This window comes from Planktothrix mougeotii LEGE 06226 (genome assembly GCF_015207485.1).
Taxonomy (GTDB): domain Bacteria; phylum Cyanobacteriota; class Cyanobacteriia; order Cyanobacteriales; family Microcoleaceae; genus Planktothrix.
The window spans coordinates 115,343-173,013 of the sequence record NZ_JADEWU010000001.1 but is presented as its reverse complement, the minus strand read 5'-3'; the positions used below and the strand labels follow the sequence as shown (position 1 = coordinate 173,013).

The following is a 57,671-nucleotide window of genomic DNA, read 5'->3' as shown; positions in this document are numbered from 1 at the left end:
CATACCATCGTCTTTGATCTTACCACCATAACCTTTCCAGTGAATAAGCTCGGTTGATTGAAGGTCAAAAAAATAGCTATCCGTAAGACCTGCAAAAAGAACACCTTCATTTAAAAATTGTATATAGTGCAATATAAGCTGCTCATTAACAAAATCATCTGAACCCATAATAATGACTCCATCTGGGTTATAGCTTTTAGTTAATTGGATAGCATATTCCCATTTATCGCTAACAGGATTATTTGGGTGTTCATAATATTCAAATTTGTATTGTTCACATAATTGATAAGATTTTTGACCTTCAGAACCCACTGCAACCAAAATTAGATCAATTGTCTCACTCAATTTATTTTTCAAGCTTTGATAATACTCAAGGAAAATTTTGGTCAGTTCATGTCTTGCCCAAACACAAGTCAACAAAATAATTTTGGGGAGTTCTTTATTTATGGTCAATGAAGATTCATTAACGCTTACTATTCTAATAGATGAGTTAGAATTGATTAATCTGCTACGAATTAATTTACTTCTAGTAATGCTTAATGCTTCACAAAGATCATATACACTTTTGTTTGTGCCTAATTTTATTAATGCTTGTTCAAGATAGCCGTCCCAAGTTTTGTCTAAATTAATATCAACTAAATTTTTTGCTGTATAATCAGCTATTTTAGAAATCAATAAAAAATTATTTGGATTTAGCTCCAAAGACTTTTTATAGTAAACTAAAGCCGACTTAAAATCATGCTGGTATAGAAACTGATCCCCTCTTTTTTGGTGAAAGAAATAAAAGCTATCAAGATAATTCGTTTGTTTTTCCTCTAGACTATGATTGTTAGAATTATTTGAAGATTTTTTAGGCGATATTTTGCCCATTTGAAATTCAATGAAATTGGCGATTGCCACAGGATTAACGGGCTGCAGTGGCTGACGATAAATATCAATTAAAGTTTTTGCGATGGTATCTGCATTATGATATTCTCTAGCAAATTTTTTTCCCGCCTCACCATAGCTTGCAACAGCATCAGGATTTAACAACAGATAGCGAAGAACATTAGTGATATTTTCTGGGTTGGCATAAGCTAGTGGTGGTGGGTATGGTAAATAATGACGTAAATCATTGCGTATATATGAGACTACGGCTTTTCCCATAGCCATCCCTTCTACAGCCAAGACTCCATACCAACCTATACGAAGCTGATCAACAATGATTGAGGCTTTCCGATAAACAGCCATAGCTTCTTCATGGGGCATATTTTGAACCACTTTAAAGTCAAACGTAAGTCCCTCCTGTTTTAATTGCTCAATAGCATTAAGCACATACTGACTACCCTTGACCCCAGAACGGGAAGGAGCATGTACAATTAAAGGAATTGAGGGTATGCTTTTAGAATCTTCATAAGTTAGATTGGTAAAATCAATAGCACGGGGTACGATTAGTGCATTGGGAACATAGCATTGCAACTCAGGATCATTTACAAAAACGTCATCACAAACTCCTAAGACAAAATCACGAAATGCTTTTTGATCTATCTCTGCAAAGCAAAAAGGCATTGTTCCATCATCACAAGACAACTGTTCATCGACGTAATTGTAGGGAGTAGCTTTTCTGAAAATTGAAGCTAGGCGGATTTCCGATCCACGAAAATGATAAAAAACTCGTTTTTGCATTGCCTTTAATAAAAGCAAATCTAACCCAGTAGGAAAATAAAAGTATTTATTATAAAGAAGTGGACGAAAATGATAATGATAGGTATTATAGATATCAAGCTTCTGTTCAACTAAGTACGAATTGATAGATGCAAGTGCATGTTTTTGTGATACTATGGAAATATCTTGTGTGTACCTAAAGCCATTCGCCCCTAATGCTGCATGTTTTGTCTTAATACCAAGCTTAGTTAGTGACTTACTTAGGGTGCCAGGTTGATTGGCTGCATGAGTAGGTAGATGAAGTATTGGTTCAAGAACACCAGAAGGTATTTCCTTCGATACAGTGCGATTTCTGGCAAGTATTTCTTCATATAAACTTAAGATTACTTTTTCTTGTTCTTCCCAGCAATATTTTTGCGCTAATTGAGAACCTTGGGCTACGTTGGCTAGTCCTTTAGGATAATGCGATAACGCCATTTTTACTGCTTCAGCAAAACCTTCAACATCTTCAGCATTAAATGTAAAGCCACAATTGTTTTGAGATAAAAAATCTTGCATCGCAGTTGTTGCCGTACTAACAATGGGAAGACCAGCATGGATATACTCAAAAACCTTGGTAGGTAAGGCTAAATCAGAATTTCCATATATAGTTAAAGGGCTAATTCCAATAGAGGCATTACGAATAAAAGACGTTACATCACAATTAGGCACATAAGGATGAATATGAACCCTATTTTCAGCATTATTATCCTTGGCAATACTCAAGAGATCTTCTATAAATTGACCCTTGTTATTAGTCAACATAGCAAGATGAATATTAGGTAAAATTCCTAAAGATTTTACAGCATATTGTAGACCACGAGGTGCATTGACATTTCCATTATAAACCAATAGTTGATTGTTATTGTCTATGTTTAAGGATTTACGAATACAGGGAACATGAAAAGGGTCAAAATCAGTAATATGAGGAGCATTCAACACAAGCCCAGGCTTTGGTAAATTATACTTGTTAGAGATAAGATTTGATAAAATTGGTGAAACCGAGGTAAGGGCATTTGGTTGGTAAATATACTTTTCCTCTTGATCTAGAGCAAAAATGCGTATATATTCAGCTATATGGCTACATCCTTCAACATACTCATGAAGGTCATGTATCCATCCAATCTCGCCGATTGTATGTTTTTCCCGTAATTTAGCACCTATAGGCAAACCATACATATCATGGCTATGAAGAAAATGATAAGATTCTCTTTGAATAACATCTAAAAAACCCATCACCATTCTTTCAATAAAAAGTTCAATATTATAAACTCCCTCTTCAAGCCACCAAGCATTCTTTTTTTTCATTTGGAATTTAGGATTTTCTATCAAAGTTACTTTAAAGGGATAGCCTTCAAGAGTCTGAATTTGCGCCAGTTTATTATTTAAGCCTAATAAATGTACCCGGTAGCCATGCTTGCTAAGACTGAAAGCGGTTTTTAAAACCCTTGAATCACCCTGAACTGCATTAGCCACAATCATACAAACTGAATACTGGGAATTTCTTATATATTTTTTGTCAAATAACGCTGCCATTTTTGTATCCTCGGTCTTTTATCAATAATTGCTAAATTGTTTAAAAGTCTTTTTTTTATTTAACGTATTTTAGATAATACTCTTCCAATTCATTCTGAACTTGTTGCAGTTGATACCGCAAAAGTTTATTTTCCTGAAAAATTTCTGTTTCGGCATCTAAAATAACACGGATTGGTGTTTTTTTATCTTCTTCAAATTGCCGAGATAATTGTTCTACTTTTTTTGCTTCGTGCCATACATTTTGAAGTGGCTTAGTGTTACTTGTCAGCAAAAAAAATTCTTTTAATTGCTGAATTATTTGATCAGAAAAGTATCGTTGCAAAACTTCCCAAGGGTCAGGTTGAGGAACGAGAACACTGGCATCACGACTAAAATATCTTTCAGCGGGTGTAACATTATCAGAAAGTTTAATGTCAACTGCAAAAGCTCCTATTTCTGCCATTTTAAATCCACAATGACCTACTTTAACCTCTCGATTATCAACTTGAGCTACGACACAGTTATCATACTCCAGTAACTGTAAGCCTAATTGCAATAACTTTTGAGTCATCGCACCATCAAGGCTACGATTGATATCCAGTCCACTCCATATACTGAATCCCAATTTATCTAGTAGTGTCCTAGATAAACATCTTCCCATACCGATTGTTTCCCCAACTCGCATGGGATCAGCCTTACCACTATATCCCGTCCACAAAACTAAATTATGATTATTAATATCAAAGAAATACGCATCTTTTAAGCCACAAAATACCAAATTATCTTTAAGCTGATGATCATAAAATTCTATTAAACTTTGAGAAATGATATCATCTGAACCGACAATAATCACCCCATCAGGATCATAATCAGCACATCGATTAAGACCATACTCCCACTTAGAACTCAACGGTTCATTTGGGTACTCAAGATAATCAAAACCACATTCTTCACATAATTGACGAGAAACTTCTCCTTCGGAACCAACCGCCAAAAGTTCCAGATGGATTTTACCCGCTAACTCTTTCTTAAGGTGTGCATAATAAGATAAAACAATTCGAGTTAACTCTGGTCTACGCCATACACAAGTATAAATTATAATTTTGTTTATACGATTATGATTACTAGCAACAGATTTAGGTTGAGCAGGATCTAGCTCCTCTGTAATAATCGCCCCCCAATTCTTGGCAACTTGTTGAGTAGCGATTAAGTAACGAATATATTGACTATTTCTTAAAAATACTTCTGCTTCTTTAAACTTTCCTTGGTGAGTATGGGCTTCAGATAGAATGGGGAAAATATTAGCTATACTCGAATGTAAACCCATGATTTGAGCGCAATCTGCTATGGCTTGATGGTATTGCTGATTAAGCAGATGTTTTCTTGCTGAAATAAATAGTTGCTCCTCTTGTACTGCTTGTGCCGTATCAAGCTGATTAGGTACACTACCATACTTAGTGACTAAATCATCTAACTTCGACTTGATATCGCTGAGATTCGGTTGGATTTGAAGCGCATTTTGATAATGTTTGATAGCTTGTCCTGTATTTCCTTTAATTAAAAGTATATCTCCTAGTTTTACATAAATTTCAGCATTATTAGGTTCAATTTGTAAAGTGCTTTTATAAAAAGTAATAGCCTGCTCTATTTTGCCTTGCTCTTTCAAAACATCAGCCAATTTTAAAGAAATCTCAGCATCTTTGGGGTTTACTTCCAATGCCTTATAATAAACCTCTAAATCCGTCGGATTATCTGCAACGGCTCGGTGATAAACTTGAGAAATTTCTTGAGAATAACTCTGAATTTGATGTTGTAGAGCATCCCCTAACTTTTCATGAATTTGTGGCAAATTTGTATCAAGTTTAACCGCAGAACGATAAGCTGCGATCGCACTCTCCCAATCCTCTTTTTTGACCAAAACATCGCCTAAATTATAATGTGACCACGCAAAATTTGGATCTAACTCAATGGCTTTTTCGTAGGCTGCGATCGCCTCTTCCCAATCTTCTTTTTTAACTAAAACATCCCCTAAATTATGATGAGATAACGCAAAATCCCCCTTCAAATTGATAGCATTCTGATAAGCTTGTGCCGCCTCATCCCAACGTTCTAACGTCCGTAACACATCCCCTAAATTATTATAAGACCAAGAAAAATCAGGATTCAATTCAATCGCTTTTTGATACGCCACAACCGCTTCATCCCAACGTTGCAACTTCAGCAAAGCATCCCCTAAATTATGATGAACTTGAGCCACATCCGACTGAAGGGTGATGGCAGTTTCATACATCTTAACGGCTTCTTCCCATCGTTCCAACTTCAGTAACAAATCCCCTAACTCTCGTTGTACCTCAACCCAAGTCGGCGCAATGGTTAATGCTTGCTGATAAGCAGCGATCGCATCCTGCCATTTTTCCTGTTCAACTAATACCTTTGCCAAACGATAAGCAGGTTCAGCCGGAGAAATAGATCGACGACGACTTTTAACCATAGAAGACACAATTTGGGGATTCTTAGAAAACGTTGAGGGTCGCTGCTGAATAATCATAGTCAATTATATAATAATTTATAGACACAAAATCAACAATTAAAAGGTTAAGAAATCCTAGACAACTCTGCGGCTTGTTGATAAGCTTCAACGGCGGCTTCCACTTCTTCTTGTTGCCAGAGAACATCCCCTAACTTATAATGCACCTCCCATAACTCAGGCGACTTCTGAAGCACTTGCTGATAACAAGCGATCGCTTTTTGCGGCTGTCCTTGACGTAACCAAATATCTCCTAATGCTTCTTGAACAGAAATTAATTCAGGGTTTAATTGAACTGCTATTTCGTAATATTTGATAGCATCCTCCCACTGTTCCTGTTCTGCATAGATATCCCCTAACATTTCATAGACTTCCGGATCTTCTGGCTGAAGTTGTCGCAGATGATCATAAATTTGTTGAGCTTGGGCGATCTGTCCTTGACCTTGTAAACCTTGGGCCATTAACCGATAAGCTTTTGTCTGTTGAGGTTCCTGTGCAATAACTTGACGACAAACCTCAATACAAGCTTGCCACTGACCCAGCTTGAAATACTGATCAGCTTGTTCTAGTAATTCCGTTGGATTCCGTTCGCCCAGATCAGGAGAGGACTTTTGAGTGGGGGAATATTTTTCGTTGCCATTCCCATTGTAAACAGCAACAGTTGGATTAGTCAAAGACAATGATAACGTTTTGTGTTCTTCTGGCTGGGGCTGTTGTAAGCGTTCTCCCAACTGAGGATGGCGAATTGCCCGATGGGGATCTCTCACTAAGGCTTGACCATAACAAATCATCCCTTGGGTTCGTTGTCCCCGTTGCCAGAGGGCATCCCCCAGTTGCAAACAGTCTTGGACTGAAACCTTTTCCGGCTCTAATCGTAACGCTTCATACAAACAATCCTCGGCATTATCCTGATGACCAATGGCTTGCCATCCGTAACTCAACTGTTGATAGGTGAAGGCACTGGGTTGAAACTGAATCGCTTTTTGATAGCAAGCAATGGCCGTTTTCCAGTTTCCTTCCTGGCTGTAGACTTCCCCCATCCTCAGATACCCTTCTGCTTGCTCAGGTTGCAGCTTAATCCCCCGTTGATAACATTGTTTGGCTTTCTCCCCATTCCCCAAGGCCACCCAAGCTTTCCCTAATAGCCAATAAACGGCTACTTCTTGAGGAGAGGAAATAAGCAGTTGCTCACAGTTGTGAATACAATCGTGATACTGTCCTTGCTCAAATAGCTTTTGAGCTTGCTGATACTGGCTTGACTCCGTTAGGGATTCACTGACAGACACGGCTGTTGTTGTCCACGTTTCCCCAATATCACTGTTTTGCAACTCACGCCTTGGTACGGATGGATACATCCCTAGTTGTCCTGATAGAAATGTTCCAGCCAGCATCTGCAAAATTGGGTTTAAGGTCTGACTCTCCTGTAACGCTTGATGGTTGTGGATTAAAGCTTGAGTTAAATTTTGCAAGGCCATTAACAGCCGAGGATTCACTTCTAAAGCCTGATGATAACAACTCAACACCTCCTGCCAGCGACCTTGAACCACAAACGCCTTGCCTAAACTATTATAGGTTTCAAAAGCTTTGGGATTAATTTGTAAGGCTTGTTGATAATGAGCAATCGCTTCATCCCATTGTCCTTGAGCGGCTAAGACTTCCCCTAAGTTATGGTGAGCTTCGGCATAGTTGGGATCAAACCAAATGGCGCGACGATAACAGATGGCCGCATCTACTAATCTTCCCCGATGTAAAAATAAACTCCCCAAGGCTAGATGTTCTTTCGGTTTAACGGCTTCTGGTTTTAAGCTAAATCCTTGATACCAATATTCAATGGCGATCTCCTGCTTTCCGAGGCGATCTAAAACTTGGGCTAAATTTCGATAGGAAACGGCTAAATTAGGATTAAGCGCGATCGCTTTTTTATAAGCTAGAACCGCCAATTTCCACTGTTGTTGTTTAGCATATAAATTCCCCAAATTGGTATAAGCAATAGCATTTTGGGGTTTAAGTTTAACTAATTTCCGATAAGCTCTGACTGCTAGATCTAAACGTCCCAGTTGATTGAATGCTTTTCCTAAAATTTCATAAGCTTGGCTTTGGTTTGGTGATTGGGCTATTACTTGCTGACATTTAGCGATCGCTTTTTTGAATAACTGATGATTCAAATCCTGTTCCGCTTGTTTCAAAATTTCTGTTTCATTCCCTGTAGAGACGTGCCATGGCACGTCTCTACAGGGTTTTGTATTGGAGCTAGAAATTTCTTGTGATTGGATGGCTTGTTGTTGAGCCTTTTCTAAGGCTAATTGAGCTTCTTCCCAGTTTGGTTCTTGCTTTAAAGCTTGACGAAAACAAGCGATCGCAAACTCTATTTTTTCTTGACTTAAAAGCGTTTTTCCTAAATTCAACTGTTCCTGGGCACTCACTAAATCTGGCTGCAACTGATAAGCGTGATACCAACATTCTGTCGCTTCAACAGTCCGATTTAATTTTGTTAAGACTTTCGCCAAGTTCTGATACAGTTTCTCAGAATCTGGCTTGTATTTTAGGGCTTTTTGATAATATTCAACGGCTAATTCCCATTGCTGTTGTTTGGCATATAAGCTGCCTAAATTTCCCAAGGGTTCTGGTAAATCAGGCTGTAACTGAATAGCCTTTTGATAGGAAGCTTGAGCTTGTTCAAAATTTCCTTGAAGTTGTAGTGCATTCCCTAATATGGTGTAAGCTTCTGCACAGTTTTTCTCCAGGTTTAATACCTTTTGACAGGCTAAAATCGCTTCCTCAAAGTTTTTTTGAGTTAAATGCTCTTTCGCCTTTTGCAACCCATTTTCTAATGGAGTTACATCAAGGTTTGAGGATGATATCATGGGTCTGGTATCACAAGAAGAATGGTTAGATTTAACTGTTTCCTTTAGGATATCAGAAACTTGAAGCAATGTCTCTAAAGATTTAACATTAATTTGCAAATCTTCCACTAAAGGAGTGGGATACATCAGTTGTCGCAAAAAAGCACACCCTAAAGCTTCCCCTTGGATAGAATAATGTTTCAGTCCTAACTGCTGACTAATTAGCCAATAATAAGGGCGAATATAATGGGGAGACACTAACTCAACTACAATGGTATTCAGTTGACAAAAAACCAAATTTGTTAATCCAGCCCCATGGGGTGCGATAATCACTTCAGCTTGAGAAAATAAATTAGCTTGTTGTTGAACTGTTAAGGTTTCTAACTCAATCGAGACAAACCCCCATTGACTTAAATACTCTAAAATTTCCGGTTCATTCAACAGTCGTCGATATCGGGCTTTATTCCGACTAATATAAATTCGTTGAGGATAGGATTTTTTTTTATCCAAAACATCTGTTAAAAAAAGGCTTCGTAGAAACTGAATCGTACTAGGTACAACCCAACCCACCGAAGCCGGATAGGAAGGGACAATTAAACTAGAGGCTTGCAGATAAGAAACTTGATCACTTTCTATAATTTTATCATGAGGAATTCCAATTTTTTCTAAAGTTTCTCGTTGAAAGCGTTGTTGATTAGAATTGATTAAAAACCAATCTATTGTGTTTAAATCAATGTTATTGTCTTGTAAAATTTTAATTCGAGGTAAAATATCAACCATCCAATGAAAATAGACATTCCCTGATAGTCCTGATAACACCGCAACCCGACCTTTAATCACTTTTAAAGGGGGAAGATCATCTAACCCAAAAACTTGATGTTGACTCCAATCATAATTTTTACATCCGGGTAAAGGAGTAGGATAAAATGGAGACAGTTCAGGAATTAATTCATTATCTGAATTGAAAATCGCGATCGCATTACAGACATTCCACCAACTGGTTTTAGGAGCCACCCAAGCGAGACCTTCAGGAATAATTGTTACAGTAGAGTTAGAATAGTTTTCTAATAAATTTGGGGGATAAAAATACTGTTCAATTCCGGGTGCAATTAACTGAGGTTTAAACTGTTGATGAATTTTTTTCAAGCAGGGTTTACAGTCTAATCCTTGACATTTAGGCTGATTCGGAGCAGGAGGTTTGAGAGAATTAGAAAGTTTTAATTGATAGCGTTCTTTAGCTGATTTAAAAATTAACTTTTCTTGTTTAACTTGCTGCTGTTTTTCCAAAACTTCACTAACTTTTTGATAAAGTTGTGTATTATTAGGTTGTAGGCTTAAAGCTTTATGATATTGCAATGCAGCCTCAGTAAAATACCACTGTTTCTCTAAACAATTTCCCCAATTAATATAAGCTTCATTTAATTTTGACTCAATCTCAATTGCTTGTTGATAATAGCGTTCTGCACTAGGATAATTGCGATATTCTCCTAAAACATTGGCTAAATGTAAATAGGTTTGAGCTAAATATTTTTTAACAGAATTAATCTTAGGTTTAGATTTTTGTAGTTCTCCCAAAAATTGACGACAAGCTATTGTCGCTTGATCCATAATATCTTCAGTTTTAAACTGTTCTAATGATTGACAATAGGCGGTTATCCAAGGTTGTTCTAAAGCTACTATTTTTTGAAGATAAATGATAGCTTCTTCGATTTTATTTTGACCGAGCAATATAGTTACACATTGACTCTGAAGCGAAATAGAATCCGGTTGAATCTTTAACCCTTCTTGTAAATATTGCAAAGCGACAGAAAACAAATTATGTTGATAAAAAATTTTCCCTAAATTTTCATAAGCTTTAACGAAACTGGGTTGAATTTTAACCGCTTGTAAATAATTGGCGATCGCTGCATCTATATTTCCATTTTTTAAATAAGCTTGCCCTAAATTATTGTGAATTTCCGCCTGTTCTGGCTCAATCTCAATCCCTTGCTTAAAAATTTCTATGGCTTGGGAATATTCATCAATTTCTATCCATAAACACCCTAAATTATTATAAGCTATAATCAGTTGAGGTGCAAGTTCTATCGTTTTTTGATAACTTTTGATAGCTACTTCAATTAAACCTTGCTTTTGATAAACAACCCCTAAATTATAATAAGCTTCTGCATAATTCGGCTTTTGCAGAATTGCTTGTTTATAACATTCAATTGCTTTTAATAAATTCTGCTGTTGTTCAAAAATAATTCCTAAATTATAATAAACTTCTGGCCATTGAGAACAAATTTTAAGAGCCTGTTGATAATAGGAAATCGCTGGGTTAAGTTGTCCTTGACTTTGTGATAACAAAGCTTTTTCAACGAGATCTCTTTCTCCAGAATTTTTCATTGCGATGAACTAGCCAAACTATTGAGAGAAGATACAAACTTTTTTATTCTCAACAACGAGAGCAGCATCGTAAAATATCTTACTGTTGAATCTTGATGCTGCTGGCTATTGAGGTTCGTCGCCTTAAATTAAATCAAAATTGTCATCACTTAACGTTAAGTTTTGACCCATATCTAACAGAGGAGTTGAAATGCCTTGTTGATCAATATAGTAAAGTAAACCACTTTCAGGATCATAAACTAAATTCGCATTACCTGCATCCGCAGCATTTCCAGAGAAGTTAGCAATAGTTTGGAATTCTCCACCTGCTAATGCACCCGGTACACCCGGAGCAATGGCTGAGAAATCAGCAGCACTTAGAGCAATCACATCTTCTGAAGCGTTAAAATCAGTTAATGTATCTTTGCCCAGAGTATTAAAGTCTCCCTGATAGACAAAGGTATCTTTTCCTCCGCCACCGATTAGGAAATCATTTCCTGCCCCTCCAATTAAACTATCATTACCTTTATCACCAGAAAGACTATCGTTTCCTTCTCCTCCAACCAAGGTATCGTCACCTTGACCGCCATAGAGATAATCCTTATCTAACCCACCATTGAGGGAGTCATCATCCTCACCGCCATAGAGGGTATCAATCCCGGCTCCACCATCAAGAATATCATTCCCTTTGTCACCGTAGAGTAGGTCATCTCCATCTCCACCGACAACCGTATCCTTACCTTGTCCACCATAAAGGATATCGTTGTCGGAACCCCCATCAATGGCATTATCTCCTTTTCCCCCAAAGATGATATCCTTGCCTTCATTCCCGAAAATTGTATCATCTCCTTCATCACCATAGATGATGTCATCCCCTGCTCCACCGGAAATCAAATCATTTCCTTTCCCGCCATGAATGGTGTCGTCCCCGTCACCCCCCAAGAGGCTGTCATCTCCTTGTAAACCTAGGATGGAGTCATCACCATCACCGCCATCAATTGCATCATTTTGCTTACCGGACAGGATGACATCATTCTTTGAACTTCCAGCCAATACATTAGGCTGGTCTAGTGACCCGACAATTACTAACCCTCCATTTTTACCTTCAGACTCGCTGGTAGGTTCTGTTAGGCTGTTTTGAATTTGCTGGGCGAGATCCGATAAAATTTGCTGGTTTGAGGTTATGTCTGGAAAGATTAGGTTTGACATGGTTTGAAATTCATTTAAACTCAGCTATTAACTGGAAATACGATCTATAGCAATCGCTACAATACTTTGAACCTGGATGAAACTAGGGTATAGCTATTATTGTAGATGCAATTTCGTCCTCTATCTCAGGATAGATGTTTTTATAATTTTTGTCTACTGGGAAAATACGGTTTTTTCAGGACTGTACTAAGGTAAAAACATTGATATTCCATTGGATCGCCTAAAATCGAGGTTAAACTCGCTGTAATTACGATTTTCTTGTTATTTTTAAGGTAGAGTTAGCTAAGTTTATGATGAATTAGCGAAGTGGGGAACACGGTTGAACGTTAAAACCAGCATTATTATTAACTTCAATAGAACAAGAATAATCTAATTTTCCGCTTTGGCTTCCTTGGTTTCTTGAGATTTCATTCCCCTGACCCCCTAAACTGCCTTTAGCAATAATATTACCTGAAACTTGATTATTAATAATTTTAACCTGGTTCATCCTATAAGGTTGATTATTGGTATCTGCCATTACAAAAATATCAGAATCGATGATTTGATTATTTTCAATTGTGGCATTATTGATGTCTTGAACCTTATAAAGTCCAATATAAGCATTGCCGCGATTATTTTTAATCGTAACATTTTTAACCGTTGTTCCACCACAACATTCTTGAATTAAAATTCCTTCTCCATCTACACTTAAATAGTTTGTTTCTCCGATTTTATGGCGATAAACTTGATAATCATTTCCTTCAATTAAAACATTCCATCCTGACCAGTCAATTCCTCGATTTTCTAACGTTACGGCACCCGTCGCTTCTCGTGTTCCTGTGGGATCTGTCCACCATTGTTTATTGGGTTCATCTTTAATTTCATTATCTTGAATTATTAACCCATCTCCAGCCGCATGAATAGCAACTCGCATGGTATGGTAAACCCAATTATCTCGAATCACAATTCCTTTGCGAAAAAGTCCGGGTTCAGTGGTGGGAGTTCCTGCTAATTGAAACCCGTCTTTTTTTCCCCCTCGGTTAACTGAAATTCCATAATGGTTAGTATAATTGAAGGGAACTTTATTGCCTTGTTCATAGGTGATAATTTTCTTTTTATCTTTTGACTGTAAGCGATATCCGGGTTGTTCATAATTATCAGTAATTTTATCATTAATTCGGTTATTAGCTACTAACACATTTTCATAGACAGTGAGTTCAATATTAGCAGCAAAGCGATGACTATAACGTTGCCAAGGGTTCTGAAATTCAAGATTTGGAACTTTTGGATCGGGTTTAGCAACGTTATTACTACGAATTCCAAATATAATAATATTACTACTTTTAGTCTGATCTAAATCCCCAACCAAGTTAATCGCACCTCGATTAATATCTAGGTTAACAATACCAATATTACTATCTTGATTTGGGGTTTGGGTTTGAATACTTTTAAAGGCGGTTTCGTTAGGAGTTCCGTTTCCTGAAAGCTGGGGTTTATATTCAGGAAAGACTAATTTTGTTGGAGGATTATACTCCTTTAATTTTGCCGATTTAATTTTAGGTGTTTCTCCGCGAATCACAACATTAGATTTAAGTTTGATACTATCATCAAAAATATAGGTTCCTGATGGAAAATAAACAACCCCTCCTCCATTATTTGCAGCCGCATCTCTAGCAGCATTGAACTGTTCTACTACTGTTGAACCGGGAAAATCTTTAATATTATAAACACAATTCCATTGAATTTTATTTGTCCAAGAATAGGTATTATTTCCATAAAAAGAGGCAATTGCATTATCTGTTTCTCCCCCACTAGGGCTTCCACAGGTAGACAAACTAGGGGAGGAAGATAATATTGAAGACTGATCTGGCAATAATAGGGTTGTAAACGCATAACCTACTACGGTAAATCCGATGAAAATGATCGTTCCTAAAAAGAAGATCATAAACCGTTTAACTCGTTGTTTTTTAAGCATAATTTTACAAAATGAGATAACAAGATTACTGTTGAATTAATGCTTCTATCTCTTCCATAGAGGTTGGTAAATTTTTCGTTAAAATTTCTGTTCCTTTTTCTGTTACTAATATATCATCTTCGATTCTAATTCCTCGCACATCAGCAAATTGTTCTAACCGTTCCCAATTTACTTGTTTTTGATATTTTTTCCGATTTTTAGGATCATTTAAAATAGCCGGAACTTGATAAAATCCGGGTTCTATTGTGACTAACATTCCGGGCTTTAGGGGACGATTTAACCGCAAAAAACACCAGCCAAACCGTTGACTTCTGACCCGTCCGGGTTCATATCCGGCTAAATCTCCTAAATCTTCCATGTCATGAACATCTAACCCTAATAAATGCCCAATTCCATGAGGAAAAAATAAGGTGTGAGCATCCTGTTCTACTAAGTCTTCTGGACTTCCGTTTAAGATTCCTAATTCTACTAATCCTTCCGCGATAACCATTGCTGCAATTCGATGAATATCTTCATATTCTATACCCGGCATAATAGAATCAATACAAGTATCATGAGCCTTTAAAACTACTTGATAAATATCTCGTTGAGTTGAAGAAAAGGTTCCCGAAACAGGCCAAGTTCTGGTAATATCCGCAGCCCATCCCATCTCGGTTTCTGCCCCCACATCCGCTAATAATAAATCTCCAGGCTTTAGAGGATGATGATAGTGATTATTGTGTAAAACTTCTCCGTATACCGTCACAATACTATTATAAGAACAGGTCATATTATGACTCATAATTACTCCTTCCATTGCTGCCCGAATTTCTGCTTCTAATTCAGCCGTTTTTGTTGCTTTCATTCCGGCTTTATGGGCTTCTACACTGACTTCTGCGGCTTGGCGTAATTCCTTTAATGCGGCTTCATCATGGGTTAAACGTAACGTAATAATCGCGTTTGTTAATTCTAAATCTATTCCTTCTGGTGTACTTGCGGATACAAGAGGACAGTTCAAACGTTGACGTTGTTCTGTGGCGGTGATGGGATTTTGTACCACAATTGTAGCAGCGTCTTGAAGATAATTGGATAACTCCTTTAAGGAATAATGAGCATCTGCACCGATGAGTTCTGCTATTTGATTTCGTTGAGGCATTTCTCCATGCCAAAGGGTACTCCCTTCTGGAGGATCATCCATAAATAATTCTAAGCGACCTTGATCTAACCGAATGACTGCATTTTCTAAGGGAAATCCAGCAAAATATAAGAAATGGCTACTGGCGCGAAATGAATAAATGTTAGCGGGGAAATTTCGAGAAACTGCACGACCTGACCACAAAACTGCTGGAAAATCTATTAAATAACTGAGTTTTTTACGTCGTTGACGGAGGGTATCAATCAGTAATGGGGAAGGAGTAAATAACATAATTAAATTAAGAGCAAAATCATTTTAGTTTATTTTAATCTAAAATCCTAGATAAGTGTGAAATTAATCTCAAGGAAAGAATGAATTCAGTGAGATGGTAAAACCCTGTGCTCCATTTTTAGAGAAAATCAGTTTAAAATAAAATAGGTTTTTCTCTCTATCCTAAACTTGAAACGAACAGAATTCAATCTATGGCATCTTTTAAACCAAACGCTCATAACCTCATTCAAGCTGTTGATTGGCCGATTTCTCAACTTCCGGGCTTGAATTCGGATAATCAAACCCGATTAAACCATTATGGCATTAAAACCACCTGTCAACTATTAAAAAAAGGCAAAACCCCAGCCGATAAAATGCTTTTAGCGAATTTTCTTCAGATTAATATTAGAGATATAAACAAGTGGATTGCAATGGCGGACTTAGCTAGAATTCCGAGTGTTGGCTGTCAATATTGCGGACTATTGCTTCATTCTGGTGTCAGTTCAGTCAGCCATTTAGCCCAGTTACCCGTTCACCGTTTACATCAACAAATCTTACGTTTTTATGTTGCTAATTTACAGCGAAGAGATTTATGTCCGTCTGTTGATCAAATTCAACAATGGGTGCAACAAGCCAAATTTTTATAGCTTTTTTTAGTCTTTTGCTGATACCCCATTCAGAAAAATATCGGCTAATCCTTCTGCCATTTCTTTCATCGCTTGGGGAGACGCATTAGGTTCTAGGAAGGTACTATAACTAAATCCAGCAACAGCAAACATTCCTAAAAAAACTTGAGCAACTATTCTAGGATTCATGGGTCGATAAACCCCTTTTTGCATTGCGGTTTCAAAAAATGCTTCAGTTACATTAGTCATTTTAGCAATAATTTCTGATTGAATGCGATCGCGTAATTCAGGATGAAATTGAGATTCTAAAAAGCAAATTCGCATCATATCAGCATTTTCATGCAGGTTTATGATGCGTCGATGCAACAATTGTGCTATGGCTTTATAGTTTCCCACTGCACTTAATTCTGTTAACAAATCCGTTAAAATTTCGACCCATCCTTCGGTAACAATGGCGATTAAAATAGCTTTTTTATTAGCAAAATGTCGAAATAATGTCCCTTCGGCAACCCCTGCGGCGATGGCTAAATCACGAGTCGTGGTACTATCATACCCCTGATGGGCAAATAGCCGTCGTGCAGCCTGTAAAATCTGCGTTTCTAATGGCGATGATATGGAATGATTTAAATGTGGCATAACCTTCTGATCATACGCGGCTGTAGTCTTAGCCTATCATCCGTTCCCAAAGACCGACCTTGAACGATATAACTCTTCATAGTTTAACATCAGGCTCAGGTTATAATCCAATATGATCATGCTTTAAGATAGATTCGGCAATCATTGCTTCTGCCCTTCTTGTCAAATTACATTGATAAAAATCTATGTCTTTGGGTTATTTTTTCACAGGGAAACCAAGAACAAAGAAATGCTCCTTTCTAGGACAACGTTTGTTTTCTCTAGTTTTAAGCATTTGTTTATTTTGGGTGATGGGATTTCAAACGGTTTGGGCTGATGAAATTTCACCCTCAACCCATTCTATTCAACCTTATTTAAAACGAGTTGCCCGAGAAATTACTGAATTTACGCTCGATAATGGCATGAGATTTATCGTTTTAGAACGTCATCGTGCACCTGTGGTTTCTTTTTTAATTTATGCTGATGTTGGCGGCGTTAATGAACCTGATGGACAAACAGGAGTCGCCCATTATTTAGAGCATTTAGCGTTTAAAGGAACTCAAAAAATTGGGACAACTAACTATGAGGCGGAAAAACCGCTATTTGAAAAGCAGGATCAAATTTTTGAACAAATTAAACAAGCCAAGGCAGAAGGAAACACTGCAAAACTTAAGCAATTAATGGATGAGTTAGAAAAATTAAGCGCAGAAGCAAATCAATATGTAAAACAAAATGAGTTTGGCAGAATTGTAGAACAAGCGGGGGGAGTGGGCATGAATGCCATGACTTCCAGCGAGGCAACCTTTTATTTTTATAGCCTTCCTGCTAATAAGTTAGAACTGTGGATGTCTTTAGAATCAGAACGATTTTTAGAACCTGTTTTCAGAGAATTTTATAAAGAAAAACAGGTGATTTTAGAAGAACGTCGCTTGCGAACCGAAAATTCTCCGGTCGGTCAAATGATTGAAGAATTTTCAGCCACCGCTTTTAAAGTTCATCCCTACCGTCGCCCGGTTATTGGATATGTGGAAGACTTAGAAAATTTAACCCGTGAAAATGTTAAAGATTTCTTTGAAACCTACTATGTTCCCAATAATTTAACAGTCGTTATTGTAGGAGATGTTAATCCTGATGATGTCAAAAATTTCGCTGAAATTTATTTTGGTCGTTACAGTGCCAAAGCAAAACCCCCTCAATTAAATATTGTTGAACCGCCTCAAACCGAAGCCCGTGAAATTACGTTAAAATTAAAAACTCAACCTTGGTATTTTGAAGGATACCCAATTCCAGCTTTAAATGATCCTGATTCTGTGATTTATGATCTAATTTCTAGTCTTCTCAGCGATGGTCGAACTTCTCGTTTGTATAAATCCTTAGTGGAAGAACAAAAAATTGCCTTAGCCGCCCAGGGATCAAATGGATATCCGGGGAATAAATATCCTAATTTAATGTTTTTTTACGCGATGCCAGCACCGGGTCATACTGTTGATGAAGTGGCGACAGCATTACGTCGAGAAATTGAACGTTTCAAAACTGAATTGGTTTCCGAAACTGAATTAGAACGGGTTAAAACTCAAGCTAAAGCGGGTTTATTGAGATCCTTAGATTCTAATATGGGTATGGCATTTGCCTTAGCTGAATATGAGGTTAAAACGGGATCTTGGGTCAATTTATTTGAAGAGTTAGAAAAAATTGATGCCATTACTGCCCAGGATATTCAGCGAGTAGCCCAAACTATGTTTCGTCCTGAAAATCGTACCATTGGACGGTTATTATCGGACGAATAAGAGGTAAAATTCAGGGTTTTATTGGTTCTTTTTTCAGTCTCATTCAACTTTTGATTAACTATGTTGACTTTAAATATTTTCAGCACAAAAAAATCTAAATTATTGTGGGCAGGATTACTATTACTCACAATGGTTGTTACTATTTTTTGGCATATTCCTGCCATTGCAGCCACACCCAAACATTACACCGATTTAACGTTTCCCCCCTTACCTGAACTTCAACTTCCTGACTATGAGCGCTATCAATTAGACAATGGAATTACGGTTTATTTAATCGAAGATCATGAACTTCCTTTAGTCGGAGGAACTGCTATATTTCGGACTGGAGATCGATTTGAACCTGCGGATAAAGTGGGTTTAGCCAGTATAACCGCAGAGGTGATGCGAAATGGGGGAACCTCTCAACATCCCGGCGATCAATTCAATCAAATTTTAGAAGACAAAGCCGCTTATATCGAAGCTGGAATTTATACAACATCCGGTCGCATTGGCTTTGGAGGATTGAGCGAAGATTTACCAACTGTGTTTGGATTATTGGCTGATTTAATTCGCAATCCTACCTTTCCCCAAGATAAATTAGACTTAGCAAAAACTCAAGCAAAAGGTGGGATTGCTCGTCGAAATGATGAGCCTGAAGAAATTGCGGGGAGAGAGTTAGTTAAACTCATTTATGGTGCAGATAGTCCCTATGCAAGAACTATAGAATATTCCACATTAAACCAAATCAATCGTGAGGATTTAGTTAATTTTTATCAACAATATTTTCATCCTGAAACGATGATTTTGGGAGTAGTGGGGGATTTTGATCGAGCAAAAATGAAAGCATTGATTGCTGAAAAGTTAGGAGATTGGAAACCGTCTCAAAAAGCTGTGATTCCTCCCCTTCCGTCCGTTTCTCAAGTTAATTCGGGGGGAGTTTTCTTTGTTGATCAACCTCAACTTACTCAAAGTTATGTGGAAATGGGGCATTTAGGGGGGTTATTAAATGATCCGAATTATCCCGAATTAAGCGTTATGAATAATGTAATTGATGGGTTTGGTGGTCGATTATTTAATAATGTGCGATCGCGCCAAGGATTAGCTTATTCTGTTTATGGAGCTTGGGGTGTAAGTTATGATTATCCAGGGATTTTTAACGCAGGTGGACAAACTCGTTCAGAAGCAACAGTTCCCTTTATTCAAGGAGTAAAAGCTGAACTTGAACGATTACAAAAAGAACCCATTAAGCCGGAAGAATTAGCCTATGCGAAGGAATCAACATTGAATTCTTTTATTTTCAATTTTGAAGATCCAGGTCAAACTCTGTGGCGTTTAATGCAATATGAATATTATGGCTATCCCAAGGATTTTATCTTCGATTATCAACGTCAAGTGGAAGCAACAACGATTGAAGATGTTCAACGAGTTGCTCAACAATATCTCAAACCTGAAAATTTAGTAATTTTAATTGTGGGAAATCAAAAGACGATTAATCCACCCTTAAGCAGTTTAGATAATCAGTCAAAAGTCACGACTATTGATGTGACGATTCCTGGGAGTTAGTTTTAGGGGTTGAGTTTCCCTAGCCAGTATGGACAATATTTGTCAGGACTTACGCAGGTACTCCACATATAGTGTATTGGTGCGTTAAGCTACTACTTACGCACCCTACTGATAGAGACATTGCGTAAGTCCTGTTTGTTTTTCTCTATCGGACAGGTGATCGCACTGTTGCCGTAAAATATCTTGGCTCTCCCGAATGCAGGGTGTAAAAAGTATTTTATGATACAAATTTTTGCCATCATGAAGGCTGTAAAGCTTGACAGGATTTGATTATAAGGACTACTTAGGAGACAACAAAACTGTCAACAGTGAAATCGAAAATACAATAACAGAAAGTCCTGAAATGTTTCTGCTTTGCAACAATGGAATTACGATAGTATGCACTGATTTTGAACAGAAGCGGAATAAGTTAGTAAAAATTGAAAATCCTCAAATTGTCAACGGTTGTCAAACCAGTAACTCTCTGTTTAACCAAAGAAATAGCTTAAATACCGAAAAGGTCAAACTTCTCGTCAGGCTTATATCTACAGAAAGTCCTGGTATATCAAACAAAATTGTCAGAGGAACTAATAAACAAAATCAGGTTCTGGAAGAAGCTTTTGAGACAACTCGCTCTTTTCATCAGGACACAATGGAAACAAGACCATTGGTTTGGTTTCATCAAACACGGAAATCAGTATGAAGATAATGCGTACTTTGATAGTCGTGATTATCAAGGAGATATAAAAGATTTATCTCCCAATACTCCAGTTCAGTTTGAGAGAGGAAAGAACGATAGAGGTTATTTTGCTATCAATGTTCAACTAATTAATTGATTCAATAGCAAACAGAGCTTGCATGAATAGCGATCGCCCTACCAAAAGAAAGCGCGATTGCAAATGCGTTAATGGACGATGACTAATCGCCTAAAATATAGTGGTTTTCAATTGGAGAGACATTAAAAACCCGATAACTTTCACGAAATCGGGTTTTTAGTGCATACCTCAAGTAATCGCAAACCCCTTAGATGTCTAAATCCGTCAAATTCAATCGAGGAGCATGGGTTTCAATAAACTCCCGACGAGGAGCTACGCGATCGCCCATTAACACCGTAAAAATCCGATCCGCTTCCGCCGCATCTTCAATTTCAACTTGTTTAATCATGCGAGTATCGGGGTTCATGGTGGTTGTCCAAAGTTGTTCCGGCATCATTTCCCCTAACCCTTTAAACCGTTGAATATTGTAGTTAGCATTAGCGGGTAAACTTCCCAAATGCTCTTGCAATTCTCGCTCATTATAACAGTATTGATGGTTCCGTCCCCGTTCCACTTTATACAACGGAGGACAGGCAATATAAATATAGCCTTGATCGACTAATTCCCGTTGATACCGATAGAAAAAGGTGAGTAACAAAGTACGGATATGGGCTCCATCAACGTCCGCGTCAGTCATAATTATGACCTTATGATAGCGCAATTGATTAGCATCAAATTCTTCTCCTTTAATGCCTAATCCCAAGGCAGTAATTAAGGATTGAATTTCATTATTTTTGTAGATTTTGGCATCATCAGTTTTCTCAATATTGAGGATTTTTCCGCGTAAAGGAAGAATGGCTTGGGTACGGCGATCGCGTCCTTGTTTGGCACTATTATGCACAAAAATACCCGCCGATAACGCGAAGTTATGGCTATGGGGAACTTCAATATCATAGACATCATGCCGTTCTTCTAACCATTCAATAGAAACGACCCGATGGTTATAGTTCCGAATTGCCATGCGAGTTGCAACTTCATCGCCATCAAAATAGCGATCGCAAAACGTTTTAAAGGTCAATATACTATTATCTTTTTGACGTTTGCGATAGTTTTCGTACTTGTCAACGTCCATATACCCATAATGGGAATAGACTTTATAAAGGGCAGCAAGTGTTTTGGCATAATAGGTTTCATCTAACGCTTTACGCCGTTTTTTACGAAACTCTCGTGTCCACTGTTCCTTGGTTTTTTCCCGTCGCCATTCCAAGAGATTTTCATCTTCCCATTGTTTTTTCGATGCTTCAGAATAAGCTTGTCGAAGTTCAGGATTATCCGCAAAATATTGTCGCACTCGTTCTGCTTGTTTCAGGCGGTTTTCTTCATGACTCCAATATTCTTGTTGCGCCTGATATAACATTTCATTATTTTCTTGGCGATACTCCTCATTACTTTCATAAAATTCTCGCCATTTCTCTGCCATATAAGCTTTATATTGCTCATCTTCCCATTGGGCTTTAGCCTGTTCTGACAGAATTTGTCGGGTTTCAGGCTGCATCATCCGTTGCTTCATAAATTCTCGGAATTCTTCACTTTGATGCACCTGGCGACTTTTCTCAATCACATCAGGACGATGTAAGGTTTTGTCCAAATGGGCGCGATGTAAAGCCAAATGGTCTTGGGCCGGTAAGCGTTGAATATTGGTGGGATTATTGTTGCGTTTATTAAAATCAACATGGTGACGATGATTCCCTTCAGACGCTTGATAAACCCCCTGTTTTAAGTTATAAAAATCCGCTAATAAATGGGTATAAATCCATTTATCATAACCAGGGTTCCAAACCATTTCATAACCGTTTAATCCTCCATCTATTCCTTTCTGAGAAATTTTGCGATGAAATGGCATCAAGGAATCATCAGGGGTTAATTCTGCTGCGGGTTTATAACTACCATCCCTTAACATAAAGGGGTGATCGGTCGTACAAATCAGGGTTTCTCCATTATCTAAAGTTAATTTCACGACTTGGGCATCTTTTTTGGTTAGTCGTGCATTAATAATCCGTTCAATGGCAATATTGCCACTTTGATTAATGGTGTAGCAAAAATGCTCTTTCCCCTCAGCTTGTTCATCAACAATCTCTTTGATAGTTTTTTCTGAACCATCAGCGAGTGATATATAAGTAAAACTAAACAAACAACCGCCGGCGCTGTCGCCTTCGACTAAGAAAATCTCCGATTCTTGGGGATCTCGGCTGCTACAGTCCGCTAATTTACCGGGTAAAGGAGAGGATTCTAAGACCGATTTTCGACGCACTAAATCCCGTGCTCGTCGAGCAGCTTCTGCGGCTTTAAAGGCTTGGATGGCCTTTTCAATCACCGCATCGGCAATTCCTGGATTAAATTCCAAATACTCGGTTAACGCTTCCCCCACCAAGGAGTCAACAATTCCCCGAACTTCTGGATTTCCTAATCGAGTTTTTGTTTGTCCTTCAAATTCAGGATCGGGAACTTTCGCGGAAATGACGGCCGTTAACCCTTCTCTAATATTTTCCCCGCCTAAATTAGCTTCTCCTTCTTTGAGTTTATTTCGTTTGCGGGCGATGGTATTTAAAGTCCGAGTTAAAACGGTTTTTAACCCTTCTAAATGGGTGCCGCCATCAATGGTTCTAATATTATTAGCAAAGCCTAAAATTGTATCACTATAGGCATCGGTACACCACTGCAAAGCGACTTCAATTTGAACATTACTCCGTTCTCCCGAAATATAAATAATATCTTCATGGAGAGGTTGTTTATCGTTGTTCATGTAGGCGATATACTCCCTTATCCCGCCTTCATAACAGTAGGTTTCTATCCGAGGATTTTCCCGTTTTAACAGTTCTAAACGATGATCGCTGAGAGTGACTTTAACTCCCGCGTTTAAGTAGGCAAGTTCTCGTAAACGCGAAGCAATTGTATCACAATCAAACTCAATTCCTGTCGTAAAAATTAAGGAATCGGGGAAAAAGCGCAGGGAGGTTCCCGTTCTGTTTTCTTTGATGGGTTTTGAGGTGAGTTCCGTCACCGGAGTTCCCCGTTCAAAGCGTTGGCGATATTCTTTTTTATCCCGAAAAACCGTAACTTCTACCCATTCCGATAAAGCGTTAACAACGGAAACCCCCACACCATGCAAACCCCCAGAAACTTTATAACCACCACCGCCAAATTTTCCTCCGGCGTGCAGAACGGTTAACACAGTTTCTAAAGCAGACTTTCCGGTTTTAGAATGGGTATCAACGGGGATACCCCGACCATCATCGGTAACGGTGACAGAACCATCGGCGTTGAAATCAATTTCGATGTGGGTGCAATAGCCAGCCAGCGCTTCATCGATCGCATTGTCTACAACCTCGTATACTAAATGGTGGAGTCCTCGCGGCCCGGTGGAACCAATATACATTCCAGGGCGTTTGCGAACGGCTTCCAAACCTTCAAGAACTTGAATTTGGTCGGCGCTGTAATTGCTGGTCATTTGATCACGACTCCAGTATTGATAAAGTAAAAACGTCTCTTATGGCGTTCTTACAGTAAAATGACAAAACTTTCAAAAATTGTAGCACAAATAGGTTGGAGAGGATTGTAGAGCATTCTCAAAAGAAATTTGGACAGGGGATGTACCCAATAGACTCAGTTCGGAGTGAGGCGTTGAATAGGAGGAAAGTTGACTATTTCTACAATATCACAGCCACCTCGGTTAATTGTAATCTGCGGTGCGACGGCGACGGGTAAATCTGGATTAGCACTCCAGTTGGCGGAACGTTTGGGGTCTGTGATTTTAAGTGCAGATTCTCGTTTGGTGTATCGAGAGTTTGATATTGGTACGGCTAAACCGACGCGGGAAGAACGTCAGCGTGTTCCCCATTATTTGATTGATATTTGTGAACCGACGGAGACTTTAACCGTAGCAGATTATCAAGATCAAGCTCAACATTTGATTGCGAAGGCTTCTGAATCTCCACCTTTATTGTTAGTTGGCGGTACAGGATTATATATTAAATCTATTGTGCGGGGAATGAAAATTCCGAGGGTTGCGCCTCAGCTTGAATTGCGATCGCAACTTGAGGCATTAGGTCAATTTCAATGTTATCAAATCTTACAACAAATTGATCCGATGGCAGCACAAAAAATTCACGCTAATGATCAAGTTAGAACCTTACGAGCTTTAGAAGTTTATTATATTACAGGTCGCCCCATTTCTGAACAACAAGGGGAAAATCCCCCCGATTATCCGATTTTACAAATTGGTTTACACTGTGAACCGGACGCATTAACTTCTCGAATTAAAAGGCGAACGGAAGAGATGATTGAAAAAGGATTTGTGCAAGAAGTCGAACAGTTATGTCAGAAATATGGGACGGAATTATCTTTATTAGAAACTTTGGGCTATCAGGAAATTAAACAATATTTAGCCGGGGATATTTCTTTAGAAACCGCCAAGGAATTAACGGTATTACATACCCGACAATTTGCCAAACGACAAAGAACTTGGTTTCGAGCAATTTCTGAAATTCAATGGTTTGATGCAGATAGTTCTCAGGTATTAGATGAGATTTTAAAAAGTCTGATTGTATAAAAATAAAAGGGAGATTTCCTCAATGTTTGTGAATCTTATCTTCTACTTGTGTAAAACTCCCCATTGAGTTCATAAAGGTCTATAATACCAGAGATAAAAATTGCTCAATAGAGGTGTGTGCGATTGGATATACTAATGGTTTGGATGGAAAATTTTGCTTGGGGAGTAGGTTCTATCTTAGGTGCGGAACTGGTACGAGATATTTACCATACCCTGGCTCATGTTTTTACGCCGTTATATCGTTTGCATAATTGGCATCATCGGGTATTTCGTCCCGATTTAACCCCAGTCAGTGAAGACATTTATCGCCAAGCCCATTGGTATAATGACGTTCCTGAAGCCAGCGTCATGTTAAGCTTTACGTTAATTTTACTGGCGATCGCCCATATTTACAGCCCTGAACAACAAGGATTTGCCCTTCTGGGTTGTATTTATACCTTCGGTTTTTTATTATCTGCTATTGCTAGAGGAATGGGAATTCCAAATGCGGATAAACTCACCGATTTAACCCATCTTCCGGGTGAATTTTCTAGTCCACCTGCACCCTGGATGGTGAATCGAACTTACCATTGGCGGCATCATTTTGATAATCAAAACGCTTATTTTTGTGGAACCTTTACGGTATTAGATAAAATCATGGGAACGGCACTTTCATTAAAAGGAAAAACCGTTGCAGTCACCGGAGCATCAGGAACCCTCGGACAAGCACTTCTGTTCCATTTACACTTAAAAGGTGCAAAAATTTTGGCGTTGACTTCCAGTGAACAAACCCTAAGCTTAACAGTTGAAGGAGAAACAATTCCCATCAAAACTGTTACTTGGAAAGTCGGACAAGAACAACAATTAGCCGAGTTATTGCCAAAAGTTGATATCTTAATTTTAAATCATGGGATTAATGTTCACGGTCTGAGAACCGAAGAAGCAATTTCTCAATCCTATGAAGTCAATACATTTTCCTGTTGGCGACTGTTAGAATTATTTCTGAGTACCGTTCGCACCAACGCTGATATCGCCAAAAAAGAAGTTTGGGTCAATACCTCCGAAGCCGAAGTGGGGCCAGCCTTAAGTCCCCTTTACGAACTCAGCAAGCGGACGTTAGGGGATTTAATCACTCTCCGTCGTTTAGATGCACCCTGCGTCATTCGTAAATTGATTTTAGGGCCATTTAAGAGCAATTTAAACCCTATTGGTGTCCTATCTCCTGACTGGGTGGCTCAACAAATTCTTAAACTTGCCCAAGCCGATGTCCGCGATATAATTGTAACTATCAATCCTCTGACATTTCTTGCCTTTCCCATTAAAGAATTCTGGGTATCTGCTTACTTCAAACTGTTCAGTCGTAAATCTGCTGATCTAACCACTACTGCTCTCAAGCGCAATTAGAAGCCTAGGGAGTTCAGGAGTTGGTACTGGGGTGGGGGGCGAGAGGTTGATGGTTAAAATTAGGAGAATTGTTTTCTCACTCCTCCTAATTTTTCAGGGTTAATTCTGCCTGTCTAATTTCAAATCTTTCCATCTACACTCCAATGAATAAGAGTTTGAGACTATTCCAGAAGGTCAATATTTGGGGAGAAAAAAACTCCTCTAAAAGTAGACTTTTTTCCATCGGCATCTTAGCGGTTAATCTTCCCCTACTCGGTTCGACACTTTATTTAATCTTACATCCCCAATTTCCCTTGGGAAAAGAAATTTTTGCCGTTGTTTTTTTAAGTACAATTGCTGGATTTATTTTATTAAATCATAAAATAAGCCAAGTTGAACAGTCTATTATTAAGGCAACAACAGCTTTAAATTCCTATTGTGAAACAGGAGAGATTTTAAACTGTAATTCTAGTCGTTATTATGAACTTGAAAACTTGTTTAAAGCTATTGAATATAACCTTCAAAAAAGTGAGCAGAGAATTGTAGATCTTGAAACTATAATTGGCTCTCGACAAGAAGAATTTTTTCAAATTATTCTGGAACAAGAAACCGCAGAAAGTCATCTCCGTCAATGTTTGGGTATCGCATCCCGTCATCATTTACCTTTATGTATTGCCTTAGTAAAGATTGAAGGGATTGATTTACTTGAAAATTCAGATCCTTTAACCCCTCAACCCCCGGAAGCAACGGCTCTAATTCATAAATTTCAACAGCTTTTACGAGAAAGTGATTGGGCTGTTCATTGGGGAGATCAGGAATTTTTATTAGCGATCTTTTCAGAATTACCCGGAACCAAACTAGCACTCAGTCGCATTTTAAATCATTTGTTAACCGACCCAGAAACACTTCCCAGCACTCCGCCTCAATGTTCGATGTATATTGGATTTACAGCAGTCCAACCTAATGAACATTATCGCGCCTGTATTGAACGCACAAATCAAGCCTTACAAAAAGCCAAAACCACAGGAGAACATTGTGTTTATGTGTGAGGAATGTTGCGGGTTGACTGTTAATAGAAGACTTATCATCTCTATTGATTCGGTCTTCCTTTATAATTTAAATAGTGAACCAGTGATTAATTCCAAATCCAACTGCACGATTATAGAATAAAAGTTCAGAGGCTATTTTTAAAGCGGATTTTTGACCTATATTGGTTTCAAAAACTGACGAAAAAACAGCATCAATTTCATTATTTTGGCAAAAGTTCTTGAGTTTTTTAGGAGAACCGACAATAGCAGGCTTAATGACAAAAATATCTAGCCATCCTTGTTGATAGCAAGAGTTTAATTGTTGTAAATTAGCAACGGATTCATCTAAGGCGAGGAGGGTACTATAGCGATCGCATAATTCTAACATTAAATCTAATTGATCAATCGATAAGGGTTGTTCTAAAAATTCAATTTCAATTAACCCTTGATTCGCATTCATTAAATCACAATGTTCTAACCATTTTTGTGCTTGTTCAAAGGTTAAACCCCCATTGGCATCTAACCTGAGATGGATTTTTTGAGCTTGAGAGTGGCTTAAAGTTGTTGTTATACTATGAATTAACTTTTGGAAAATATTGATTTCTTCAGTTATATCATCAATGCCTATTTTCCATTTAAAAGTTTTAGCGCCTTGCTGAAATAGAGTTTTCCAAGTTGTTAATACGGTTTCTCCGGCGGGTAATAATTCGCTATAGTGAAGTTTATTAATATCAAGAAAGGTGTTAGGATTTAACTCTGTGAATGCCGATTCAAAACCGAACTGACAAGCGGGTAAATAATCGGGAATGGTAAAAATTGTTTCAATAGAAATGCAACTCGGAAGTTGTTGACAAAATGTGAGCGCATCTTCCATTGTTTCCGACCCAAACCAACTTAACGGCGCAATTTCTCCCCATCCAATATTACCCTGCTTATCCGTTAAATTTAAAATAATGCCTTCTCGCATTTTCCACATTCCGTGAGCCGTTTTTAGAGGGATTTTAAACGGACGTTGATAGGGTTGAAATTGAAATTGATAGTTCATTTCGATAAAAATTTAATAATGGCATTGATCCACGCTTGAGAATTTTCGATTAAAATATTATGACCACAATGGGGGACAATTTGCAACTGGGAAAGGGGAGATAATATGTTCATTTCTTGATTAATCCGTTTAAATTTATGATCAGATTCTCCAACTAACAGCAATAAAGGAATTTTATTCTGTGGTAATTTTTCCCAGAGTGAAGGTTGATTTCCTGTTCCTAAATAACGCAGAGATTTTGATAATTCCAGGGGATTATTGTTTAAGCGTTGGGTAAAAACTTGTTTAAATTTAGGATGATTTTTTAAGCTTTTAAACAAAGGTTGATCATACCACTGTTCTAAAAAGCTTGGGAAATCTAAGGTTTGCAGTTGTTCGACTTTTTGAAGATCACACATAAACCGTTGTAATCGCTCTGATTCGGTTTTCAGTCCTGGAGATGTGGATTCTAATATGACTTTTTGAAAATATTCAGGAAAATGCAGCGTTAAATATAATCCCAATCTTCCCCCCATAGAATATCCCATTAAATAACATTGGAAAATCTTCAGATGGTTTAACACTTCTATTAACGCCGTTGCTGTTTGTGGCATTGTATAATAACTATCCTCTCCTAAAACTTGGGTTTTGCCATGTCCTGGGAGGTCAATCGTTAAACAGCAAAACTGGGAGAAAAGAGGAAAAATTCGAGCGTTAAAATCCTGACTATTTCCCAAAAATCCATGTAAAAATAAAATAACAGGTTGATTAATATCACCGTTTAGGGTATAATAAAATTGATAATTTTTTAACCTTATAAACGGCATAGGATTTTAAAAGAATTCTATCAGGGGATTAATCAAGCATCCAATGTAAGACGGGAACAGAAGCCGCACAAAAGGCCATAAATCCAAATAACCCTAAGAGCATTCCAAAAAATAAAAATTCTTCGCCTTTTTGTTTAGCGAGTTTAACAATAAAATAGCTATAACCATAACAGGCGATAAAAAAAATAACGATAAATGCGGTGAAATAATACTGCATTGTGGTTTCGCTCAATTTAGATTCAGCCACACTTAAGTAGCTTTACTGATTATTGTACTAAACTTTGGTTAAAAAGGCAAGTTAATCGTTTTTCTTGCCTCCTCTCAAAATTTTTTAAGATTTAGAAACAAAATCAATATTACAACCGCTTTAATAAGACTCCAGTTTGCCAATAATAAGCTTCTTGTTTAACCGCTAAAACTTGGAAAAAGGGTTTCCATTTTGCTTGAAAATAATCTAAATCATAGAAAACCAGTGAGCGGGTATCTCGTCCCAAGGTAAACATCCCAAAATCTTGATTAATATATTCAAAATAATTTTGAATGCAAGCTTGTTTCTGTTCTTCGGGCCAGATATTATTATTAGAAAGCCATTGTTCTGGAGAGTCCTTAATTTTGTCAAAAATAAAGCGTTCTTGAATTGTAATAAAAGCCAGTCCTCCGGGTTTTAAAATGCGTCGGAGTTCCAATAACCAAGCATCCGCTAAATCATCAATATGGGTAAAGACAGAACCTGCATAAATTAAATCAAAATAGCGATCTTCAAAGGGTAAATGGGGCATAGTTGTCCCGACAAAAAAATGAAACGGGGGACTCATATTTTGTTGACACCAAGCAATACAATCAGCATTAATATCTGTTCCCCAGATTTCACAAATCTCGGATAAATCTGCTAACTGCCGAAGAATACGTCCCGATGCACATCCAAAATCTAAAATTCGGCTTCCTGTTTTGAGAAAATATCCACAGTCTCGCAATACACTTAACATCACCTGAACTTGAGTTTTTCCAGAGTTAAGATAATATTCCTCATTTTCTACAAAAACTAACATAATTTCTTGAGGAGGAATCGGAAATTGCCATTTTCCTGTTTGGGGATTTTTACCCAAAGAAAGGGATTTAGGCAACACATAAGAGGGAGCTTGTCCCGATTTTGGATAATACTTTAACCAGTCAATAGGTTCTAGTGGGTGTGATGATGGGTTGGAAGAATTAATCGCTGGAATTTCGAGAAGTTCATTTAATTTTTCTTGTGCTGAACTATCATTGGGTTGCAGTTTTAACACGGTTTCAAAACAAGTAATTGCATCTTTTTTCTGTTCTAAATTAAGATAAGCTAAACCTAAGTTATAATAACAAGAAGCTTCCGTTGAATTCAATTCTAAAGCTTGTTGATAAGTTTGAATTGCCTCTTGCCATCGTTGTAATTGAATTAACCCATCTCCTAAATTTTTATAAGACCAAAAGAAATCGGATTTAATTTGATTGGCTGTGGTATAAACATTAACCGCTTCTTGCCATCGTTTTAACTGAGATAAAGCATCTCCTAAATTAATATAAGACCAAAAGAAATTCGGATCAATAGAAATTGCTTGTTGACATACGGGAATTGCTTCTTCCCATCGCTCTAATTGAATTAATGCTTTACTTAAGCCAATATATGACCAAAAAAAGTCCGGTTTCAATTCCAGGGAACGGCGATAAATAGGAATAACTTCTTCCCATCTTTCTAATGTCGTTAATAGTTCTCCTAATTTTTGATAAACTCCCCAATAGTTCGGATCTAATTCCCTCGCTTTTTGATAAATAGGAACGGCTTTTTCCCATTGTTGAGTCTGGGCTAAACATTCTCCTAAACTATTATAAACCCAAAAGCAATTTGGGTCTATTTGACAGGCTTTTTCATAGACAGGAATGGCTTCTTGCCAGCGTTGTAATTTAATGAAGGCTTCTCCTAAATTATTATAAGCCCAAAATTCATTCGGATTTAATTCAATAACTTTTTGGTAAGCGGTAACGGCTTGTTCAAATTGTTCAAGTTTGAGGGAATAGTAGCCAATTCTTTGATAAGCCAAGAGAAATTGAGGATCAACATTAATCAGTTGTTGATAACAGGCGATCGCTTCGGGGAATTGTCCACTTTCTTGATATTGAATTGCCTGTTGATATAATTCACTGATAAGGGAAGCATAGGGATTGGTGGATTGGGAAATTATTATAGTATCTTCTGGATTAGATGGGTTCATTGTCTTGGGTGTAAATTGTTGAAATGGGTTACTTTTATCTATTCTATCAGTGAATTGCTGTATTTTCTGAATTAGGTAAAAGTCAAAATAAAAATCTTGATTTTACTTTTTATCTTGAGATTATCTCCCTCCAATATTAATATTTTGTACCCGCACGGGAACACAAGCATGAGTCATTTGAGCAATTTGTAAGGGTTCGCCTTTTCCACACATATTAGTACCACATTGTTGCCATTCTGAAGCAGGGCCAATCGCATCGACTTGATTCCAAAAATCTGTGGTCATGGCGTGGTAAGTGACATCTTTTAACATTCCGATAATTTTGCCATTTTTAATCTGCCAAAACCCATCCCCACCAAATTGAAAATTGCGCCGTTGTTGATCAATAGAAAAACTTCCAATTCCATCAATTAAAATCCCCTCTTTGGTATCAGCAATCATCGCGGATAATGTAGCGGTATGGCTTCCTTTTTCTGGCCCTGGTTCTAATCCTAAATTAGGAATTCTCACCATAGGTAAACTTGACCAACTATCGGCAAAAGCACAACCATTGCTACTCGGTCGTCCTAAACGATAAGCAGTTTCTCGATCTGTTAAATAATCGACTAAAATACCGTCTTTCACCACATACCATTCTTGAGAAGGAACCCCCTCATCATCATAGCCAATGGTGCTGCGTCCAGCAGGTTGAGTGCGATCGCATTTAAAGTTAATCCAAGGTGCTCCATATTGTAAAGTTCCTAATTGATCGGTTGTCGCAAAACTGGTTCCCGCAAAATTAGATTCATAGCCATAAACTCGGTCTAATTCTGTGGGGTGACCAACGGATTCATGAATGGTTAAATAAAGATTAGTTGGCTTTAAAATTAATGTGGTTTGAATCCCTGACGGCCCTTTAGGAGCATAAACTTTTTCAATGGCTTCCTCGGCGACCCGTTCAATTTGACTGAATAAATCGGTTTGATCAATATGTTCATAACCTAAATTTAAAGGAGGACGTTCATAACTACGACTTTGAGCATCTCCATTCGCTACCGCCGTACAGCGATATCCACTATAACTGCGATAAATTGTTTGTTCAATCAATGATCCTTCTGTAGAGGCAAATAGTTTGTTTTCTTGGTTAAATTGCAGATGGGAACTGGCTTTTCTAATTCCCTGTTCTTCATACTCAAGTAAGCGGTCATTTATCGTTAATAATAAGTTAGCTTTTTCTGTAATCGAAATAGAAAAAGGATCAATTTTAATCGGTGTAATATAACTATCTTGATAAGCTTGTCCCGGAACTAAACGCACAGGTTTTTGTTGACATAAACGACTTCCTTTCGCAATTTCAACGGCTAAATTAATCACTCGGATCAATTCTTCTGGAGTTTGACGATAACTCGCAGCAAATCCCCAAGATCCATTCAGAAGAACTCGAACTCCAAAACCGGATTTCTGATGATCTGTCAGGTGACTTAAGGAGCGATCATTAGCATGGAGGGTTTGATTTCGATAGGTACAAAAACGAATATCTCCATATTCACATCCCGCTTGCTGAATCAAATCAATCGCCAGGGTGGCTAAATCGCAGGCTAGGGGTTGTGTAGGTGTTTTTACCATATTTGATGAATTAGATAGGGGAGGTTATTGTAAGGCTTTTTGAAGCCCATTTTAGGGCGTCTGAGCAGATTTTTGGGTAGGAGATTTAGAAACGGAGGAAGGCGTTAATTTAGGCTGGGGTGAAGCCGGTTTAGAAGGTTTTGATTTAATCGTAACAATTTTATCTTTTTTCATTTGCTCTAAGACAACCTCACTAATAATATTAGCTCCATGAGAGGTAAAATGAACCCCATCATTGATTTTAACAGATCGGCGTTTACCTGATTTATCGGCAACAAGGGCGGCATATTTTCCTCCTGATGCAAAGGTTCCCCAGGTTGAAATATATTCGATTTTGGGGTAAGCTTGGCTGACAGTTCCATAGATTTTATTCAACATACTAAAGATCCGATTATAACGAGGTCGTCTTGACATAGGTTGACCTACCCAATAAACTTTTCTCACCGAAGAGGTGGAGAGTAATTTAGCATAGCGTTCAACTCGTTCTTGATAAGTTTTCTCCCATCCGGGTGTAAATAAGGGGTAATAACGTCCATTTTTGTCGATAATGTCTTGACCATCATTGCCCCCAAATAAAATAACAATTACATCGGGTTTATAACTTTTGAGCAAGGTTGTTGTGCGATTATACCAATTATAATAATCGATTCGATTCAGCCCACTAGAAACTTTATAATCTAATTTGGTATTACTAATTTTATAGGTTTTGCGAAGATTATATTGAAGCTTGACTCCTAAATCAAACATAATCGAATCACCCACAAATAAAAAGCGAGTATAGGGTTTTTCCACTGGAGGTTTAGGTTTGGGAGGAAGAGAAATGGGTTTTTTAGCGGCAGAGGAAATCGGCGTTTTGGTTGGTTGAGGATTTGGAGAAGTTAAGGGTTTGGGTTGAGGAGAAAGAGCAACGCTGTTCAAGCTTGCGGCTTCAGTTGGGGGAGAAAGTTGATCTAAATTAACGTCTTTAATGTGGTTCCAAAATGCTTGTTCAGTTTTGCGAAATCCCTCTAATTTTAACTGTTGTGCGGCTTGTTTAAGGGGAGGTTGTAGAAAAGAACTGGATGCAATACTTTTGAGAAATAAGGAAAAATTAGAAAAAATTAAGGTTAAACTGACTAAACAAACCAGGAGTAAGAATTCTCGATCTTTCATGGGAGATTAAAAATTAAAATAGATAAAGGGAGGAACGCTATTAGGGCCGAGCATAAGAATAGAATACACAAATCCAGAAGTTAATACAATCCTAAAGAAGATATTTTTTAAAGAAAATAAGCGAATTAAAGCTGAGGTGATTGCTTCACCATAAAAATTAATTAAAACTAAAATAACAAAAATAACCAGATAAAGCTGCCAAACATTAAATTGAACCATCTGAACCTCTGAACTCCAAATCCCTTGGATAAAATTTAAGGCGGTTTCCAGATTAGGAGATTGGAAGAAAATCCAACTCAAGGTGACAAACCCAAAGGTTAACCCCCAATTTAACAAATGAATTATTGAGGATATTATTGCAGAAGGTTGAAGAGTCAAACGGGGAGTTATTTGTTCTTTAAAGTAATGATTAACGCCTAATCCTAAGCCATGTAATCCTCCCCAAATTATAAAGTTTAACCCCGCCCCATGCCAAAATCCTCCGAGGAGCATTGTTAAGAATAAATTGAGATATTTTCGTTGTTTTCCATGTCGATTTCCCCCCAAAGGAATATAGAGGTAATCTCTCAACCATTCTGATAAACTAATATGCCATCGATGCCAAAATTCTTGTAAACTAAAGGAACGATAGGGACAGTTAAAATTTTGAATCGGACAAAACCCAAATACACTAGAAATTGCATTTGATAAATCGGAATAACCACTAAAATCGACATAAATTAAACAGGAATAGGATATTGCTGCTAAGATTAAATCCCAGCGAGAATAGGAACCAGGGTCAGAAAAAGGAAGTTGAGTAAAGTTAAACAGAAAACTGGATAAGGTATATTTTTTAAAGAGTCCTGATAGAATTAATACAATTACTTCCTCTATTTTATAATCATATTTTTGAGAAGAATTAAGCTGTTTATAAAAATCCTGGGCTCGCGCAATAGGCCCGGAGGCAATTTGCGGAAAATAACTAATATAAATTGCATAATCAATCCACCGGGGAAAAGCCAGGGTTTGACGATAGCAATCAACGAGGTGAGAAATTATTCTAAACGTATAGAAAGAAACCCCAACAGGAACTAAAATTTCTAAGGGTTGAAAGCTAGAAGCCAGGGGTAAAAAATAGAATATTTCTAAGAAAGTATCAACAAAAAAATTATAATACTTGAAGGTTCCTAAATACAAGATATTAAAAACTATTCCTAATATTAACCAAGATTTAGCTGTCGGGGAGCGAGATTTTAACCCTAAAAGTATGCCATAATTAATTCCAATACTGATTAACAGCAAAATTAAGAAATTCAGTCCCCAAAAGGAGTAAAAAATTAAGTTTGCTAGTAATAAAAAAACTTTATATAAACTAACTTGTTTTTTTAAAGAAATTCCTAAACTAAAAATAATGATAAAAAAGATTAAAAATGAATAAGTTGGAAATAACATGGAGAAATTAGGATACTAGATCAAGATCAATCTTATAATGTAAAAGATATCCGAGATATAATTTATATATTAAACATAAATTAATCATATATTTTTAGTTTATATTAACTTATATTATAATTTCAACTACAAAGAGTAATAGTGCTATAATGTATCTACATTACTTTTCAGTAGGGGAGGAATGGCAAATGGTTAATGGAATTGCATTATGCAAAGAAAAAAAACGACTTGATGAGAGTGCTATTGATGCTAAAAATATACAGTATCTTCTCCAAGCCTATCTTAATCCTAATTCCTTGGATGATGAGATTCAAGAATTTTTTAGGGAGGTTGCTGCACTCAAAGGCAAAAGTGTACAAGATACATTAAAAGAAATGGAACAAGGTACACAAAAATACCTTGAAGCTATTGATATGGAAATATCATTTAAAAATGATATTCCGACCGATATAGAAAAATATGTAGATAAAATCACAAAATTATCACAAGGGATAGAATCTTGTTGGGATTTATTTTCTGAAGAAAGCCATGATTTTTTTATAAAATTGGCTTATGATTTTTCTTGTCAACACAGTATTAACTTGCAAGGATGGAGAGGTTTACAAGTTAAACTAAAACTACTTTTACCTTCTCTCAAAAGGGGAAAAAATTTATTTAAAGACTATCAAAATTCTTTTTTACTGATTCCTCAAGCTGTTGATCGAGCCGTTGAACTGAGAAAATCTAAATCAACATCACAGTTATGGTCTACAGCCCAAACTTTATTAAAACAAGCTAAACTAACTCCTGTAAAACAACCCAAGTTATCATCTTTTTTAAAGCATTTAGGACAAACTCCAGAGGAACAAATTAAGAACAATCAAGCTGCGATGAATTGGGCTAAAGAAAGATTACAAGCCATTCAAACTAAATGGGATGGGGATTTATCTTGATATGATTGTGATTTTAGATTCAGGTGTACTGGATTTATTGGTTAGTCCTATTAAAGAAAGTTCAAAATTAGAGGATAGTATAACTTATCAATGTGGAGAATGGTTTTATTCTCTTCTTGCGAAAGGAGTTTATGTTGTAACATCAGATATTTCTGATTATGAGGTGAGAAGGAAACTGATTCACATTAAAAGTGAAAGTCTAGTAGAGTTAGATCGCTTAAGAAATGATGGAATTATTGATTTTTTACCCCTGACTCCAGAGGTCATGCAAAAAGCTGCTCAATGTTGGGCTGAAGTTCGAGAAAAAAATATTCCTACAGCAGATGTTAAGAATATTGATGGAGATATGATGATCCTTGCTCAATGGAGTATTTTGTGTGAAGAGTACCCAGGACAAAGGGTTTTTATTGCAACTACTAATGTTAAGCATTTAAAAATATTAGCTCAAGATAATGCTCAAGAATGGATGAATATTAAGATTTAAAAACTCAGACATCCCCATCATTACTTTCTCCAAATAAAGAGAGTTGTTGAGTTGGAGGAGTTGGAATAACCTCAAGAACTTTTTGGAGTGTATAGTTTGATGTCACTTCGCCTTGATAGTCATACGTTGTTATAACTTCAATAATAGCTTTTATAGCATCACCTGGAGCAATTATGATTTTTTTATGTCTAAAGTCTTCTAACCATTCTAAATCATTAATTTTTACCTTAATAGTTTTTTTAGCATATCGAAATTCCCATTTTGATTCTCCTAAATAATCTGGTTTTTTCACTTTTAGAATCATTTCTAATTCATTCCTTATACAGTCTCCAATTAATAATTTTTCTTGCTCATTTGGAGATAAATTAAAGTTCTGATTCATAGATACCTGAGATTTACCAGCAATATAATAGAGTTTTTCGGATTCTTGAAGCTCAGAAGAAGCTCGCTGGAATAGATCTATACTTGACAGTAAATCTTTATTATTGGGAGGTGTATAAATTCCAAATTGATTAGTTTCAGTAATTGTAGCTAAACTTCTTAGTCGTTCTTGCAATTCCAATAATTCAGTAGAGCTTTTAATAGTATTTCGAGTATCAAGGAATTCAATAATTATTGACTTGGCTTGAATTAAGTAAGCTATAATCCCTCTTTCGTTAATTTCTGGAAATTTTTTATTATCTAAAAAATTCTGTAACCATATAATAATTGAACCTTGTTCTATATTTTTTAAGATTAAATTAACTTCAATATCAATATCTAAAGATTTAATTAAATATTTATCAGTTACTCTGGAAAATTCTATTAATTTCAAAAAAGTATTAAAAATTCTTTCAGGATTTTGTGTATTAGTAACAAATTCAATTTTAAACCCAAAATCAGCACTATTATTGCTGTGATTGTAATAATTAACCACTTTTTTAATTTTTATAAATTTTTTGACTGTTTTTTAGATTATCATATATTATTTACAATGAAAATATCTAATCATAGATATTATAGATTAAACGTTAATGACATAAGCTTTTGAAATGTATATTTTAATTTATAAATTTTACCTTTAACCGTAATAACACGGAGTTATTAAATGCCTTATTATCGAATAAGGTGGGCATAGCCCACCCTACGATTATTTCAACCCATCAACTAACTGCATTTTTGCACTCTCCAACGCTGCTTTTAACTGCGTTGCATCCCGTCCGCCTGCTTGCGCTAAATTCGGACGACCGCCACCGCCACCGCCGCAAATTTTGGCAATACCGCCGATGAATTTACCCGCTTGTAAGCCTTTATTATTAACAGCTTTACTGAAGGCTGCAACAAAATTAACCTTACCATCGGTTGTTGCTGAACCTAACACAACGGCACTTTCTCCTAACTTTTGTTGTAGCCTTTCTGCGGCAGTTTTTAACGATTCTGCATCCGCATCATTTAGTTCTGCTACAATTAATTTAAACTCACCAATGGTTTCAGCAGACGTTAATAATTGTTCGGATTTTGCGATCGCTAATTCTGCTTTAACTCCTTCTAATTGTTTCTGAGTGGTTTTTAACTCCTGTTGTAAATTGGTAATGCGATCAGGTAATTCTTCGGGTTTGGCTTTAAAGCGATCGCCTAAATCTTTAACCACCGTATCCCGAACTTTCAAATACTCTAAAACCGCTTGTCCGGCTACGGCTTCAATGCGTCGAATTCCTGATGCAATTCCCGTTTCAGAAATAATCTTAAATAACCCAATTTCGGCGGTATTGCTAACATGAGTTCCCCCACATAATTCCATCGAAACTCCAGAATAATCGACCACCCGCACGACATCGGAATATTTCTCGCCAAACATAGCAGTAGCGCCTTTTGCTTTGGCTTCTTCTAATGCCATTTCTGCAATTACGGCGGGATGTGCTTCCGTGATCCAACTATTGACTTGATCTTCAACTTGTTGCAGTTCTTCAGACGTTAACCCACGAGGACAATTAAAATCAAACCGTAACCGTTCAAAATCCACTAAAGAACCCGCTTGAGAAATGGAAGGATCTACTATTGATTTTAACGCTGATTGTAACAAATGGGTTGCGGTATGATTAGCTTGGGCACGACGACGACAAGCGCGATCAATTTGGGCATTTAATGTCATTCCGGGGGTCACTCTTCCCCGTTCAATTCGCCCAAAATGGATGAAAATATTGGATTCTTTTTTAACATCATGAACCCGAATTACGGTATCGCCATAACTTAAATAACCGCGATCGCCAATTTGTCCTCCAGACTCAGCATAGAAGGGAGTTTTATTCAAAATTACTTGAATTTCTGTTCCCGCTTCTGCTTCCTCAACGGGTTTTCCATTCACTAAAACTGCTTCAACTTTAGCGTCAGAAGTAAATAAGGTATAACCTAAAAATTCCGTTGAGTGAATATGTTCTGCTAATTGGTCTAAACTGCCTTGAACGGTTAAATCAATGGTTTCATGGGCATCTTGAGAACGGCGGCGCTGTTCTTCCATTGCCGTTTCAAACCCTTGAATATCCACCGTTAACTTATTTTCTTCGGCAATTTCTTGAGTTAATTCTAAGGGAAAACCATAGGTGTCATATAACACAAAAGCATCTTGACCGGAAATTTGATCCTTAGCTTTATCAATAATTTCCGCTAACAGTTTTTCACCCCGTTCTAAGGTTTCCAAGAACCGGGTTTCTTCTCTTTGTAATTCCCCCTTAATTGCACTTTCCCGTTGACGCACATTGGGATAGGCTGTTTCCGATAATTGAATAGCAGTTTCAGCCACTTGGGTTGTAAATTCCCCACTAATTCCAATTAACCGACCATGACGAACAACCCGACGAATTAAGCGCCTTAAAATATAACCCCGTCCAATATTAGAAGCGGTAACGCCATCAGCAATTAAATGTACAACCGCCCGAATATGATCCCCAATGACTTTTAAGGAAACTTTCGTTTTATCATCAGATTTGTGATAATCTATTTTAGCAATTTCCGCCGCCGTTTTAATAATCGGAAAAATCAGATCCGTTTCGTAATTATTGGGAACTTGCTGCAAAATTTGCGCCATCCGTTCTAACCCCATTCCCGTATCAATATTTTGATTTTGTAAGGGGGTTAAATTGCCATCATTATCTCGGTTATACTGCATGAAAACCAAGTTATAAAACTCAATAAACCGAGTATCATCCTCTAAATCTATATTGTCTTCGCCGCGTTCGGGATGAAAATCATAATAAATCTCCGAACAGGGGCCACAGGGCCCAGTGGGGCCAGATTTCCAAAAGTTATCCGCTTCTCCCATGCGTTTAATCCGTTGGGGAGCCACCCCAATTTTATCGCGCCAAATGGCAAAAGCTTCATCATCTTCCTCGAACACACTCACCACTAAACGGTCTGGAGGTAACTCAAACACTTTTGTTGAAATTTCCCATCCCCATGCGATCGCTTGTTGTTTAAAATAATCTCCAAAGCTAAAATTACCCAACATTTCAAAAAATGTATGGTGTCTAGCTGTTCTACCGACATTTTCAATATCATTAGTACGGATACATTTTTGGGACGTGGTGGCGCGGGGAAATTCGGGTTGCCGCTGTCCCAGAAATATCGGTTTAAAGGGTAGCATCCCGGCAATGGTTAACAAAACCGTCGGGTCTTCAGGAACTAAAGACGCACTCGGCAGAATTTTATGCCCTCTTTCGGCATAAAAGTTAAGAAATTTTTGACGAATTTCGCTGCCAGTGGAAAATTTAGGGGAAAAAGTCATAACACTCACTTTAAAAAAACCAGACCAACCTTTCAGAATAAATGAAAGATCAAATTTTACATCGGATAATTCCTATTTTAATTGTTAGCCTGTCTGCAATGGGCGGCGCGGTCGGAGGAATTTTATTTCGTCAAACGGTCATTGTTGAACGGTTTCCCACCCTTTTGCCTCGGTTGCCCTTTGCCAATGCCTTACCGCCGCTCGAAATTATTGCTGACAACGAAGTCCGTCCCTTACCGGGAAAACTGGATGAGGTGTTAATGTTTAATAGCAATAGTCCAGAATGGATTAAACAGGAAGGAATTTTACTCTCAACCTTTCCGGGGGGATGGCGTGGTGATCCTGAAGCTCATTTAGAATATCGTTTAACGGGAGAATTTGAGGTATTTGCTCATCATTTTACCCACACTCCTCCTGATTTAAAAACCTTGTATTTGGGGTTAATCGTTCATAATCCTGATGCTGAACCTGTTACAGTGGAAGTGTTGACAGCCGCGAGTTATTTATTGGAGCCAGATGCTCCTTTTAAAGAAAAGCCTGCCATCAGTGATAATACCAAAGGTGAGATTTATTCCGGGCCAGGAATTCGGGCTGTTGATGATGTTTTAAGGGAAAAGCGCCAATCTGAATTTCCTGAAACCTTAGAACTTGGCCCTGGTGAAAGTCAAATGTTAATGAATTTACCCATCCCAGTTAAGGGGTTAGACCGTCCGGTAAATGGGCGCTCTACGTTTATGCGCTTGAAAGTCCGGGGCCAAACCGATGATTCTGCCCCGGCTTCCATTTATATGGCTAGTTTAGCCCTATTTGCGAAGATGCACCCTGATGGCAAGGAACGTGCCCCTACTTTAGAAGAATGGCAACAGTTACTTGATAATGGCACTTTAGCACAACCCCGCGATCAAATACCTACTCCTCCAGAACAAACGGGAGGTCAGTTAATTTATAGTCGGGTAGCGGGAGTTCAGGAAGGGGCAAAATGGGACGCAGATATCGTAGATGAGGGTAAAGATTTTCTAACTATTCCTGATAGAGGAAAGGGAATTTCTTTCCCCATTAGTACAGTGCGGGCGGGAACTTTAGGAACAAAACAAGTGCAAGCTGCACCGTTAATTGTACGTTATCCTGATACGGCTTATGAATCTCATGGCAATTATGGCGTACATTATGATTTACATTTACCCTTATTAAATGCAACGGATGAAACTCAAAGGGTAACGATTACTTTAGAAACCCCTTTTAAAGAAGAAAACTTATCCAAAAATGGATTAATTTTTCGACAACCTCCTTTGAATTTTCCGTTTTTTCGAGGAACAATTCGGTTAAGATATGAAGATGAACAAGAAAAAACTGTGATCAAATATCTGCATTTATGGCATCGTCGGGGGCAAATTGTTGACCCGTTAGTTAAATTAAAATTAAACCCCCAATCTTCTCGTTTTGTTAGAGTTGATTTTCGTTATCCTCCTGATGCGACACCTCCCCAAGTTTTAACGATTAAAACCTTAGATTAATCATCTCCTAGGACAAAAGAGGTCAAAAGAAGCCCAAAAATTTCGAGGTGGAAGATTGTTGTTAAAATAGTCTAATAATCCTTGATAATAAGAAAGATAAGCACCAATACAGGGATCTCAAGCGATGATTACAGGCGAATTAAAATCTAAAGTTGATAAATTGTGGACAACGTTTTGGAATAACGGCATTAGTAACCCCTTGTCGGTGATTGAACAAATATCCTATTTACTGTTTATTAAACGCCTAGATGATTTACAATTAGCCCAAGAAAAGAAGATCAAACGCTTAGGGGGGACATTACAAAATCCTACCTTTACCCCAGAAAATAATCATTGTCGTTGGTCTGTATTTAAAAATCAAAACCCTGCTGAGATGTTAGTTACGGTTAGGGATTATGCTTTTCCTTTTATCAAAACCATCGGTAAGGAAGGGGGGACTTACGCTCAACACATGAAGGATGCTGTATTTTTAATTGCTAACCCTGCTTTATTAGCCAATGTAGTTGAACAAATTGACCAAATTCTTGAATTACTCAATCAACAAGCTAGTCAATCTCAAGATAAAACCTATATCGATTTACAGGGAGATCTTTATGAATATATGTTATCAAAACTCACCACCGCCGGAACAAATGGACAGTTTCGCACCCCTCGCCATATTATTAAAATGATTGTAGAATTAATGAATCCTTCTCCCCATGAAATAATCTGTGATCCCGCTTGTGGGACGGGGGGCTTTTTGGTGGCGGTGGCAGAATATTTGCGTCAACAAAAGGATAGTGAAGGTAATAATATTTTGCATAATCCTGTTAATCAGAAGCACTTTAATCAGGAGATGTTTCACGGTTTTGACTTTGATGCGACCATGTTACGAATTGGCAGTATGAATATGATGTTACATGGCATTGAAGACCCGAAAATTGAAGCGAGGGATTCCTTAGCAGAGGAGCATTCAGCAGTATCGGAAGCTTTTACTTTAATCTTAGCAAATCCTCCGTTTAAGGGATCGTTAGAAGCGAATACTATTGCTAAGGATTTAACCAAAATTATTAACACAAAAAAAACCGAATTATTGTTTGCGGCGTTATTTTTGCGGTTATTAAAAAAAGGCGGGAGAGGGGCAGTAATTGTGCCGGATGGGGTGTTATTTGGTTCGTCTAATGCCCATAAAACCCTGCGTCAAACCCTGGTAGAAGACCATAAGTTAGATGGGGTGATTTCCATGCCTTCGGGGGTTTTTAAGCCTTATGCTGGAGTTTCTACGGCGGTGCTGATGTTTACTAAAACGGGGGTAGGGGGTACGGATGCAGTTTGGTTTTATGATATGGAAGCGGATGGTTTATCGTTGGATGATAAGCGTCAACCTGTGGAAGAAAATGATATTCCTGATATTATTGCTAAGTGGCGCGATCGCAATCTAAACAAAGATATTGACCGCAGCAGTAAGGCTTTCTTTGTGGCGAAGGAGGAAATTGTTAAAAATGGTTATGATTTATCGATCAATCGTTATAAGGAGGTAGAATATGGGGAAGTTAGTTATGAGTCTCCGGCGGTGATTTTAGGTCAGTTAAAGTTAATTGAAGGAGAGATTATGGCGGATTTGCAGGTGTTAGAGGAAATGTTAGGTTATGTCAGTGACCAATACAGTGCATCCTAATTTTATCCATTTTTGCTATAATGTCTAAAATAGTCAATCTTTTGAGATCATGAAAAGCTATACCCTGACGCAAACCAGAAATCAACATGGTGAAGTCTTTAATCAAGCAAAAGTTGAGCCTGTGTTAATCACCGAGCAAAAACGTCCCAGCTATGTCATTCTTTCCGCAGAGTCTTATCAAAAACTAATTGATAAACTGGAAGAATTGGAAGATTTACATTGGGGGAAACAAGCACAAACTGCCCTAACTCAATCTTCAATGGTGGGAAGTGAGGAATTTAGCGCAACTTTAGAAAGATTTGCCAATGGCTAAACTTGATAATTAAATTAACTGAATTTAAAAATAAAGGTTATCAGGCATTGGTTAAAGATTCAAAAATTCTTAATTCTATAGGTGGGAATATTATGGAAGTTGTAGTAGTAAACAGTAAAGAGGATATTTTTGAGCAATTACGCAAGCATCAAAAAACCATAGAAGGTTATGGGGTAAGGCGATGCGGGTTATTTGGTTCGTTTCGGCGAGGGGAAGCTACAGAAAACAGTGATATTGATTTGTTGGTGGAGTTTAAGCCGGAGTTGAAAACTTTTATGAATTTTATGGATTTATGCTTTTTCTTTGATGATTTATTTGGGCGGAAGGTAGAGGTTTTAACTCCTGAGTCTTTGAGTCCATATTTTCGGGATAGAATTTTAGGGGAGGTAGAATATGTTTCATTCTCCTGATGATTATTTAGATCATATTCTCTGTAGGGGTAATCATTTTTTTTATGAATATTAGGCAGTTAATTAACGCGGAATTGGATCATTTATCAACTCAGGAATTACAGGAATTGTATGAGTTGTTAAGAAGTCGTAGTCAGAGACAAAACAATCACGATGATGAGTTAGGTGATTTATTGAAAAGATGTAAAGTCAGTACAGGTATTCAGGATCTTGCTGAACAACATGATCACTATATTCACGGTACTCCTAAACGGGAAATTGAGTAAATGAAACAGGTTTTTGTTGATACTTCTACTCTTAACTTAATTAAAGGAGATTAAATTATGAATGATTTATTAATAAAACGTATTACTATAGATCCTAATATCTGTCATGGTAAGCCTTGTATTCGAGGTTTAAGGTATCCTGTGGAATTTATTTTAGAGTTACTCAGTTCAGGAATGACTACAGAGGAAATTTTAATAGATTATGAGGATTTGGAATTAGATGATATTTTAGCTTCGTTATCTTTTGCTACAGAATAATTATTTAATTGTTTTTACTTCTTAATATTATTATTTTTTTAAAGGAGATGTCAGGATGGAATGGAAAGCTGTAAAATGTCAAGATGTTATAGATATTAGAGATGGAACTCATGATACCCCAAAGTATGTAAGTGTTGGTTATCCATTAATTACATCAAAAAATCTCAAAAATGGTTTAATTGATTTTTCAGAAGTTTCATATATTTCTGCTGAAGATCATATTGCAATTAATAAGCGTTCAAAAGTTGATAAAGGAGATATTTTATTGGCAATGATAGGAACTATTGGCAATCCTGTTATTGTTGATGTTGATCAAGAATTTTCTATAAAAAATGTTGCACTTTTCAAGCTTCAAAATAGTCCTGTTGATCCAAGATTTCTTAAATACCTTCTTGAATCTTCAATTGTCAAAAAGCAATTAGAAAGAGAGACAAAAGGAGGAACACAAAAATTTGTTTCTTTAAAGGTGTTAAGGAACTTAGAAATCCCCTTACCCCCGATCGCATCTCAACGTAGAATAGCGGATATATTGGATAAAGCAGACGAAATCATCAGGAAAAGGAAAGAAGCGATCGCCCTTACCGAACAACTGCAAAAATCCATCTTTCTCGATATGTTCGGCGATCCTATTACTAATCCTAAAGGTTGGGAGGTTAGAAAATTAGGAAATATATGTACTATTGTTAGAGGTGGCTCTCCTCGACCTATTAATGATTATCTTGGCGGTACTATTCCTTGGATTAAAATTGGTGATGCTACAGAAGGAGACGATATTTATATTCATAAAACGGCTGAGATGATTAAAGAAGAAGGTATTAAAAAGAGCCGATATTTAGAACCTAATACTCTAATTTTTGCAAATTGTGGTGTTAGTTTGGGTTTTGCTAGAATATTAAAAATAGGTGGCTGCATTCATGATGGTTGGTTAGCTTTCTATTACTTAAACCCTTGTATTAATCAAATATTTTTACTTAAATCTTTAAATCAAATTACTCAATATTTTCGCTCAATAGCCCCTGATGGAACACAACCAAACTTAAATACTGCCATAATGAAAAATTTTAATATTCCAGTGCCACCTATTGATTTGCAAGAAAAATTTGAAAACATTATTGAACACATTTTAAAAAACAAAATCAAATTAAAACAATCACTTGAAGAATCAGAAAACTTATTTAACTCCTTATTGCAAAAAGCATTCAAAGGGGAATTATAGATGAATAAAACCCAAACAAAAACTATCTGTCAATTGGATTGAGTATTTATGTTGAGTCAAAAAGTTGAACTAACCCAAAATATAAATCCTATAATCTCACTTTTTGAGTTTAAATCTGTTATAATTATGCTAATTTCAATCTAGTCTTTTATCTTTAGTTTAACATGATGCAAATTGAACTTAAACAAATCCAAGAAAATCCGGCAATTTTGGAAGAATTAACTTTAGAAAATAGTAGTGTAATCATTACCCAAAATAATCAACCCCTTTATCAATTAACCAAAATTACTCAACCCAAACGCCGTCATCGGGGTAGTGCTAAAGGCTTGATTAAAATGAGTCCCGATTTTGATCAACCTTTACCCGAATTTGAGGAGTATATGTAATGAAATATTTACTCGATACTCATACCTTTCTTTGGTTCGTAAATGATAGTGAAGAAATCTCTGAAGCTTTATTTAATCTACTTGAATCTGATGTTGATTTACTATTAAGTATTGCTAGTCTTTGGGAAATTGCAATTAAAGTTAATATTGGTAAATTGAGTTTGCCAAAACAATATGCTGAGTTTATGACTGAACAAATCCGGGTTAATGACATCGAAATAGTACCTGTTTCTTTAGAAAATCTTAACCATCTTTCTACTCTACCTTTACATCATAAAGATCCTTTTGATCGTCTAATTATTGCTCAAGGTTTAACTGAAAACTTAACTATTATTAGTAAAGATTCTGCTTTTAATTTTTACGAAATAAAAATAATTTGGATTTAATTAAAAAAACAAACTAAAATAATGAAAAAATAAACCCTAATGAAATAATTACAATACGACAAAATCAATGCTAAATCCGATTGATGCGATTAAATTTCGGATGGAACAACTCTGATGTTATACTATTTATATCTGAAACGCCATCTCGATAGGAACAGTTTAAATTTTAGTTGTGCTTCAGTTGCTCCTAGTGGCTAGTGGCCCATAATTTATGTTATACTATTTATAGCCAAACAATTATTAATAGTAAAATGTCCACAACTATTTCTTTAACTATTAATTTACCTCAAGAACTGGTCAATGCTTCAGAAGAACTAATCAAAGCGGGTAAAGTCAAAAATTTTGATGAATTTATCGCTACTGCGGTACAAAATGAACTGCTTAAAAATAATCTTTCTGAAGATTCTTTATCCGATGAAGATCCGATTTTTGGTTTAGGTAAAAATCCCGTTAACGCTGGGATAATTGATGCTTCTAATAACTTAGACGAAACTACTATCAAATTTTAAAAACATGAAAGATATCATTATTAAAATATCGGAGAATATGACTAATTTAAAGATAGAAAAAATTAAGAAAAAAGCTAGTGATAACCTAAGTAGATTAATGAATCAAGCTAGTGAAGAGGCTCAAGCCAATGGGTTAACCCCTGAAATATTAGAGAAAATATTAAGCGAGGATGAATAACATTAGAATAGTTATAGATGTCAATGTAATCATAAGTGCATTATTGTTTCCTCAAACTAAACCAGAAACATCACCATGCCATCCAACTTCGACTTTTTAAAACCCGACTTTCCCCAAATCTACGAAAGCGCTACCCGTGTCGAAACCCTCGCCCTAACTGATAGCCGCGCCTGTTGCTTCTATGCCCGTTATACCCTAGAACAAGCCGTTATTTGGCTCTATGATCATGACCCCTATTTAAAACTACCCTACGATAATAATTTAGGGGCATTAATCCACGAACAAACCTTCAAAGATAACCTACCTCCTAACCTTTTCCCCAAAGTTCGCATCATCCACAAAATGGGCAATAATGCCGCCCACCGTACCGAAAAAATTAGTCAAAAAGACGCCGATTATATTACTCAAGAATTATTCCATTTTCTCTATTGGCTTTGTCGCTACTACTCCCCCAACGGTAAAAACCTCCCTCAACTCCAATTCATTCCCCCCTTATTAAGGGAAGTTAGGGGGGATCAAAAAACCCTTACCCAACTGCAAAAATTAGAGCAAGAATTATCCCAAGCGCAAGAAATTGCCAGAATTGCCAAAAAAACACAGCAACAAACAGAAGCAGAATATAACCAAATTAAAGCAGAAATTAGTCAACTCAAACAGGCAAATAGTACCGTTAAAGATCACCATGACTATAACGAAATTGATACCCGTAAATACTTAATTGATGTATTACTTAAAGAAATGGGTTGGGATTTAACTCAACCCCATTTTACCGAATATGAAATTACCGGAATGCCCAAAGCCGTTAACCCCACAGGTAAAGGCTATATTGATTATGTATTATGGGATGATAACGGCTTACCCCTGGCTATTATTGAAGCGAAACGTACCCAAAAAGACGCAAATCTAGGTAAACAACAAGCCCAACTTTATGCTAACTGTTTAGAAAAACAATTTAACCAGCGCCCGATTATTTTCTACAGTAACGGCTATCAAACCTATCTCTGGGATGATGGCAACTATCCCCCTCGCCTGGTGGAAGGCTTCTTAAAAAAAGATGAATTACAAAGAATAATTTATCGCCGCAGTCACCGAAAACCCCTTGAGATTGTTTTACCGAATCCAGAAATAGCCGGAAGAAGCTACCAACTCGAAGCCCTGAAACGAGTTACCGAAACCTTTGAGAAAAAAGCCCGGAAAGCCTTGCTCGTCATGGCAACAGGCACAGGAAAAACCCGAACAGCCATCGCCCTAATTGATATATTAACTAGAGCTAATTGGATTAAAAGAGTCTTATTTTTAGCTGACCGTACCTCTTTAATCACCCAAGCTAAAAGAGCAATTCAGAAACACTTACCCCACGCCACCGCCATAGACTTAACCCAAGAAAAAGACGTAAGCGGTGCAGATATCATCCTCTCCACCTATCCAACGATGATGAATCGCATCAACAACGATATTCTTTTTTCTCCGACTAGCAGAGGGAGTGAGGTTAAAACCTTTGGAGTGGGTTATTTCGACTTAATTATTATAGATGAAGCCCATCGCAGTATTTACCAAAAATATCAAGCCCTTTTTACCTATTTCGATGCTTTATTAATCGGTTTAACCGCCACTCCCAGAAATGAAATTAACCGAGATACCTACGGCATTTTTGAATTAGAAGCGGGAAATCCTACTTTTGCTTATGAATTACAAGATGCGATCGCCGATGGCTATTTAGTGCCTCCGACGGGTATCAATGTCCCGTTTAAATTTTTGCGGAGTGGGGTGAAATATGTTGATCTGACCCCCGAAGAAAAATTAGAATATGAAGAAAAATTCTATAATGAAGAAACAGGGGAAATCCCCAAGGAAATTAACGTCGCCGCCCTGAATCGTTGGTTATTTAATATTGATACGGTGGATAAAGCTTTAGAAATTCTCATGGATTGGGGTTTAAAAATTCATCAGGGCGATCGCCTCGGTAAAACGATTATTTTCGCCCGAAATCATCAACACGCCCAATTTATTGAAGAAAGATTTAACTATAACTATCCCCAATATAAAGGCAAATTTGCCCGTGTGATCGACAGTCACGATAATTATGCTCAAAGTCTACTTGATGATTTTTCAGACGCGGAAAAAGACCCCATGATAGCGATTTCTGTGGATATGTTAGACACGGGGGTAGATGTACCAGAAGTGGTGAATTTAATGTTTTTTAAACCTGTTTACTCCGAGGTAAAATTTAATCAAATGATCGGCAGAGGCACTCGTTTATGCCCTAATTTATTCGGATTTGGCAAGGATAAAACGGAATTTTTAATATTTGATTTATGCGATAATATTGCTTATTTTAGTCAAGAAATCACCGAAAAAGAACAATCCCCAGCGCAATCATTACAAACTCGACTTTTAAAAGCAAAATTAGAGTTATGGGACTGTTTAAATACCGCAGAAACTACAACCCTTGTGAATCAACCTCAAAATCGCGTTAAAGAGTCTCAAGCGTCCTATACTGTCGTTAAAAGCAATAATCTCAAGGAAAAAATACTAGATGAATTATATCAACACGTTGCCAGTATGGAAGACAATAATTTTCTAGTGCGTCGTCACTTAGAAACCGTTTTAATGTTCCGTAAACGGGAAAAATGGTATAATTTAAACCCAGAGGATCGGCAAGTTATTGTTAATACCCTCATCCCCCTCCCCAATACTTTACCCGTAGAAAATCCTCGGATTAAAAACTTTGATTTGCTGTGTCTAAAAATTCAGTTAGCCATCCTCAAAAATAGCCAAGATTTTGAAAGATTACGGGATCAAGTCAGGGATTTATTAACTTATTTAGAAGCTAAAAAAACGATTCCTATTGTTAAGGATAAATTGAATTTAATTGAACAAGTCCAGACTGAAATATGGTGGCAAGATGTGACGGTTTATTTAGTAGAAGAAATGAGGCTAAATCTGCGGAATTTAATGGTGTTGATTGATCAACAAGATGAAACAATGATCTATACTGATTTTGAGGATGAATTAGGGGAGTTAGAAATCTTAGAAGTCCCTAACCGTCAAATCGGTTTCAGCCCCTATCAATACCGTAAAAAAGTAGAAAGCTATATTTTAGCCCATCAAGATCATATTGCGATCGCTAAGTTAAAAAGAAATTTATCTTTAACAAACACTGATTTACAGGAATTAGAAAAAATGTTATTTACCTCAGAAGCAATCGAATCTAAGGATAAATTTGAGTTAGTCTATGGTAAAAATATTAACCTGAAAATTTTTATTTTGGACTTGGTGGGTTTAGACAGAAATACCGCTAAACAAGCTTTTAGTAAATATTTGGAAAATAATAATCTCAATGCTAATCAAATTCGTTTTATTGAACAAATTATTAACTGGTTAACCCAAAATGGGGTTATGAATCCCTCTCTTTTGTATGAATCCCCTTTTACTGATATTCACACCGAAGGATTAGATGGAGTTTTTAACCAGGAGGATGCTAATAATATTGTTACCATCATTTGCTCTTTTGATCAACCGATAGAAACAACCTACTCTGCTTAATTGAAAGACACAGATTTTGAATACAAATCATTTAGAATTACTATCTATATATAGAAAGCGAAAAGGTGGGAGCGTCCTCGTTTTCTTACAGTGATAGGTTAAAATAGGTAATATTAAAATAGGTGTTAGGTGGTGCGATCGCGGCGATCTCCGTACCGTAGTGGTGCGTGCGCGGAGCTTACGCACCCTACGGTTGATCAAAATGATTGTTCTAATTTTTAATTAGCGATCGCCTTTAAGGGGTACTTAAGACTTAAAATACTCAAACCCAATCTTCCATCTGTAATATTAAAACACGGCATCAAGAATTATGAGACTCCCTAAATTTATCTCAACAGAAAATTTTGCTAGGATAGTTATTATTTTGCTCCTAATTTCGGTTATAGGCGCTGTCTTTGGGAACTGGTCAGATGCCCTTAAAAAGGGATTAATAGGATTTTGGATTGTTATTCCACCTCTTTGAACTTCTAAGCAAAATATTACATCTATCTTATCAATAAACGACTTGATCAGAGAATATCTCAGTTACGGTATGAATATAGGGAAAAAACACTTTATAATGTTCTGGACTCAAACTATAATAAAGTTCCCAAAGCAGAGAATTTAACATATCCTGTACCAACTCCCAACTTACATTTAATCGGGGATATAAAATGACAGATATCGGAAATAACTCTTCTTGAATGGGTCGCAAACTGCCTTCTAAAACGCACAAGCATAAATAAATTTGAAAAAGTTCAACATCTCGAATACTAGAATAGTGAACCATAGCATTTCCTAAATTGCCACTGATGCTCCGATAGCCGGGATGTAAATGACAAACTCGGTTATAAACATTGTGGGCAATTGTTGTTGTTTGAGACAGTAATTGTTGTACAGCAATTAATGCTTCTGAATCTGCTTTATGGGTAGCCGCTAAGGCATGAACTTCGGCAATAGGAGCATGAAGATAATCTTCTACAGCTTTGAAATACAGTACAAAAATAGAGCGGGATTTTAGGGGAATCCAATCTAATAAAATTTTGCCTACATAGTTAAATTCCATTGCTAAGACCGCTAGAAATACAGCACTTCTACTGGAATATTTACGGCGAATAGCAATAATTTCTCGACCGACTAAAACCGATAATCGGGAAGGATATTCATATTGAGCATAAGCTTCTATGGTTTTTCGATACAGATGACAAGTATCTTGAATAATTTCTTTGGTTTCAATTAACTCTAAAAAAAATTGATGAGATTGAAGATAAGATCCGAGTACCCCATCAATTTTGTTCCAGGCAATTTCCCCGGCTACCTTTAACATTTGTAAAAGCTGAGAAACAATCCGAGAACGCTGTTCATCAAACTCGGTAATATCAACTTGTTGATTGGCTTCAATGTTTACCGATGAAGGAGATGGGTTGGGACTCCAAATCATTGAGTAATATTGTTTTGCCCATTCAACTGCCATTAAGGTCATCATTTCAGAAGACTTAGAACTGGGGTTTTCATCCCGGCATTCTCCTGATACAATAGACTCAGAACAAGATGTTTGATCTAAAATAGTAAAAATTTTAGAGGCATCTTGATTACAGTTGCCGACGGGTGAACCTTCGTATTCGGGTTTCATCTTTACTTCCCTTTTGCAGACACCTATTAAACAATAACTCAGGTCAGTGGTGGGTTGTTGACATTGAATCCAGCGCTCACTTGCCTTTGTAAATTCCCCTTTGCTTATGCCAATGCAGTAGCTAGAGAGTCATAATTTCTTAAGACTCTCTTAACTTAGATTTAAGTATCCGTTTAAGGCTAGATCCTCTCAAAATTAGAGGCATAAACCTAATAAAACGGGGTTTGAGTTCAATATAAAGAATTGTACACCTTAGACAGACTGAACTCTTTTAACTCCTGTTTTAGAGAAAAGTATCTGGTGCATCAGAATGGATGTCAGTCCCGGTATTAGATTTACCGAGAAAAAGGTTTAAATCTAGCTTGACTTTGAATTATACCATAATCTTCTTGATGGATAGACCCTGGCAAGGCAAATATTAAAATATTATGAAGATTAGTTTTTCTAATCTTTGACCAAACTCCATTTTTAATCAAATACAGAACTGTCTGATCGGGGAAATAAGCTGAATAAAGCTGATTTTTTCCTCAGTGTAAGTATTTTACTGCATCGATTAACTAAAATAGAAAAACAAATATCCTAGTTTGACAAGTTGTCGTAATCTATGCCTAACGCCCCCGCTATTGTCACCAGCTTGATTGTCGCAGTTTGGATCGCTGCGATCGCGATTCTCACTGTTCAAAATGCCAGCCCCATTTCGTTGAAGTTCCTCTTTTTTGAGTCTATTCAACTCCCCGTTGGTGTGATTCTAGCCTTCAGTGGGGTGAGTGGTCTTCTCGGAGCCGCCTTATTCAAACCCATAGCAGAGTTAGGAGAGGGGAGAGAGGGGGAAAGGGGGAGATAGGGGAAGAAGAACACTGACGTTAGATCTACACCCTACAGCCCTATTTTCGTTGGAATAGCTGACACAACTCAATAACATGGGTTTGCAGGGTTGAACGTTCGTCTGCGCCGCCTTTAAGATCAGCTTCAAGTTGAAGTAACAAAGGTAAGCTGTGTTGTAGTTGATTTAGGGTGAGGGTTTGTACTTCTTTTTGCAGAAAAAAGACACGGTTGGGGTTGCCAATTTCGGCGGTTTTGGCAATTTCCTGTTTATCCCTAACTCCGGTTTCCATCATTAATTTAATCCATAACCACGTGCGAAATTGACTGACTAAAGTGGCGACAATTTTTAATCCCGGTTCATTGTGTTGGAGTAACTCTGTAATTAACTCTAAGGCTTGACTGGTTTGTCCGGCTTTAATACAAGTGGCAAGTTTTAAGCTATTTTGAGTATTAGCCTGAACTAATAAGGAAATTTGCTCAAGGCTGAGGGGTTGATGAGAATTCCCAGCAAATAGCTTGAGTTTTTCCAATTCGTTATAGAGTTGTCGAGTATCATTTCCAACTAACTCTGCTAATAAAGTAATCCCATTAGGACTCAAATTGACCCCACGTTCCGTTGCTAAAGTTTTAACGTGCTGTTCTAATTTATCGATTTCCCAAGGTTTAATTCGAGAAAATTCTCGCAATTCTCCTTTAGATTTGTCAATATATTTCTTGAGTAATGTTGTGGACTTTAACCGACCGTCGGGTTTGTTAGAACCCGTTAAAAGCAACGTTGTCGTATCGGGGATCACCGAAAGGGTGCGTTCTAACTCTTGATAAACGTCCGTTGGACATTGCTGGAATAGGGAAGTATCCACTAACCAAACGAAGCGTCCACCAAACCCAAAAGGAGGAGTCATGGCTTGATTAAGTCCCATAATCACAGAATTTTGTTGATCGGACAGAATTCTGTCAAAATTAAAACTAGCCCAACTGGGATCAAGGACGGACTCCCGCAATCGTTCAACCGCTTGCATTAAAGCAAAGTCATCGTCTCCCCAGTAGAGGTGGATAGGCATAATAACTTAATTTTTTCAAAAGAGGCGATTAAAATTGGACGATACTTATCAAGTTTATGTGAATCGGGTCGCGCGATTAACGCTGCCAGAATCCTATCACTCTCAGCTTGAGTATATTCAGGAGTCCCCTAAGTTTAAGCCTGACTCCCAGGGTAAACACCAAGCTGTGCCTTTTCCGGGTTATAGTATTATCACTCCTCCGGCTGAAGATGATGGGGACAATGGAGAATTTTATCAGAATCTCCAAACTTGTCAGCAGCAACTGAGTGAAAAGTTCGATCCCAATTTTTGGATTCCGATTCCCCAGGAAAGTTTACACTTTACCTTAGCGGATTTGATTTGGGATAGTGCTTATCGAGATGTCAGTAAAGATGATCCCAGTTTTGATCCGAAGTTACATGAAGCGATCACTCAATCGTTTCAAAGTTTTCAATCGACGCCTATTCCCCAGGGAATTCGTTGGCAAATTTTCGGTTTTATGTTAATGCCAAGGGCGATCGCCGTTTGTCTGGTTCCCCGTGATCAAGAGTCTTATCAAAAAACAACTGAATTCCGGCGTGCTATCTATCAAAATCCCAGTTTAATTCCATTAGGTGTCGATCAACAATATTATTTAACGGCTCACATCACATTGGGTTATTTCGGAACAATTCCTGAAGATTTAGATCGGGGTCATTTTTGTAATATTCTCTCTTCTTTCAATCAACAATGGTTAGATTCAACTCAAGAAATTTGGGTTAAACGAGCAGAACTCCGCAAGTTTGATGACATGACTCGCTATTATCGAGAACCAGACTGGCCTGTTTTTAAATTTTAGACCTTAAGCGTTGTTGGTTGATGGTTAACCGTTAACTGTCAGCCAATAACAAACCATCCTTGAGAGCCAATGTTTATAGAAATTCATCCGATTCAATCCCAGAGTTTTGCAATTATTGATCAAGAAATTGGAGAACATTCGTTTAATTCGGCTGAATATGCGATTGTAAGACGAGTTATTCATAGCACGGCTGATTTTGAATTTTCCCAGTTAATTCGGTTTAGTCCAAATGGGATAGAACAGGGAATTTTAGCGTTAAAACAACGAGTTCCGATTATTGTTGATGTGGGAATGGTTAAACAAGGAGTCGCTAATTTAGTGGCTAAAACCTTTAATAATCCCTTAATTTGTGCGGTTGAAGCGGTATCGACTCCCTTGGCGGGTAAAACCCTCACCGAAACGGGATTAATTAAGGTTGTTCAAGAGTTTCCCCAGAGTATTATTGTGATTGGTAATGCTCCAACGGCGTTAATTTCCCTGTGTTCTTTAATTGAACAACAGTTAGTTTTTCCAAGTTTAGTCATTGGGGTTCCGGTGGGTTTTGTTTCTGTAGTCGAGTCTAAAATGATGTTAGCTGAAATGTCTGTTCCTCAAATTCGAGTGGAGGGAAGAAAAGGGGGTTCTCCGGTAGCAGCAGCTATTTTAAATGCTTTAATTGTTTTAGCTACCTCTGAAAAATAGGGTTCAATAAATATAAGAATTGTACATTAATTATTAATTTGAAATTCTATAATGATTTATGTTGTTGGTATTGGGTTAGATGGGAGATCAGGACTGAGTGAGTCTGTTCTTAATATCATTGCAGGTGCAACTGTATTAGTCGGAAGCGATCGCCATTTAAGTTATTTTCCTGAACATCTAGCTGCTCGTTTAATCTTAGGAGATTTAACAGAAATAATTGTTTCTATTCGTCAGCAATTAACAAGATGGGAGCTTGAAAAAAAACAATCTACTAATAATTATATTGTCATTTTAGTATCGGGTGATCCGTTATTTTTTGGATTAGGTCGTTTATTAATTGCTGAATTTCCGCCCGAACAATTAACCTTTTATCCCCATATTAGCTCGATTCAATTAGCCTTTAATCGGATTAAAATTCCTTGGCAAGATGCTCGAATTCTCAGTGTTCATGGTCGTTCAATGGAAACCTTAATTCAAGCTTTACAACAAGGGGTAGAAAAAATAGCAATTTTAACGGATAATCTGAATAATCCCTCGGCGATCGCTCAATTAATCAAGAGTTTAGATTTACCGAGTCGTTATCAATTTTGGGTCTGCGAAAATCTAGGGGGAAAGGATGAACGAGTCCAACAATGGCAGATAGAATCCTTAAAAAATCCAGAATTTTCTGCCTTAAATATTGTTATTTTATTACGTCAATCTGCTTCGGAAATAGAACCTTTAGATTTATCTAAAATCCCGACTTTTGGCATTCCTGATCAACTGTTTTTCAGTTATAGCGATCGCCCTGGACTGA

The 57,671-nt window shown here is 37.2% G+C and carries 44 protein-coding genes (2 of these 44 running past the window's edge); 25 read left to right on the top strand and 19 right to left on the bottom strand.

Features of this window, described 5'->3' with window-relative positions:
- The 6 genes from IQ236_RS00750 to IQ236_RS00725 all read right to left on the bottom strand — a co-directional run.
- Nucleotides 1-3,219, bottom strand: partial view of a glycosyltransferase gene (locus tag IQ236_RS00750; protein WP_193867509.1) — the 5' portion only. The gene continues 420 nt to the left of window position 1, outside the view; only the first 3,219 of its 3,639 coding nucleotides appear in the window; its start codon is at nt 3,217-3,219; its stop codon lies off the left edge, out of view.
- A 55-nt stretch (nt 3,220-3,274) separates the two neighbouring features.
- On the bottom strand, nt 3,275-5,746 hold the full coding sequence (locus tag IQ236_RS00745; protein ID WP_193867508.1) for a tetratricopeptide repeat protein: 2,472 nt from the start codon (nt 5,744-5,746) through the stop codon (nt 3,275-3,277).
- 47 nt (nt 5,747-5,793) lie between these two features.
- On the bottom strand, nt 5,794-10,953 hold the full coding sequence (locus tag IQ236_RS00740; protein WP_193867507.1) for a tetratricopeptide repeat protein: 5,160 nt from the start codon (nt 10,951-10,953) through the stop codon (nt 5,794-5,796).
- A gap of 123 nt (nt 10,954-11,076) precedes the next feature.
- On the bottom strand, nt 11,077-12,141 hold the full coding sequence (locus tag IQ236_RS00735; protein ID WP_193867506.1) for a calcium-binding protein: 1,065 nt from the start codon (nt 12,139-12,141) through the stop codon (nt 11,077-11,079).
- A gap of 298 nt (nt 12,142-12,439) precedes the next feature.
- Nucleotides 12,440-14,095 carry a glycosyl hydrolase family 28-related protein gene (locus IQ236_RS00730; protein ID WP_193867505.1) on the bottom strand — a complete coding sequence of 552 codons (1,656 nt, stop codon included), beginning with the start codon at nt 14,093-14,095 and terminating at the stop codon, nt 12,440-12,442.
- Between the two features lie 25 nt (nt 14,096-14,120).
- Nucleotides 14,121-15,503 carry an aminopeptidase P family protein gene (locus IQ236_RS00725; RefSeq protein WP_375539529.1) on the bottom strand — a complete coding sequence of 461 codons (1,383 nt, stop codon included), beginning with the start codon at nt 15,501-15,503 and terminating at the stop codon, nt 14,121-14,123.
- Between the two features lie 188 nt (nt 15,504-15,691).
- Between IQ236_RS00725 and IQ236_RS00720 the strand changes: the two genes are divergently transcribed.
- Complete coding sequence (locus tag IQ236_RS00720) at nt 15,692-16,126, top strand: DUF4332 domain-containing protein (protein ID WP_190520095.1); 435 nt, start codon at nt 15,692-15,694, stop codon at nt 16,124-16,126.
- Nucleotides 16,127-16,132: 6 nt separating this feature from the next.
- Here IQ236_RS00720 and IQ236_RS00715 read toward each other — a convergent pair whose 3' ends face one another.
- Nucleotides 16,133-16,741: a TetR/AcrR family transcriptional regulator gene (locus tag IQ236_RS00715; RefSeq protein ID WP_193867504.1), complete on the bottom strand. Its 609-nt coding sequence runs from the start codon at nt 16,739-16,741 to the stop codon at nt 16,133-16,135.
- 185 nt (nt 16,742-16,926) lie between these two features.
- Here IQ236_RS00715 and IQ236_RS00710 point away from each other — a divergent pair, with 185 nt between their 5' ends.
- The 3 genes from IQ236_RS00710 to IQ236_RS00700 all read left to right on the top strand — a co-directional run bounded on the left by IQ236_RS00710 (nt 16,927) and on the right by IQ236_RS00700 (nt 20,731).
- Nucleotides 16,927-18,507: a M16 family metallopeptidase gene (locus IQ236_RS00710; protein WP_193867503.1), complete on the top strand. Its 1,581-nt coding sequence runs from the start codon at nt 16,927-16,929 to the stop codon at nt 18,505-18,507.
- A gap of 60 nt (nt 18,508-18,567) precedes the next feature.
- Nucleotides 18,568-20,049: a M16 family metallopeptidase gene (locus IQ236_RS00705; RefSeq protein ID WP_228041354.1), complete on the top strand. Its 1,482-nt coding sequence runs from the start codon at nt 18,568-18,570 to the stop codon at nt 20,047-20,049.
- Between the two features lie 256 nt (nt 20,050-20,305).
- On the top strand, nt 20,306-20,731 hold the full coding sequence (locus tag IQ236_RS00700; RefSeq protein ID WP_193867502.1) for an AIPR family protein: 426 nt from the start codon (nt 20,306-20,308) through the stop codon (nt 20,729-20,731).
- Nucleotides 20,732-21,051: 320 nt separating this feature from the next.
- On the opposite strand, the gene gyrB is transcribed toward IQ236_RS00700, so the two are convergent.
- Complete coding sequence (gyrB, locus tag IQ236_RS00690) at nt 21,052-24,291, bottom strand: DNA topoisomerase (ATP-hydrolyzing) subunit B (RefSeq protein WP_193867500.1); 3,240 nt, start codon at nt 24,289-24,291, stop codon at nt 21,052-21,054.
- Between the two features lie 189 nt (nt 24,292-24,480).
- On the opposite strand from gyrB, the gene miaA reads away from it, so the two are divergent.
- The 3 genes from miaA to IQ236_RS00675 all read left to right on the top strand — a co-directional run bounded on the left by miaA (nt 24,481) and on the right by IQ236_RS00675 (nt 27,803).
- Nucleotides 24,481-25,392: a tRNA (adenosine(37)-N6)-dimethylallyltransferase MiaA gene (gene miaA / locus IQ236_RS00685; protein WP_228041353.1), complete on the top strand. Its 912-nt coding sequence runs from the start codon at nt 24,481-24,483 to the stop codon at nt 25,390-25,392.
- Nucleotides 25,393-25,527: 135 nt separating this feature from the next.
- The gene (locus IQ236_RS00680) at nt 25,528-26,775 is read left to right on the top strand and encodes a bifunctional sterol desaturase/short chain dehydrogenase (RefSeq protein WP_407676127.1); all 1,248 of its coding nucleotides are present in this window, start codon (nt 25,528-25,530) and stop codon (nt 26,773-26,775) included.
- Between the two features lie 143 nt (nt 26,776-26,918).
- On the top strand, nt 26,919-27,803 hold the full coding sequence (locus IQ236_RS00675) for a diguanylate cyclase domain-containing protein (protein WP_193867499.1): 885 nt from the start codon (nt 26,919-26,921) through the stop codon (nt 27,801-27,803).
- A gap of 67 nt (nt 27,804-27,870) precedes the next feature.
- On the opposite strand, the gene IQ236_RS00670 is transcribed toward IQ236_RS00675, so the two are convergent.
- The 7 genes from IQ236_RS00670 to IQ236_RS00640 form a co-directional block, all read right to left on the bottom strand.
- A complete protein-coding gene (locus tag IQ236_RS00670) occupies nt 27,871-28,827 on the bottom strand; it encodes an o-succinylbenzoate synthase (RefSeq protein WP_193867498.1) in 957 nt (318 codons plus the stop codon).
- A complete protein-coding gene (menH, locus tag IQ236_RS00665) occupies nt 28,824-29,633 on the bottom strand; it encodes a 2-succinyl-6-hydroxy-2,4-cyclohexadiene-1-carboxylate synthase (RefSeq protein ID WP_193867497.1) in 810 nt (269 codons plus the stop codon). Before menH ends, IQ236_RS00670 begins: the two co-directional genes overlap by 4 nt.
- A 28-nt stretch (nt 29,634-29,661) precedes the next feature.
- On the bottom strand, nt 29,662-29,850 hold the full coding sequence (locus IQ236_RS00660; RefSeq protein ID WP_190520203.1) for a hypothetical protein: 189 nt from the start codon (nt 29,848-29,850) through the stop codon (nt 29,662-29,664).
- Between the two features lie 139 nt (nt 29,851-29,989).
- A complete protein-coding gene (locus IQ236_RS00655) occupies nt 29,990-31,876 on the bottom strand; it encodes a class I SAM-dependent methyltransferase (protein WP_193867496.1) in 1,887 nt (628 codons plus the stop codon).
- A gap of 120 nt (nt 31,877-31,996) precedes the next feature.
- Nucleotides 31,997-33,481: a TldD/PmbA family protein gene (locus tag IQ236_RS00650; protein ID WP_193867495.1), complete on the bottom strand. Its 1,485-nt coding sequence runs from the start codon at nt 33,479-33,481 to the stop codon at nt 31,997-31,999.
- A 51-nt stretch (nt 33,482-33,532) separates the two neighbouring features.
- On the bottom strand, nt 33,533-34,633 hold the full coding sequence (locus IQ236_RS00645; RefSeq protein WP_193867494.1) for an SGNH/GDSL hydrolase family protein: 1,101 nt from the start codon (nt 34,631-34,633) through the stop codon (nt 33,533-33,535).
- A gap of 6 nt (nt 34,634-34,639) precedes the next feature.
- Nucleotides 34,640-36,064 carry an MBOAT family O-acyltransferase gene (locus IQ236_RS00640; protein ID WP_193867493.1) on the bottom strand — a complete coding sequence of 475 codons (1,425 nt, stop codon included), beginning with the start codon at nt 36,062-36,064 and terminating at the stop codon, nt 34,640-34,642.
- Nucleotides 36,065-36,252: 188 nt separating this feature from the next.
- Between IQ236_RS00640 and IQ236_RS00635 the strand changes: the two genes are divergently transcribed.
- Nucleotides 36,253-36,996 carry a hypothetical protein gene (locus IQ236_RS00635; protein WP_193867492.1) on the top strand — a complete coding sequence of 248 codons (744 nt, stop codon included), beginning with the start codon at nt 36,253-36,255 and terminating at the stop codon, nt 36,994-36,996.
- Between the two features lies 1 nt (nt 36,997).
- Nucleotides 36,998-37,480 carry a PIN domain-containing protein gene (locus tag IQ236_RS00630; protein ID WP_193867491.1) on the top strand — a complete coding sequence of 161 codons (483 nt, stop codon included), beginning with the start codon at nt 36,998-37,000 and terminating at the stop codon, nt 37,478-37,480.
- A gap of 4 nt (nt 37,481-37,484) precedes the next feature.
- On the opposite strand, the gene IQ236_RS00625 is transcribed toward IQ236_RS00630, so the two are convergent.
- Both IQ236_RS00625 and alaS read right to left on the bottom strand, forming a co-directional pair.
- Entirely contained in the window at nt 37,485-38,396 is a 912-nt protein-coding gene (locus tag IQ236_RS00625) for a hypothetical protein (protein WP_193867490.1), read from the bottom strand.
- 213 nt (nt 38,397-38,609) lie between these two features.
- Nucleotides 38,610-41,240: an alanine--tRNA ligase gene (alaS, locus tag IQ236_RS00620; RefSeq protein ID WP_193867489.1), complete on the bottom strand. Its 2,631-nt coding sequence runs from the start codon at nt 41,238-41,240 to the stop codon at nt 38,610-38,612.
- A 41-nt stretch (nt 41,241-41,281) separates the two neighbouring features.
- Between alaS and IQ236_RS00615 the strand changes: the two genes are divergently transcribed.
- The 12 genes from IQ236_RS00615 (at nt 41,282) to IQ236_RS00560 (ending at nt 51,879) form a co-directional block, all read left to right on the top strand.
- On the top strand, nt 41,282-42,754 hold the full coding sequence (locus IQ236_RS00615) for a DUF3370 domain-containing protein (protein ID WP_193867488.1): 1,473 nt from the start codon (nt 41,282-41,284) through the stop codon (nt 42,752-42,754).
- Nucleotides 42,755-42,878: 124 nt separating this feature from the next.
- A complete protein-coding gene (locus IQ236_RS00610; RefSeq protein WP_193867487.1) occupies nt 42,879-44,411 on the top strand; it encodes a type I restriction-modification system subunit M in 1,533 nt (510 codons plus the stop codon).
- A 49-nt stretch (nt 44,412-44,460) separates the two neighbouring features.
- The gene (locus IQ236_RS00605; protein WP_193867486.1) at nt 44,461-44,724 is read left to right on the top strand and encodes a type II toxin-antitoxin system Phd/YefM family antitoxin; all 264 of its coding nucleotides are present in this window, start codon (nt 44,461-44,463) and stop codon (nt 44,722-44,724) included.
- 2 nt (nt 44,725-44,726) lie between these two features.
- Nucleotides 44,727-45,134, top strand: coding sequence for a nucleotidyltransferase family protein (locus IQ236_RS00600; protein ID WP_228041352.1), 408 nt, complete (start codon nt 44,727-44,729; stop codon nt 45,132-45,134).
- A gap of 44 nt (nt 45,135-45,178) precedes the next feature.
- Complete coding sequence (locus IQ236_RS00595) at nt 45,179-45,400, top strand: hypothetical protein (RefSeq protein ID WP_193867485.1); 222 nt, start codon at nt 45,179-45,181, stop codon at nt 45,398-45,400.
- A 57-nt stretch (nt 45,401-45,457) separates the two neighbouring features.
- The gene (locus IQ236_RS00590) at nt 45,458-45,658 is read left to right on the top strand and encodes a DUF433 domain-containing protein (protein ID WP_026785927.1); all 201 of its coding nucleotides are present in this window, start codon (nt 45,458-45,460) and stop codon (nt 45,656-45,658) included.
- Between the two features lie 55 nt (nt 45,659-45,713).
- Entirely contained in the window at nt 45,714-46,874 is a 1,161-nt protein-coding gene (locus IQ236_RS00585; RefSeq protein WP_193867484.1) for a restriction endonuclease subunit S, read from the top strand.
- A 164-nt stretch (nt 46,875-47,038) separates the two neighbouring features.
- The gene (locus IQ236_RS00580; protein ID WP_228041351.1) at nt 47,039-47,260 is read left to right on the top strand and encodes a DUF2281 domain-containing protein; all 222 of its coding nucleotides are present in this window, start codon (nt 47,039-47,041) and stop codon (nt 47,258-47,260) included.
- Complete coding sequence (locus IQ236_RS00575; RefSeq protein WP_193867483.1) at nt 47,260-47,646, top strand: type II toxin-antitoxin system VapC family toxin; 387 nt, start codon at nt 47,260-47,262, stop codon at nt 47,644-47,646. Before IQ236_RS00580 ends, IQ236_RS00575 begins: the two co-directional genes overlap by 1 nt.
- A gap of 251 nt (nt 47,647-47,897) precedes the next feature.
- Nucleotides 47,898-48,155, top strand: a complete 258-nt coding sequence (locus IQ236_RS00570; RefSeq protein WP_193867482.1) for a ribbon-helix-helix domain-containing protein — start codon at nt 47,898-47,900, stop codon at nt 48,153-48,155.
- A 4-nt stretch (nt 48,156-48,159) separates the two neighbouring features.
- The gene (locus IQ236_RS00565; RefSeq protein ID WP_193867481.1) at nt 48,160-48,333 is read left to right on the top strand and encodes a hypothetical protein; all 174 of its coding nucleotides are present in this window, start codon (nt 48,160-48,162) and stop codon (nt 48,331-48,333) included.
- A 75-nt stretch (nt 48,334-48,408) separates the two neighbouring features.
- Entirely contained in the window at nt 48,409-51,879 is a 3,471-nt protein-coding gene (locus IQ236_RS00560; RefSeq protein ID WP_193867480.1) for a DEAD/DEAH box helicase family protein, read from the top strand.
- A 493-nt stretch (nt 51,880-52,372) separates the two neighbouring features.
- Here IQ236_RS00560 and IQ236_RS00555 read toward each other — a convergent pair whose 3' ends face one another.
- Nucleotides 52,373-53,491 (bottom strand): hypothetical protein, encoded by a 1,119-nt coding sequence (locus tag IQ236_RS00555; protein ID WP_193867479.1) that lies wholly within the window; start codon nt 53,489-53,491, stop codon nt 52,373-52,375.
- Nucleotides 53,492-54,095: 604 nt separating this feature from the next.
- On the opposite strand from IQ236_RS00555, the gene IQ236_RS00550 reads away from it, so the two are divergent.
- Nucleotides 54,096-54,335 (top strand): lipopolysaccharide assembly protein LapA domain-containing protein, encoded by a 240-nt coding sequence (locus IQ236_RS00550; protein ID WP_193867478.1) that lies wholly within the window; start codon nt 54,096-54,098, stop codon nt 54,333-54,335.
- A gap of 40 nt (nt 54,336-54,375) precedes the next feature.
- On the opposite strand, the gene holA is transcribed toward IQ236_RS00550, so the two are convergent.
- On the bottom strand, nt 54,376-55,377 hold the full coding sequence (holA, locus tag IQ236_RS00545) for a DNA polymerase III subunit delta (protein ID WP_193867477.1): 1,002 nt from the start codon (nt 55,375-55,377) through the stop codon (nt 54,376-54,378).
- Nucleotides 55,378-55,411: 34 nt separating this feature from the next.
- On the opposite strand from holA, the gene IQ236_RS00540 reads away from it, so the two are divergent.
- From IQ236_RS00540 to cbiE, 3 genes are all read left to right on the top strand, one after another.
- Nucleotides 55,412-56,194, top strand: a complete 783-nt coding sequence (locus tag IQ236_RS00540) for a DUF1868 domain-containing protein (protein WP_193867476.1) — start codon at nt 55,412-55,414, stop codon at nt 56,192-56,194.
- Nucleotides 56,195-56,263: 69 nt separating this feature from the next.
- On the top strand, nt 56,264-56,875 hold the full coding sequence (locus IQ236_RS00535) for a cobalt-precorrin-8X methylmutase (protein WP_193867475.1): 612 nt from the start codon (nt 56,264-56,266) through the stop codon (nt 56,873-56,875).
- Nucleotides 56,876-56,923: 48 nt separating this feature from the next.
- On the top strand, nt 56,924-57,671 hold the 5' portion of the coding sequence (gene cbiE / locus IQ236_RS00530; RefSeq protein WP_322744060.1) for a precorrin-6y C5,15-methyltransferase (decarboxylating) subunit CbiE. 548 nt of this gene lie beyond the right edge of the window; the window shows 748 of its 1,296 coding nt (coding positions 1-748); it begins with the start codon at nt 56,924-56,926; its stop codon lies beyond the right edge, outside the window.

What these genes read in the sequence shown, in the direction of transcription:
- IQ236_RS00745 (WP_193867508.1), bottom strand. Translation starts at nt 5,746, where the DNA reads ATGATTATTCAGCAGCGACCCTCAACGTTTTCTAAGAATCCCCAAATT.
- IQ236_RS00740 (WP_193867507.1), bottom strand. Translation starts at nt 10,953, where the DNA reads ATGAAAAATTCTGGAGAAAGAGATCTCGTTGAAAAAGCTTTGTTATCA.
- IQ236_RS00735 (WP_193867506.1), bottom strand. Translation starts at nt 12,141, where the DNA reads ATGTCAAACCTAATCTTTCCAGACATAACCTCAAACCAGCAAATTTTA.
- IQ236_RS00730 (WP_193867505.1), bottom strand. Translation starts at nt 14,095, where the DNA reads ATGCTTAAAAAACAACGAGTTAAACGGTTTATGATCTTCTTTTTAGGA.
- IQ236_RS00720 (WP_190520095.1), top strand. Translation starts at nt 15,692, where the DNA reads ATGGCATCTTTTAAACCAAACGCTCATAACCTCATTCAAGCTGTTGAT.
- IQ236_RS00715 (WP_193867504.1), bottom strand. Translation starts at nt 16,741, where the DNA reads ATGCCACATTTAAATCATTCCATATCATCGCCATTAGAAACGCAGATT.
- IQ236_RS00710 (WP_193867503.1), top strand. Translation starts at nt 16,927, where the DNA reads ATGTCTTTGGGTTATTTTTTCACAGGGAAACCAAGAACAAAGAAATGC.
- IQ236_RS00705 (WP_228041354.1), top strand. Translation starts at nt 18,568, where the DNA reads ATGTTGACTTTAAATATTTTCAGCACAAAAAAATCTAAATTATTGTGG.
- gyrB (WP_193867500.1), bottom strand. Translation starts at nt 24,291, where the DNA reads ATGACCAGCAATTACAGCGCCGACCAAATTCAAGTTCTTGAAGGTTTG.
- IQ236_RS00680 (WP_407676127.1), top strand. Translation starts at nt 25,528, where the DNA reads ATGGTTTGGATGGAAAATTTTGCTTGGGGAGTAGGTTCTATCTTAGGT.
- IQ236_RS00675 (WP_193867499.1), top strand. Translation starts at nt 26,919, where the DNA reads ATGAATAAGAGTTTGAGACTATTCCAGAAGGTCAATATTTGGGGAGAA.
- IQ236_RS00670 (WP_193867498.1), bottom strand. Translation starts at nt 28,827, where the DNA reads ATGAACTATCAATTTCAATTTCAACCCTATCAACGTCCGTTTAAAATC.
- menH (WP_193867497.1), bottom strand. Translation starts at nt 29,633, where the DNA reads ATGCCGTTTATAAGGTTAAAAAATTATCAATTTTATTATACCCTAAAC.
- IQ236_RS00660 (WP_190520203.1), bottom strand. Translation starts at nt 29,850, where the DNA reads ATGCAGTATTATTTCACCGCATTTATCGTTATTTTTTTTATCGCCTGT.
- IQ236_RS00655 (WP_193867496.1), bottom strand. Translation starts at nt 31,876, where the DNA reads ATGAACCCATCTAATCCAGAAGATACTATAATAATTTCCCAATCCACC.
- IQ236_RS00650 (WP_193867495.1), bottom strand. Translation starts at nt 33,481, where the DNA reads ATGGTAAAAACACCTACACAACCCCTAGCCTGCGATTTAGCCACCCTG.
- IQ236_RS00645 (WP_193867494.1), bottom strand. Translation starts at nt 34,633, where the DNA reads ATGAAAGATCGAGAATTCTTACTCCTGGTTTGTTTAGTCAGTTTAACC.
- IQ236_RS00640 (WP_193867493.1), bottom strand. Translation starts at nt 36,064, where the DNA reads ATGTTATTTCCAACTTATTCATTTTTAATCTTTTTTATCATTATTTTT.
- IQ236_RS00635 (WP_193867492.1), top strand. Translation starts at nt 36,253, where the DNA reads ATGGTTAATGGAATTGCATTATGCAAAGAAAAAAAACGACTTGATGAG.
- IQ236_RS00630 (WP_193867491.1), top strand. Translation starts at nt 36,998, where the DNA reads ATGATTGTGATTTTAGATTCAGGTGTACTGGATTTATTGGTTAGTCCT.
- alaS (WP_193867489.1), bottom strand. Translation starts at nt 41,240, where the DNA reads ATGACTTTTTCCCCTAAATTTTCCACTGGCAGCGAAATTCGTCAAAAA.
- IQ236_RS00615 (WP_193867488.1), top strand. Translation starts at nt 41,282, where the DNA reads ATGAAAGATCAAATTTTACATCGGATAATTCCTATTTTAATTGTTAGC.
- IQ236_RS00610 (WP_193867487.1), top strand. Translation starts at nt 42,879, where the DNA reads ATGATTACAGGCGAATTAAAATCTAAAGTTGATAAATTGTGGACAACG.
- IQ236_RS00605 (WP_193867486.1), top strand. Translation starts at nt 44,461, where the DNA reads ATGAAAAGCTATACCCTGACGCAAACCAGAAATCAACATGGTGAAGTC.
- IQ236_RS00595 (WP_193867485.1), top strand. Translation starts at nt 45,179, where the DNA reads ATGAATATTAGGCAGTTAATTAACGCGGAATTGGATCATTTATCAACT.
- IQ236_RS00590 (WP_026785927.1), top strand. Translation starts at nt 45,458, where the DNA reads ATGAATGATTTATTAATAAAACGTATTACTATAGATCCTAATATCTGT.
- IQ236_RS00585 (WP_193867484.1), top strand. Translation starts at nt 45,714, where the DNA reads ATGGAATGGAAAGCTGTAAAATGTCAAGATGTTATAGATATTAGAGAT.
- IQ236_RS00580 (WP_228041351.1), top strand. Translation starts at nt 47,039, where the DNA reads ATGATGCAAATTGAACTTAAACAAATCCAAGAAAATCCGGCAATTTTG.
- IQ236_RS00575 (WP_193867483.1), top strand. Translation starts at nt 47,260, where the DNA reads ATGAAATATTTACTCGATACTCATACCTTTCTTTGGTTCGTAAATGAT.
- IQ236_RS00570 (WP_193867482.1), top strand. Translation starts at nt 47,898, where the DNA reads ATGTCCACAACTATTTCTTTAACTATTAATTTACCTCAAGAACTGGTC.
- IQ236_RS00565 (WP_193867481.1), top strand. Translation starts at nt 48,160, where the DNA reads ATGAAAGATATCATTATTAAAATATCGGAGAATATGACTAATTTAAAG.
- IQ236_RS00560 (WP_193867480.1), top strand. Translation starts at nt 48,409, where the DNA reads ATGCCATCCAACTTCGACTTTTTAAAACCCGACTTTCCCCAAATCTAC.
- IQ236_RS00555 (WP_193867479.1), bottom strand. Translation starts at nt 53,491, where the DNA reads ATGAAACCCGAATACGAAGGTTCACCCGTCGGCAACTGTAATCAAGAT.
- IQ236_RS00550 (WP_193867478.1), top strand. Translation starts at nt 54,096, where the DNA reads ATGCCTAACGCCCCCGCTATTGTCACCAGCTTGATTGTCGCAGTTTGG.
- holA (WP_193867477.1), bottom strand. Translation starts at nt 55,377, where the DNA reads ATGCCTATCCACCTCTACTGGGGAGACGATGACTTTGCTTTAATGCAA.
- IQ236_RS00535 (WP_193867475.1), top strand. Translation starts at nt 56,264, where the DNA reads ATGTTTATAGAAATTCATCCGATTCAATCCCAGAGTTTTGCAATTATT.